Origin of the sequence: Leucothrix arctica, from assembly GCF_003172895.1 — a bacterium.
In the GTDB taxonomy this organism is placed as follows: domain Bacteria; phylum Pseudomonadota; class Gammaproteobacteria; order Thiotrichales; family Thiotrichaceae; genus Leucothrix; species Leucothrix arctica.
In genome coordinates, this window is record NZ_QGKL01000039.1 from 228,403 (window position 1) to 286,073 (window position 57,671).

Consider the following 57,671-nt stretch of genomic DNA (forward strand, 5'->3'; position numbering starts at 1 on the left):
CAACTTCTAAAGGGTGTATGAAGTTGTCCCAAGTAGGGTTTTCTACGTTCTTTAGAAGGTCGTCTAAGAGGTTTCTGTTTTCTTCCAAACATTGGTCAAGTGCAGGGATAACATCACTTGGTTTGATTTTGCTAAATGCTGGAAGGGTATTGGTATCTAAGAGGTAGTTTTTCATCTGTGATCGTCTCTACAGTTATTATGCTTTTATCATAATGTTTTTTTACGAGTATGTGCAGAAAACAGATCATAGAAAATGAAAAAGGCCCTTAGGATGAGCTAAGGGCCTTGGGTGTAAACGTGTTACTAGGGTTTAGTTAGTGACTCCGTTGAGTTGGATGTCGTTGTATTCACAGTCTCGCGTTCCGTATGGACTTATCTGATTAGGTGGACTGCCTTCACCAGTAATATCAGCATTTAGTACGTGAAGTTTTTGTTCTATCTTAGACTTATATTCAGTACCGTTCACTGTGACTGTTGCTGTTATTGAAACACTTTCCCATAGAGCGTAATTTTGAAGGTAGCTGATTGCAACCGTTGCTTGCCCTGAGTCATCTGTGGCGCTATTACCCGAAATAGTTGTTGAGTTTGTTGGCTCTAGCGTCCCGCTGTTATTGTAATCCTCGCCGTCATCTAGCCAACCATCTTTATCTATGTCTTCAACGTGTGCTGAGCAATCATAGAAAGGATCGTTATATAACCATTGACCAGCTTCCTCATTGTAGCCAAGAGAGCCTTTGTAGTATCCAATAGACGTTACTGTAAAGTCTATTTGTTTGTTGGCTACAGGGTTACCCGCATTATCAGTCACAATGACGCCAAATGTCTTTTCGTAGAATGGAGAATTATCTACAAGCAGTTCATCAAAACCAAATGCTATTCTGACCGCTTCACCACCTACAGTAAGTTTTGTTACATCTTCTTCTACAAAAGTCTCACCTGACATAGCTTCTTCAGCTGTCTTTGCAACACCTTCAATGTGTGAGGTAATTACTACGCCATCTAGCGCACTAGTAGCGTTACCCGCGGTATAAACAACACTCGCTTTACCCGCTGAGTTAGTTGTCGCTTTCGAGCTGCTTAGTTTGCCGTCAACGGTGTCTTCCAAGTTAAATACAACCACTTGGTTTTTAACAGGGTTATCATTTATGTCGTTAACCTGAGCTAAAATAGAGCTTGTGCCCAATGCTGCAATGATTGATGGGTCGGCTTGGATGTTGAGATATTTCGGTGTTGTAGAGACGAACTCTAACGGCAAGCTTGTAGACAGGGAAGTAGTATTGTCTGAGGCCGTAATGACGGTACCACCAGCTGTTGACGAAAGAATATCAAAAGTAGCATTACCATTTGCATCTGTTGTGACTTGCTCAACCGATGAGCCATTAGAAAAAATTTGGCCACGTGTTGCGCTTAGGTAAATTTCTTTATTGGCTTGCGCTACACCATTTGCCGTCCAAGCAAGTGTGATCGCTTGTGTTGTATCAACCGCAATTTCATCTACCGTAGTATCTAGGTTGAAAGCATTTGGAGATACAGTAATTGTTTTACTGTTGGTTGCGCCAAGAGCTGATATTTCAATATCGTATTCGCCACCAGAGGTAGGTTGAATGTCAAACTGTGCTTCACCCTGCGCGTCTGTTAGTAAGGTTGTTGTAATTAACGATGATGTAATCTCAACCGATTGCTGAGATAAACCTTCACCGGCTGCATCTTTTAATTTGACTGTATAGGTTGTCGGAGTATTCATTGAAATACTACTAGCGCCATCGATTTCGACGGTTGTGCCTACGATCTCAATGCTGAGCGTTTCAGTGATGCCGCCAGAGCTTACTGTTACAAGTACTGTCTGGTTTCTCGGTTCTTCAGGCACTAGCTCCCAAGTGGTTAAAGTGCCGTCTGAACTGACCTCACCCTCAAATAGTGTAGCGCCTGCGCTTACTGATGGAGAGAAGGTCACATCACTCAATGCAATATTGTCACTGTCCTTTGCCATCATATAAATGATAGCAGGGTCTGAAGAGCCATCTGAAATAGCGGAATCGCTGTTTAGTGAGGTAGTGCTTGCATAAACCAGTAATTTCGCAACTGCAGTCGTTTCAGTCTCGGCTTCAGTTTCATCAGTCGTTGTGTCTACTTCGGCAGAAGTATCGGTCGTGTCTGTTGTATCAGTACTAGTGTCACTGGTATCTGTTGTTGTATTCGAGCCAAAGCCAACATTAGTTGAGCTGCTACTGCTATCGTCAGAGGAACTGCCACCACAGGCGGCAAGTGCTAGCGAAATTGCCAATGGCAACGCTAGTTTTATAGTTTTTTGGGTGAGTGACATTTCTTTAGCCCTTATCTTTATTATTGTTTCTGGGGGAGATTTATTTTGAATAAAGGTATCACTATCAGCAGCTGAGAGGGTAGTTGCTCAAGATAAATGGTTGGCTTGCCGATTAGAGGGTGCTTTTTGTAGACAAAAAAAGAGCCGCTATAAAGCGGCTTAAATCACATCGAAACTTTCAGGTTTAAATTTTTAAGAATGTGGCTGATGATTCATACCAGAATCTGCATAGCGAGGGTCACGCTCATCAAGCGCTACCTTGTAGCTACGAATACCACGATAAACTGCTTCTGCGATTTGATTTTGGTACTTCGCAGTTTTTAGTTTTCGTTCTTCTTCAGGGTTAGAAATAAAGGCCGTTTCAACCAACATGGATGGGATGTCAGGAGAGCGTAGTACGCCGAAATTGGCACTTTCTACACCTTTTCTAGCTAAACGGTTAACCGTACCGAGCTCAGATAAAACCTGCTCTGCCAGTTCAACACTGTCATCGATTGCCGCTGATTGCGTTAAGTCCAATAACACTTTAGATAACACTTTGTTATTAGAGTGTACTTCTGCACCTGCTAAGCGAATATCAATTTCATTTTCGTTTCTTGCCAACCAACGCGCCATCTCACTTGATGCGCCTTTCTCTGACAACACATACACCGATGAGCCATTCACGTTTTTATTCGTGTTTGCATCAGCATGAACCGAGATAAACAAGTCAGCATTCTTCGCCTGAGCAAGATCAATACGCTGACGAAGTGTCAGGTACTTATCCTTAGGGCGGGTCAAAAATGCTTCCATACCTTTGGTTCTGTCGATACGTGTTTTAAGGCGCCGGCTAATTTTAAGCACGACATCCTTTTCATAAGTACCGTGCTTACCAACAGCACCTGAGTCGTGTCCACCATGACCAGGGTCAATGGCTACAACAAAATTACGACGCTTGCGTGCTTTTGTCTTTTTGGCAACAACAGGTTTTTTTGCAGCGGCTTTTTTGATCGGAGCAGCAGCGACAACAGCATTCTTATCGTCGAGCACTACTTCAAGTCTATACTTGCCATTTACCTTTGTTAGCTTAGTCTGCGCCTTAGTTTTGTTAGCCATGTCGAGTACAATTCGCAAGTCGTTATTATTACGAGTTGCATAACGTAGACGGCTGACAAGTGTCTTCGGACGTTCAGGGTTTAGCTTTAAATTTCCGTTAGTTTGTGCGCTGTGAATATCTAGCACAATACGGTCAGGAGAGCTTAGCGTAAATAATTTATGTTCAACTGAACGATCCAGTTCAATTACAACATGTTGCTTATTGCGACCACTGTGAATTGCCAGTGATGTAATAAGTGCATTGTTATCTTTAGCGATTATTTTAGGGGCATAGGAAACTGCGCCAAGCGCACCTATTGATTGCGCCAGCTTTAGGACAAACTTCCTTCTTTGCTGATTTTTTAAATCCATTTTGGAACGCTCTATTTTTTATTACCAGTCAAACTCCGTATAAGATAAACGGATTAGGTGGTTAATATCAAGTAGATTTTATGAAAAGTTGTTAACTTATTGTTTTTGATTGTTAAGTTGGTTTTTAATTGTGATGCTTCGACCCTGATCAGCATAATTAATATGCACCTCTAAGTCGGCAGTGGGGATAAAGTTAGCAGCCTTGTCTGGCCACTCTAACAAGCAGAGTGCGTCGGGACGGAAATAGTCTCGTACGCCAAGGTACTCAAGCTCTTCCGGGTCGGCCAAACGATAAAGGTCGAAGTGGTAAATATGTCGCTCTGCAACCTCATAAGGTTCAACAAGTGTATAAGTAGGACTTTTAACCGTTCCTTCAAAACCTAATGAGCGTAACAGCCCACGTACTAAGGTTGTTTTACCAGCACCTAAATCACCATAGAGTTTCACCACGCCACCAACGGGTAGGTATCTGGCTATTTGTCCGCCAAGCGCCATCATCTCTTTTTCGTTTTGAACAGATAGTGTGCAGGGTGGTTGAATGTCTTGTTGTGTGCTGTTGTTCATAGCTTGGTATCTGAGTAATGATGCTTCATACTAACGCGAATTCGTATTTTGTTCGAGATGGGTATGGCCAATTTGATGTCGCAATCTGAGCGAGACACGCTGCTTCATCAGCTAGAAGAGTGGGGGCAATCGCTCGGTTTTCAACAAGTTGGTATCAGTAATACTAACCTTGGAGAAGCAGAAGCTCAGTTGCATGACTGGTTAGATAAAGGTCATCACGGAGATATGGGGTGGATGGCTTCTCATGGTTTAAAACGAAGTCGACCCGAATTACTAGAAACTGGCACTCGAAGCATCATCAGCGTGCGCATGGATTACCTACCGCCTGAGAACACAGATCCAGAAATGGTACTAAACCACCCCGAACTAGGTTACATCTCTAGATATGCTTTGGGGCGTGACTACCACAAGGTGATGCGAGCACGACTAAAAAAACTGGCTCATAAAATGCAGGAGGCAGTCGGTGACTTCGGTTTTCGTGTATTTGTTGATAGTGCACCCGTATTGGAAAAACCTATCGCCGTAAAAGCAGGGTTAGGCTGGGTTGGTAAGCACAGTAATATTTTAAATCGTGAAGCAGGTTCGTGGTTTTTTCTGGGTGAAATTTATACTGACTTGGTGTTGCCAGAGAGCGAGCCTCAAACCGATCATTGTGGCAGTTGCACTGCATGTATTGATGTTTGTCCAACGCAAGCCATCATTGCACCTTATGTGGTTGATGCACGCAGATGTATTTCTTATTTAACCATTGAGTTAGACGGGGCAATACCTGTCGAGTTTAGAGAAGCGATGGGGAACAGAATTTATGGGTGTGATGATTGTCAGTTGATTTGCCCTTGGAATCGCTTTGCTCAAGAGACGCATGAAACTGACTATCAGGTTAGACATGATTTGGACCACGAACATTTATTGACGCTATTCGCTTGGACTGAACAGGATTTTCTGGATAAGATGCAAGGCTCTGCCGTTCGTCGGATTGGTTTTAAACGATGGCAGAGAAATATCGCTGTAGCATTGGGGAATGCGCCACCGAACGACAACATTATTAATGTGCTCATTGCAGCACGTCCCTCATCTGACGATATCGTAAAAGAACATATCGACTGGGCAATAGAGCAACAACAAAAGAAATACGCGAACTAATTAGTACAGAGATACTACTGAATTACCTCAACTTACTAGTAGTAACTCTTGTTATTAGCTAGTCTGCTGTGCGTGTTAAAGGGTTATAAAAATCCGTATTAAGGAGATAAACACAAGATGTTACGATGTTTGTTGCTGCTAATAATTAGCAGTCTAATGATCACTCCATGTTTGGCTGAGTCAGATACTTCAAGTATCTATGAGGAAGTTGAGTCATCGGTTTATCAAATTCGAGTTATCAACAACGAAACGGGCAAGAAGGTTGCCATCGGTTCGGGGTTTGTTGTTGAAAAAGACAGTATTCTAGCGACGAATTATCATGTTGTGAGTGAGTACGTAAATGCACCAGACGTGTTTAGTTTGGAGTACCTTTCTACCAGCGGCGATAGTGGTCCGTTGGCGTTACTGGACTTAGACGTTATTCATGACCTCGCGGTGTTGAGAAGTCTAAAGCCAATGGGCGCACCGTTAAAAATTGCACCCGTTCCAGAAAAAGGCGCGGTTTTGTACTCATTAGGTAACCCGCTTGACCTTGGCTTTTCGATTGTCACGGGGACCAATAATGGCATTATGACTCAAGATCAAGACGGTAATATCTTGTTCTCTGGTAGTCTAAATCCTGGTATGAGTGGTGGGCCTACCTTAGATGAGTCAGGTAATATCATTGGTATTAATGTGGCTACTCAGGGTAATTCACTCGGTTTTTTAGTGCCTGCTAATTACCTGTCTGTGATCTTGGAGCGTTTAGCTAAGAGCAACTTTGTACCGGTTAAGGATCGCTTTGCACGGATAGCCGAGCAACTTATCGAAAAATCACAACGAACGCTTGATCGCTTTTCTGGAAATGATTGGGGAAGTACTCGCATTGGTAAGCTGATCGTACCGGCAGAGCTTGATAAATCCATGCGTTGCTGGGATGTCAGCCGCACACCTAAGAAAGATGACTTGTTTAGACACTTTTTGACGGAGTGCAGCAACCAAGAAAATACCTACCTTTCTAAAAACCTAGCGTTAGGTGCAATCAACTACGAATATATTTGGATGGATAGCGAGAAGCTCCACCCATTACGTTTTTTCACTCAGTATGAAAAAATGAATAGTAGCTTCATTGATATTGATGTCAGCAAGTCGGATGTGACTAACTTTGCTTGTCACACGAGCTTTTTAGAGGTGGCTGGACAAAACTTTAAAACGACCGTTTGCCGTCGTGATTACCTTCGCTATAAAGGCCTAAGCGATATGCTGTTTAGCCTTGCGCTAGTGGGTCATGAGAGACAGGGTGGCTTGTTTAATTTGGATGTCACGGGTACTAATGCCAGTGCCGCATTTGGTTTGTTTAAGAAGATGGTGGAGACGTTCAAATGGCAAAGCTAATCCTTGAAACCATCCATAAAGGCAAGCGCGACTTTCATAAGCTAGATAGTTTTCCGGCGACAATTGGTCGTGCACTGGATAACACAGTCATTGTTTCAGATATCACCGTGTCACCTCATCACCTTCGCATTGATGAAACTGACTCTGGATATGAGGTTTCTAACCTTGCATCAGAGAATGGCACAACGATCGATATGGTTAAAATGACCAGCGACACTGCTGGTTTAAATATCCCATCACGTTTAATGCTCGGTGATTTGAAAGTCAACATCATGTCACCGGATACTGAGTTAGCACCGACTCGGATAAAGGACGTTAAAGTTGGCTTTTTCTCTTTCTTAAAAAACCCATTCTGGGCATTTGTGTTCGTAGCGTTGAGCTTCAGTCTTATTTTACTGGGCAAGTTTATTAGGACGCCCGTTGCCGAAGATCCTTTAGTGCACGTAAGCAAAGTTTTATCTGCGTTGTTATTGATATTCTTAATCGCGTTAGTGATTACGTGTGTGAGTCGATTATCGACCCATCGTTGGGCTTTAGTGCCAGCGATCAGTATCGCTGCACTGTTTATGCTAATGCCTCAGGTGTTTGAACATGCGGGTAACTTTTTAGACTACTACCTAACGTCATCACTACCGTCATCAATCTTTGAGAACGTTAGAAATTTCTTGTTAGTACCGGCTCTATTGCTTCTTTATTTGGTACGAGTGCACCATGTGAAATTTGTGTCAGCGTTAGGTATTGCAGTGCTAGCAACGATGCCAATTAGTGCATTTTTCTTGGCTGACTTGGTTGATGGTATGTCTAATAAACAAGGCTTCTCAGCGATGCCTTCTTACAATAAGTCACTTAGTGCTGTTGATATACGCGCCAAAAAGACCATGACTATTGATAGTTTTATTGATCAAGCGAGTAAAGATTTAGATCAAAAAATGACTCAAAGCATTAACGACTCATTGAAATAGTTTAGTGCTAGTTCGACAGCGTTATAGTGGTGTCGAGTAAGTACTGGGCCGCTTCAAGAAGACGTTGCAAAGTTAATGGCTACTTCAGTTATAAAAAAGGGACTCTTAGGTCCCTTTTTTATTGTCTGTCATTTAGATATTGTGGGTTTGTAACCAGTGCTCTAGGAGCGTTAGGTGCCAGATTTTACTTCCCTGAATACGCGTTAGGTATTTGTCAGGCTTAGCCAGTAATTTGTCTACATAGCTGCGCTGGTACAAACCACGTTCGCGGCACTTCTGAGAGTTTAATGTATCTTGCATAAACTCCAAAAATTCACCACGCACAAACTTCAGAGCAGGGACGGGGAAGTAGCCTTTAGGGCGATCAATCACGCTGTCTGGAACCATGCCGCGAGAAATCTTCTTCAGCGCATACTTGCCACCATCACGAAGTTTAAGCTCTGGAGGCATCTTAGCTGCTAGTTCAACCAGTTCGTGGTCTAGGAACGGAACACGTGCTTCTAAGCCCCAAGCCATCGTCATATTATCGACACGCTTTACTGGGTCATCAACGATCAGTGTTGTTGTATCTGCACGTAGTACTTGGTCAATGTAAGTATCGGCATGAGGCGCTTCCAATAACCCTTTCATTAACTCAGAGGTGAAGTCTTTGCTGATGTACTCAGGCGTTAGCAACTCAATCATTTCATCGTGGTCACGATCGAAATAATAAGGTCTAAAACGCTCAAGTGCCGAGCCTTTTGCCTCATTCATTTGCGGATACCAGAAGTAACCACCAAACACTTCGTCAGCACCTTGACCTGACTGCACCACTTTTACGTGATCAGATACTTGTTCTGACAATAAGTAGAAGCCAATCGCATCTTGACCAAACATTGGCTCAGCCATATTGGCAATCGCTTCAGGAAGTCGCGTTAGCGTCTGCTCATTGGGAATGTGGAATTTGTGATGGTTCGTTTTAAAACGCTCAACGACCGCATCAGAAAACTCATATTCACTCCCTTTTTCTTCGGGTTGGTCGTCAAAACCGATAGTGAAAGTACGTATGTCTTCGATACCAATTTCATCTAGCAGTCCGACAAGCAAGCTAGAGTCAAGGCCGCCGGAAAGCAGCACACCGACAGGTACATCTGAGATATTATTACGACGCTTTACTGCGACGCGCAGTGCTTCGTGAATACGTTCAATCCACTCTTCTTCCGTAGCAGGCTCAGCAGGGCGGGTAGCATCTAGTTCCCAATAACGCTCAAGCGTTTGCTCACCTTTTTCGTTGATGGTGAGTGTGTGAGCGGGTTCTAGTTTACGGACACCGTTTAAAATTGTACGCGGTGCTGGTACTACGGCATGCAATGAAAACAGATTGTGTAAGGCAGCAGGGTCAAAACTAGTATCAATATCAGGCGTCGCTAAAAGCGCTGGCATGCTTGATGCGAAACGAAGACCTTGTTTATCTAGGGCATAGTAGAAAGGTTTGATACCCATACGGTCGCGCGCCATGAATAATGTCTTTTTCTTTAAGTCCCAGATGGCAAAAGCGAACATGCCCATAAAGCGTTTAACGCAGTCTTTACCCCATTGAGCGTAAGCTTTAAGGATGACTTCAGTGTCGCCAGTAGAAAAGAAAGTATGTCCTAGCGCTTTAAGTTGCTCACGAAGCTCTGGGTGATTATAAATTGTTCCATTAAAGACCAAGGAAAAACCTAGCTGTGGGTCAATCATTGGTTGATTGCCTCTTTCGCTAAGGTCCAAAATCGCAAGGCGACGATGACCAAATGCAATGGGGCCATCTGAGTAGCTTCCTGAGTTATCAGGGCCGCGCTTCTCGAGATTATCCATCATCGCATGAATGCTACTTAGCTGAGGCTGGCCGCCGTCAAGTCGATATTCGCCACAAATTCCACACATACTGAATACACTTAATTTAATTAATTAGACCCATCATTATGTCAGATAAAAAGATATTGAGTGGTGGAATAGCATGATCCCTAGGGTTAGCCATAAGTTGCTTAAATAGATGTCATAAATAACATATTAATCAATGACTTGTATTTTATTTAACTTGCGCTAAGCATTTTAGCTGTCTTATAATCATTGTAATGGTGTGATTTTGTATAAAATCTCATCTAACCCAAGTGCCCAAATGGATTGAGCGCTTACTGCGTATAGATACGCACCACTTATGATTTGAATAAGTGAACAAAAAAGGACTACGTTATGAAAGTACTTAGAGTATTGAAAGTCACTGGAACGGTCATGATTGCTGTTATCGCTTTGTATGTGACGAGTTTTACTTATGCCGTCTCATCCACTTCATCGAGTAAAATTAAAGATTTTCAGTTGGTACACTTTGACGGTGGTGAAGTGAGGCGTTCTCATGTTTCCATCGCTGTACGTCGCGGTTACCCTGGTGTAGTGCCGAAGATCACTAAACGTGCATCTGCAATGTACCCTAATTGCTACGATGTTAAATTCATCTTTAAGAATGAGCTACGACGTTTAACATTCAACTGCGGAAGCAGTAGTCAGCAGCTGACTATGTTGACACGTTAGAAAGAGCGCATGATTCGAAAGCCCGGTAAGTACTTAGGTATTTATCGGGCTTTTTTATGCGTGAAATAACGTCCCCTGAATAAAAAAGCATCATATACTCACTCTACGTTAAGCTTATTATGAATAGCGATTTCGATCCTAAGTGGTTGAATTATAAAGTTCGTATTCATTGAAAATAAAAAAATAATACAAGATTGATAAACACTAAAAAATAGTGATGTCATTTATAAGCTAACTATAAAGGGGATACTTCAAGCGTCGATCAGGGGTGATTTTTGACGCCAAGAAGTTCAATATAAAAGAGTCGTTTCTAGTATGTAATTATCACGGATTGGTAATCGTTAATGCTATTGCGGTGACAAGAAAAAATTATAATTATGGAACACGTAAATACAGTCGCTTCCGCTTCATTTTTTTCATATAGAAATTTAGGTATTAACTCTCTACGCGTACGACAAATGTTGAGTATGTTGGTGCTGGTAGCATTAGGAGTCTCACTATTAGGTGGTGGGTACTTGAGCATGCATAGCTCTCGTTTGATGAGCGACATGATGTTAAAGCAGCAAGGCGTAGCGTCTCAGTTGCTGGTCAACATACCTGCGTTTAGTGATGAGGCGATTATTACCGATCAGGATCGTAGCGAGTTGTTGCAGATTCTAAGTCAGCATAAATTTAGCGAAGGCTTTACTGATGACGGTATTAAAAATGAATATTACGCCTATCTTGAAAATCCTGAAACAGGTGTAGTCCGTTGGCAAAGTAAGTTTCCTTTTGAAGCAAAGGCTGACAGTAATAATGTGGCTTCGAAGCAGTTAATTAAGCCGTTTCATATCGCTGACGACCTTTCAGATAGACCCGTTTTAAAAGAACGCACACTCACTGCCTATAACGACCAGACTAAGCCGATACTCAACTTTATGGTTTATTCTCAGCACATGCGTGTGCAGGGGCAGGACCCTGTTCGACTAGTTATTGCCAAATCTGCGATTGATTTTACAAATGATTGGGATCACGTCCAGAAAAATATCATTGCTCTGTTTTTCTCAACCTTGGCGTTGGTGCTTATCTCTCAGCTGATTAGTAACTACTTCATCATTACACCGATTCGTGACTTTGAAGCGGAAGTGAAGAAAATTGAATCGGGCGCTCAAAAAGCGATTGAAAAAGCGTACCCCATTGAGTTGATGGAAGTTAAGAGTGCGATTAATACACTGATTAATGTCGAAAAGGGTCAGAAAAAACGTTATCGCGAATCCCTAGATAACTTGGCTCATAGCTTGAAAACACCATTAGCGGGCTTGCTTGCGAATGCGCAAACCAACTATGAAATGAAGTCAGATGACCATAATGACCTAGTGAATGAAATTAATCACATGTGCGACATCGTGGCTTACCAGTTAAAGCGTGCTGCGGTTAGAGCGCCAAACGCAATGGTAGAGCAACAGCAGTTACGACCAATTTTGTACCGTTTAAAAGGCTCTCTTGAGAAGGTTTATCACCAGAAGACGTTTGATATTAATATCAATGTCGATGAGCTAGATAAGGTCCGCCTAGAGAGTGATGACCTGATCGAGCTGTTTGGTAACTTGATGAATAACTCTTGCCGATTTTGTGATCGTGTGGTCGAGGTCAGCGCAAAAAGTGAAACGAACTTCCTTGTGGTTGATATTGATGACGATGGTATGGGCTTTGGTGTAGACAGTCCCTCAGAATTGTTAAAGCGTGGAATGCGTGACGACAGTAAAACAGAAGGGCAGGGAATCGGTTTGGCGATCAGTAATGAGATCGTAGAAGCGGCAGGTGGACGTATTGAGCTGAAAGTGTCGCCCCAGATAGGTGCACGTGTACGCTTGTATTTACCACACTAAGATTAAATAGCGGTACATTCGATTAATACTATTATAAAATGTTGGTTCTATTGCGTTGTTGTTGGGTCTTGATTACTCTACTCCAACACGAAATTTAATAACATTAGGAGCAACTAGCCATGGCACATACTTTGCCTGAATTACCGTACGCGAAGGACGCGCTTGAGCCACATATCTCTGCTGAGACATTTGAGTACCACCACGATAAGCACCACGCTGCTTACGTAACAAACTTGAACAATCTAGTTGTTGGTACTGAGTTTGAAGATAAGTCATTGGAAGAGATCGTTGCATCTGCTCCAGCTGGCGGCATCTTCAACAATGCAGCTCAAGTTTGGAACCACACGTTCTACTTCAACTGCATGGGTCCTGATGCTGGTGGCGAGCCTACTGGTGCTCTAGCTGACGCTATCGCTGCTAAGTTTGGTTCATTCGCTGAATTCAAAGAGAAGTTCTCAACGTCTGCTGTCACTAACTTCGGTTCTGGTTGGACTTGGTTAGTTAAGAACGCTGACGGCGAACTTGAAATCGTAAACACTGCAAACGCAGGTTGCCCACTAACTGTAGAAGGCCTAACGCCAATCCTAACGATTGATGTTTGGGAGCATGCTTATTACGTAGACAAGCGTAATGCTCGTCCTGCATACGTTGCATCTTTCTGGGAAGTGATCAACTGGAATTTCGTAGCAGGTAACTTCGCTGCGTAATTTATTGATTTGACCAGATAAAATTTATCTGGCAGTATCAATAGCTTGCTAAAAAAGGGTGACTTTCAGTCACCCTTTTTTATTTTGTTGCGTTAAATCCATTTAATCGTTTAGAAATTTGTAAATGAACGCTTTGGAGTGGAACACCAGTTAGGAGCCTTTGATGGACTCAATCATGACAACGTATGGTCGTTTGCCCGTTACTTTTAGACGAGGCGAGGGGTCATATTTGTATGATACTGAGGGAAAAAAGTATCTTGATGCGCTTTGCGGAATTGCCGTAACAAGCCTCGGACACGCTCACCCAAAAGTTGCAGAAGCAATTTCAAAACAGGCCAGTACGCTGGTTCATACTTCAAACCTTTATCATATTGAAAACCAAACTAAACTCGCTGATAAGCTTTGTCAGTTGTCTGGTATGAGTAATGTGTTTTTTGCAAATTCAGGGGCTGAAGCCAATGAAGCAGCAATTAAACTAGCGCGTTTATATGGTACGAATAAAGGGGTAGAAAACCCGCACATTGTTGTGATGAAAGGCAGCTTTCATGGCCGTACAATGGCGACACTATCTGCTACAGGTAATAAAAAAGTTCAAGAAGGCTTTGGTGCGTTATTGCCAGGCTTTACACGTGTACCTTATAACGACTTAGATGCGGTTAGACGCGTTGCTAAAAAGAATGAAGATATTGTCGCCATTCTTGTCGAACCTGTTCAAGGTGAAGGTGGCGTAATTATTCCAGAAGATGGCTACCTAAAAACACTGCGCGAAATCTGCGATAAGTGGGGTTGGTTGTTGATGGTTGATGAAGTACAAACGGGTATGTGCCGTACCGGTGAATGGTTTGGCTTCCAGCACAGTGGCATACAGCCAGATGTGATGACCTTGGCTAAGGCTTTAGGCAATGGTGTACCCATTGGGGCATGTCTTGCAGCAGAGTCTGTAAATGACGTATTAAGGCCGGGTACGCACGGTTCAACTTTTGGTGGTAACCCGCTTTCAACTAGCGCAGCGTTGGCTGTCGTTGAGACAATGGCAGCCGCTGATTCGAAAACTAATGCATCCGAAATGGGTGAGTATTTACATACCGAGCTAGCTACTGCGCTTGCAGAGGTTGACGGTGTGAAACTAATTCGTTCTAAAGGTTTAATGCTAGGCATTGTACTTGAGAAAGATTGTGGCGAGTTGGTTGCTCAAGCTCTGGAAGCAGGGCTTTTGATTAATGTGACGGCTGGAAACGTGGTGCGCTTATTGCCGCCATTGACCTTGAGTCAGCAAGAGGCTGACGAAATTATCCTCACATTGAAAACGCTGATCACAGCATTTCTTCAACAGTAATTACTAGAAATATATCATTATGTCCCAAGTAAGACATTTTTTGACTCTTATGGATTTTTCTCCAGCTGAGTTAACAGTATTGATCGATCGTGCCATTCAAATGAAACAAGAATGGAAGAGCGGTAATCTCACTCAACCGCTAAAGCAGCGCACCTTAGCGATGATTTTTGAAAAGTCATCGACACGTACTCGTGTTTCTTTTGAAACCGGTATCACGCAGTTAGGTGGACATGGTTTGTTCTTGTCGTCTCGTGACACTCAGTTGGGTCGTGGCGAGCCAGTTGAAGATAGCGCACGCGTTATTTCTCGCATGGTTGATATGGTGATGATCCGTACGTTTGATCATGCCATGGTGAAGGAATTTGCTGAAAATTCAAAAGTACCTGTTATCAATGCATTGACTGATGACTACCATCCTTGTCAGTTGTTGGCCGATGTGATGACGTATGTTGAGTACCGTGGCAGCATCGCAGGTAAGACGGTTACATGGGTCGGCGATGGTAATAATATGTGTCACTCGTGGATGAATGCGGCGCGTCAGTTTGGTTTTAAATTGAATATTGCATGTCCTGAAGGTTATGACCCAAGCCCTGAGTTAATGGCTGAAGTAGGTGATCATGCTGAAATCATTCGTGATGTGAAAGAGGCGTGCACTGACTCTGACCTTGTTTCTACTGATGTTTGGGCGAGTATGGGTCAAGAAGAAGAGCAAGCGCTACGTATGGCTGCGTTTAAAGACTATCAAGTCAATGCTGAAGTCATGTCTTGCGCTAAAAGTGATGCATTATTTATGCATTGTTTGCCAGCTCACCGTGAAGAAGAAGTGACAACAGAAGTGCTGGAAGGTCCTCAGAGCGTGGTATGGGATGAAGCTGAAAATCGTTTACATGCACAAAAAGCACTAATGGAAACATTGGCGGTCAATGCGGGTCTGATTAATTAGCTGGTCGAATGACTACCTGCTTATGAACCCCTTGCTACGACTAATAAATGGAAGCTGTATCTGATGTCAGATGTACTAATTGAAAAAGAAGCGAAGAAAAGACGTACCTTCGCAATAATCTCACACCCCGATGCGGGTAAGACTACAATGACAGAGAAGTTGCTGTTATTTGGTGGCGCTATTCAGTTAGCTGGCTCGGTAAAGGGACGTAAAGCAGCGCGTCATGCGACATCTGACTGGATGACGATGGAGAAGGAACGTGGTATCTCGGTGACGTCATCAGTGATGCAGTTCCCGTATAACGACCATATTGTTAACCTACTTGATACACCGGGTCATGAAGACTTCTCGGAAGATACTTATCGTACGCTGACCGCTGTTGACTCTGCGTTAATGGTTATCGATGTCGCGAAGGGTGTTGAGGAGAGAACGATTAAACTGATGGAAGTTTGTCGTTTACGTGATACGCCAATCATGACTTTTATCAACAAGTTAGACCGTGAGGGTCGTGACCCTATCGAGCTAATGGATGAAGTCGAGACTGTCTTGAAAATCCGTTGTGCGCCAATTACATGGCCTATCGGAATGGGTAAACGACTGAAGGGTGTTTACCATTTGTACAATGACAGCATCCATCTTTTTGATGCTCAGCATGCCGGAAAAGTACTTGAGGGTGAGATTATTAATGGCTTAGATAATCCTCGTTTAGATGAGTTATTAGGTGACCAGATTGAGGAGCTTCGTGAAGAGATTGAGCTGGTTCAAGGAGCGAGTAACGAGTTTGATAAAGAAGCGTATTTACGGGGTGAGTTAACGCCGGTGTTCTTTGGTTCTGCGGTGAATAACTTCGGTATCGCTGAGCTGTTGAATGACTTTGTAAAGTTTGCGCCTGGCCCTCTGCCACGTGCGACAACGACGCGTGAAGTCGGCGCGGATGAGAAAAAATTCACTGGTTTCGTATTCAAGATTCAAGCAAATATGGATCCTCAGCATCGTGACCGTATCGCATTTATGCGTATTTGTTCGGGTGTGTTTAAGAAAGGTATGAAGCTGCGTCAGGTTCGTACCGGAAAAGATATTAAAATCCCGGATGCTTTGACCTTTATGGCTTCTGAGCGTGGTCATGTTGATGATGCGTTCCCAGGGGATATTATTGGTGTGCATAACCACGGTAGCATTCGAATTGGTGACACGTTCACACAAGGTGAAGAGCTTTATTTTACAGGTATTCCAAACTTTGCACCTGAGCTATTCCGTCGTGCGCAGTTGCGTGACCCACTAAAAATGAAGCAGCTGCAAAAAGGTCTGAGTCAGCTTTGTGAAGAGGGCGCAACTCAGTTATTTAAGCCTATGGTTAATAATGATTTGGTATTGGGTGCGGTTGGTATTCTACAGTTTGAAGTAGTCGCGCAGCGTCTGAAGGATGAGTACAACGTTGACTGTAGTTTTGAAACGGTCAATGTACAGACGGCTCGTTGGATTGCTTGTGATGATGAGAAGATGATGACTCAATTCAAGACTAAGGCTATTGCTAACCTTTCGTATGACCATGCGGGAGAGTTGGTTTATATTGCGCCTTCACGTGTCAATTTGCAGATGGCGATTGAGCGTTGGCCTGATATTAAATTCCAAAGTACGCGCGAGCACGGTATTTACGAGTAAGTTATATTGCTTGGAATTGAGATACCAAAAAGGCGCTTAGTGTTAAACTAAGCGCCTTTTTTTATGAGCTAAGTAGTTATCTTTATAGACAAACCGCTAGCATATTACTGTTATAGGTTTTAGCAAAAGCACGAATCGCTATACGATATTTCATATGGTTTTCACCGTAGATCACATCGCCTAAACCATCAATGGTGTTTAGTTTGCAGCGTTGACTGGCTTGTTGCTCCGAGGTCAGTCCCGGTACTTTTAATCCACCACGACCACTATAATACCCAAGTACATTGGGGGTGCCATTTCTTATGGCTTGCTGTGCTTCAGTGTTCGGATTTCTATTTTCAAGTGCCTGCAACAGCTCAGCAAACTGTTGATCTTTGCTCTCTGTGTTGCTGAGCGCTTTGGGCTGTAAACTGCCCGCTGGATCCGGAGCGCTTCTCTTGATTGGCTTTGATGTATCAGGCCCAGCGTTGCAGCCCTGAATCAATAAAGCACTGAGTAACAAGCCAATAGTTAAAGACAGTTTCATGACTTAATTCCTTTGTAAGTTCTTCTTGTGAAGGCTAAGAAAACTAAGCCTAACATAGAGAATATTCCAAAAGAACCTCCGCCAGAGCTACTAGCTACCGCGTTTTCAGAAGATACAACGGATGTGTTAGCTACAGGGTTAGCCGCAATTTGGTCATCATCGACTATTGTGCCTTCGCCGACTAGTACATCTTCACCTGAAATAAACTGAGCATTACTTGGTTTGTTAATGGTTAAAAGAAGTATCTGGTCACTTTCACTTAAAGTGTCTCCTGCAACAGCGGCATGTATGATTGCTGATCGGTCTCCTTTAATAATAATGGCTTGACCTCTTTGAATGACAGCGTTGGTTGCTTCATCAGTAATCGTATAATCGATTGCCATTGTTTCAGTAGCATCTGATGAAAGAGATAGTATGAAGCTAATGTTTTGAGCACCATTATCACCTTCATTTATAGTAGGTGAATTGACACTTAGTACAGGGCTACCACCTAATACACTTACTTTTCCTTGAGACAAGGCAAAGAAGATATTGTTTCTACAGGCAACCTGTAACTTGGCGTTATCAAGTGTAAATATATCATTCGGGATAGTGACAGATTGATTGCCATCGTTGACTGTGTTCTCAAGAAGCGCAATCTGATTGCCTGAGTCTTCAAGTAAATTAATGTCTACTACACTGCAATTGATAGGCGCAGCGTCCGTAGCAGCAATATCCCAGCTTACTTGTATCGTCTGGTTAGCTGATAATGAAGTTTCATCTGTTTGGCTAGTAACGGCAAAGTTTTCACCCGTATTGACCACACTGATACTCATCGTATCTTGATTGGTCGCACCGTTATTATCTCTCGCTAATAGTACAAAGTTTAAGCTTCGTGTAGTAGTAGGTAAAAGCTCTCCGATCGTCGTTTGGTTATCTATTTGGTCACTTAAACGTGGAAAGAAGCGTGTTGCTTCAGTTGTTGGTGGCCACATTCGGAATAAAGGATTGTTTCCTAGGTCGTTATAAAGTCCGCCAACGTCACCGGTATCTATTTGTTCCCATGAGTGGCTAACAATATCGCCGTCACTATCGCTACTGCTGCCAGCTAGTGCAAAAGGTGTTCCTGCTGGAATGGTATGATTATTACCCGCATCGACAGTTGGTGAGTTATTAGTCGTAACAGTGGTTGTTCCACAGCTTGAGCCACTACCTTCGCGAGTAAAGGTCTTGATTTCATTGATACTGACTGAGTGAAAGAATGCATCACTATTAGACTGTAAATTATCAGAGCCACAAATACCTGCATAACCCATGATGCTGTTACCGCTACCTGGTTCTACAGCGGTATCGCTTTCTCGGTTGCCTCCGCTACAGTTAAGTTGGAAACCATTAAATGTATGTGATGCCCCGATTTGATGACCAATTTCATGGGCAACATAGTCCACGTTAAATGCATCATTACGTGGTGAGTTTGAGCCTGTTACACCGCCTGCTTTAAATGTACCGCATGCTGAATTAAGAAAGGCTAAGCCACCGGTGTTCCCCGAACCAAATACATGGCCAATATCATAATTGTTAACGCCAATAATCGCGTTGGTATTAACAACATTTTCATCAACCATCGCGGTTGCATCTTCATTACTGTACGGGTCGCTATTGGGAGATGTATAGATGATGTCGTTATTGTTACCCACGACTTCTAGTAAAATACCTAGGTCTCGCTCAAAAATTTGATTTACCCTGCTAATGGTCGTGTTGATCCCTGCCATTGCATTTTCTTTTGTTCCCCCATATATCTGCGTGTACTCACCCGTTGCTGCAATCGCGATGCGATAAGTAATCAAAGGATCAGCCACTGTTCCAATAGATCTTTCTATTGCTTCAGCCGAAGAAAAAGAAGGTTTGAAGGCTGCCGAAAAAGGGGATTCAAACTCTGATGAATGATCATGCAGTTCGCAGCTAAAAGTAGTGTCGCTGTTTCCTGAGCTGTTTCGATGGCTCAAGGCAGTATAGGTACTATTATCATTGTTGCTATCAGGGTCGATAAAAATTCTATCGCCATCCGCTGTTTGGATGAATCCATGAAAGCCATTAGGACCTATATCAATACTTCCAGTTACATTTGGATTGTTAGGGTCATACACTCGCCACGTTTTGATTTGTGGAAATTTAGCCGCAAGCTCAGGTGCCATGATGCTGCTAGGTTCAGCACGAAGCATCAAAGAACTGCCGTCGGGCATAGGGAACTCTAAAAGTGTGTTACTTGATTCTGAAAGTTGTAGCGCAAGACTTTCATAGTTCAGTGTTAACTTTCGAGAAGTATGTATAGAGTCGACTGTTATTTGGTTGCTTCTAGATTGATAGTCAGGGGAAATATCAGTCCAAAGTGACTCTCCGGCGATCAGAGTCTGCGAAACAAACAAGCAGGGTAGCAAGAGTATTTTACGCATAAGTAATGTGCTTATTTTAATTTTTATCGGGGGTTTCTTATTCTTAAATAACACCCTATCACACGTAAACTGAACCAAAACTAAATAAAGAATGAACGGTTTATTTTGTAAAGTATTGTTTCCTAAGTAAAAACAATAACAATGTCGTAAAAGCAAACAAAGGAGGTGTGCTCCCGCCGCCACTAGCAGACGAAGGGTTGTTGGTAGTAGCTGTATTTGTGCTTCGTGTATTTATCTCGACCAATGAGGCATCTGAGTTTAGTGAAAATGCACTGGCGGATAGGCTGAAAAAAACATTATCGCTACAGCTGAGTTTGAAGCGACCAGATGAGCTATTTGGGATTTCACTGGGGATGTAAACGCTAGCTACGCCATTATTGGGGATTGAATCTGCTATTAAATAATCAAAATTCCCACCGTTATCTGTCGATAAATTTAGGTCTACGGTCGCACAATTAATGGGTGAATCTTGGGTGTTGGCTGACTCCCAGTAAATAGTCGATTGTGCACCTGTCGCATAAGCTTCTGCGTGATTTTCTAAGGTAAACGTTTTACCCGTATTGACGATATTTAGCTGGACTTGATCCATACTTGGTGAATTATAGCTGTCATATACAGATACTTGGAAATTCAGCTTTCGGTCGGTTGAAGGTAATGTTTCACCTGCTAAAGCAGTTCCTCCCAATAGCGTTGTTAGTGCTGGAAAGCTGCGGCTTGCTTTGGCGGTTGCAGGTAGTACCCGAAATAGTGGATTGTCACCTGTATCAAGGTCAATGGATGAGCTGCTTCCCGCATCTAATTGATCCCAACTATAGAGTAGTGAGTCATCGTCAATATCACTAGCGGTTGCCGTCAATTCAAAGGGTGTATTGGCAGGAATTGAATGACTAGTGCCAGCGAAAACAACGGGTGCTAGGTTGTCGTGACTGACATGGACACCACAGGCATTAGCAGCACCGGTAGTAATGTTTTGTCTAATCTGTTGAATGTTACCACTGTGAAACATGGAATCAGCAAAGGCTTGTACATCGTCAGTGCCACAACCACCCGCATAAGACATGATGGTTGAGCCGCTGCCTGGTTCAAAAGCAGTACTCGCAGTACGTGCGCCCGATGTGCAAATACCTTGGTCTGCGTTGAATGTGTGAGTTGCACCTAATTGGTGGCCAAGCTCATGAGCGACAAAGTCGATATTAAAAAACTCACCATAAGGTCGGCTAATACCCGATGCGCCTTTTGCTTTACTTGACTCGTTACATAGGCTGCTTATGTAAGCTAAACCGCCGCCTGAAGTGCCGAATACATGGCCAATATCATAGTTGTCACTTCCGATGACTTGGTCGATATTGATTTGGTTTTCGTTGAGAAGGTCTTCAATTTGGTAGTTTGTGTAAGGGTCAGTTGAGGTATTAGTGTAAATAAGTAAGTCATTATTTTCGACTAACTTAAATCTAACGCCGAGACTGTGCTCATACACATTATTCACGCGACTCAGTGACGTTACAATTGCGCTTAATGCATCTTCAACAGTACCGCCTTGAGCTTGCGTGTATTCAGCGGTTGCTGCCACCGCTATCTTGTACTCGACTATACCACCTGAACTACTCCGAGCAGCGATGAATGAACGTGCTTGAATGGGTGAAAAGCTGGCGTGGTCGTGAGCTTCAGGGGTGCTGCATTGATAAGGCTGGTCATTAAATAAGTCTGCTTTTGCATAACTAACATACTGACCTAGATTACCTTGTTCTTCTGGGTCGACAAGTAGTGTCTGGCCATCTCGAGTGTGTAGTAATGCATGAAAGCCATGACTAGTAAAATCAACACGGCCAGAAACAATAAGGCCGACAGGCTGAGTTACTTTATAGGTTTGGATAGACGGATAGGCAGATGATAATTGTGTAGGTAGTAAGTCTGTTTTCTCTAGCGCTACAGTGACATTACTTCCGTCTGGTAAAGGTACTTCGACAGATAAAGTATTGATACTGCGTGCTTGGATATTATCGCCAGACGTTGTTTGTAATAACAAAGCAGCCATGGCTTCATGGTCTAATGTTAATGAGCGAGTTTTACCAATTTGTTCAACCACCTCTAGCGATCTCGCTGCTAGAGAGCTTGATTGATCCTGCCACATGGAGTCTGCGAAGCTGCTATTAGTGCAGATGCAAAATCCTAATGCAGTCACTAGCCTGAAATACGTCCTTGTTATACCCATCTCCACTACCAGAATCCTTGGTTAAGTTGAGGTTAACCTTAGGTAGATTGGTATGTCAGGGATAGGATGTAACTGCTAGGTGGTGTTTTTTATCAGTTTAAAATTAGTGGTTTAGGCTCTATCTGCCGTATTTTACCGTTGGTCGTACTTATAAAAATAACGTAAGGGTATTGTCTAAAAAGCGCCAGCCTTGCTCAGTACAGCTAATGTTTTGACCATCTAAATGTATCAAGTTAGAGCGCTGTGCATCATCAAGAGTTGCTTGAATACTGCTTAATGGTTGACCTGTTCTTTGTTCATAAAAGTCTGAATTAACACCTGTTTTTAGACGTAATGCATTAAGCATAAATTCAAAAGGTAAGTCATTAACGTTTAGATCTGTTGTTGATGAATAAAACAGATTTTTCTCAGCCTGATCTAAATACTGCTTCGGTTGACGGAATTTTGTCGTCCGAGTGATAGTGCCTTGAGCGTTGGTTATTTTGCCGTGAGCGCCTGCGCCAATCCCAATATAATCACCAAACTCCCAGTAGTTTCTGTTGTGCTGACACTGCTTGCCTGTCCGTGAATATGCTGACACTTCATACTGCTGATATTGCTCAGCACTTAGGAGTTGTTGTCCTGCTTGTTGCATATCCCACAAGGCTTCATGGTCTGGCAGTTTCTTGGGTGGCTGATTGTGAAATAGGGTGTTTGGCTCAAGCGTGAGCTGATACCACGACAAGTGTGTCGGGTTGCAGTCGATCGCTTGTTGTAAGTCACTCAGCGCATCCTCGGTACTTTGCTCTGGCAGTCCAAACATTAAGTCGAGGTTGAAATTGTCAAAGCCTGCTTGTCTGGCAATATCCGCTGCAACCAGTGCCTCATCGCCATCATGTATACGACCTAGCGCCTTCAAGTGTGATGAGTTAAAGCTTTGAATGCCGATTGATAAACGATTGATGCCGGCTTTACGAAAGTCAGTAAACCGTTGTTGTTCAAAGGTGCCCGGGTTTGCTTCCAAGGTGATTTCAGTATCGTCCGCTAGCGGGGAGATCTTGTTTATACCTTGTAATAGCTGGTCGATTGACTCTGCGGTAAACAAACTTGGTGTACCACCACCGATAAAAATAGTCGAAATAGGTCGTCCATTCGCTAGTTTAATATCGGCTTCGAAGTCTTTTAGCAGTGCTTCTATATAGGCTTTCTCTGGTAGAGCCTCAGGCGCTTGGTGCGAATTAAAGTCACAGTACGGGCACTTACGCACACACCAAGGGATATGAATATAGAGGCTTAGAGGTATCATTCTGCTAACTGGTTGACCTTGTTACTGATGTTGACGAACTGCTCAACACTGAGTGTTTCAGCGCGGGCCGTTGGGTCGATACCAAGTTCAATTAAATACTCAGCATCAATCACTTTTTTAAGGGTGTTGCGGAGTGTTTTACGACGTTGAGAGAATGCTTGTCGTACTACGTCTGCAAAGACTTTTTCGTCATCTGCAACAAAAGGCTTTTTGTCCCAAGGAATGATACGAACCACTGCAGAGTCTACTCTTGGCGGCGGGCTGAATGACTCTGGGCCAACAAAGAATAAGTATTCCGTCTGGCATTGATATTGAACCATGACCGATAAGCGACCAAAACTCTTACCACCTGGCTCTGAGGTTATGCGGTCAACGACTTCTTTTTGCAGCATGAAGTGCATGTCTTTAATGCACGGTGCAGCGTCAAGAAGGTGGAAAATTAGGGGAGTAGAGATGTTGTAAGGCAGGTTACCCACGACGCGTAGTGGACGTGTGACATCAATAATTTCACTGAAGTTGACACGTAGTGCATCGACATTGTGAATCGTGATTTTATCGCCACCTAGGTGTGTCAGGTGAGTAATTACATCACGGTCTATTTCGATAACTTGTAGGTGATCTACAAGCGGTAAAATTGGTTTGGTCATCGCGCCTAAGCCGGGACCAATTTCAAGCATTTGGTCGTCTTTTTTAGGGGCGATATTATTAACGAGTAAGTTGATGATGTAAGCGTCTGTCAGGAAGTGTTGTCCGAAGCGCTTCTTAGCTAGATGTTTTGCCATATTTTCATGTTGCACAAATAAAGAAGCCTCCCCCGTTAGGGAGAGGCCGCTTAGGGTTAGCGATTATTTATCGCAAAATTTTCAACTCAACGCGACGGTTTTCTGCGCGACCTGCTGCTGTCGTATTGACTGCAATAGGTGTTACTTCTCCGTAGCCTTTCGCCGTTAGGTTGCTTGCGTTTACGTTTTTGCTGATTAGGTATGTACGTACAGATTCAGCGCGACGTTGTGACAAACGTTGGTTAGATGCTGCTCCACCAGCACTATCAGTATGACCTGCTACTTCGATTTTTAGCTCTGGGAAGCGGTTAAGCTTCGTTGCAGCTTCATCAAGGATAGGCAGTGACTGATTCGTTAACTGAGCAGAACCACTTCTAAAGTTCACACCTTCAAGTGTGATGTTCTGAATCTCAGCACAACCAACTTCGTTTACGACATTACCCAAGGCAGTTGCTGGACATAAGTCACTCTTGTCACTTACACCATCATTATCTGCATCTGGATCGCCACAACCTTTCACGTCAACCTTCTGACCTGCAGGAGAGCTTGGGCAGCTGTCTAGTCTGTCAGCAACACCATCAGCGTCACTGTCAGGCTCACAACCTTTGTCGTTCACGCTACGGCCTTCGTCAGTCGATAGGCAGCTGTCTAGTCTGTCGACTACACCATCGTTGTCAGTATCAAACTCACAACCAGTGTCATAGACTGCTGCGCCAGCAAATGTACCAGGACATTTATCGGCACTATCTTTTACGCCGTCATCATCACTATCAACTTCACAGCCTTTAGCATTGACGCTTGAGCCTGCAGGAGAAGTGGGGCATTCGTCAGCGCTATCTTTCACGCCATCGTTGTCCGTATCAACTTCACAACCTTTGCTATCTACCGTTGCGCCTTCAGCTGTGTCAAGACATGAGTCCTTACTATTAACAACAAGGTCTTTGTCATCATCTAGCTCACAACCGCTAGCATTAACAGAAGCACCTGCCGGCGTTGTTAGACAAGCATCAGATCCGTTAACAACACCATCAGCATCGTCATCTAACTGACAACCTTTGTCATTAACTGTCACGCCTTCAGGAGAAGTAGGACATTCGTCAGCGCTATCTTTCACGCCATCTTTGTCTGTATCCACTTCACAACCTTTGAAGTCAACATCTACGCCTGCTGGAGTAGTTAGGCAAGAGTCAGAGCCGTTAACAACACCATCAGCGTCGTCATCTAACTGACAACCTTTGTCATTGACTGTAACGCCTTCAGGAGAAGTAGGACATTCGTCAGCGCTATCTTTCACGCCATCTTTGTCTGTATCAACTTCACAGCCTTTACTGTCAACTGTTGCGCCTTCAGCAGTTGCAGGGCATTGGTCAGCACTGTCTTTAACACCGTCTTTATCTGTGTCTAATTCACAACCAGTTGCATCAACAGAAGCACCCGCTGTCGTTGTTAGACAAGAGTCAGAACCATTAACAACACCATCAACGTCATCATCTAACTGACAACCTTTGTCATTAACAGTAACGCCTTCAGGAGAAGTAGGACATTCGTCAGCGCTATCTTTCACGCCATCTTTGTCTGTATCAACTTCACAGCCTTTACTGTCAACCGTAGCACCTTCAACCGTAGTAGGGCATTCATCGCTACTATCTAGGATAAGGTCTTTATCACCGTCGCCTTCACAACCTTTAGCGTCAACTTTCGCGCCTGAAACAGTTGTAGGGCATTGGTCAGCACTGTCTTTAACACCGTCTTTATCTGTGTCTAATTCACAACCAGTTGTATCAACAGAAGCACCCGCTGTCGTTGTTAGACAAGAGTCAGAGCCATTAACAACACCATCAGCGTCATCATCTAACTGACAACCTTTGTCATTAACCGTCACGCCTTCAGGAGAAGTAGGACATTCGTCAGCGCTATCTTTCACGCCATCTTTGTCTGTATCAACTTCACAGCCTTTACTGTCAACGGTAGCGCCTTCAACAGTAGTAGGACACTCATCACGACTATCTAAGATGAAGTCTTTATCACCGTCGCCTTCACAACCTTTAGCGTCAACTTTCGCGCCCTCAGCAGTTTCAGGACATTGGTCAGCACTGTCTTTCACGCTGTCTTTATCAGTATCTAACTCACAACCAGTTGCATCAACAGAAGCACCTGCTGGAGTCGTTAGGCAAGAGTCAGAGCCGTTAACAATACCATCAGCGTCATCATCTAACTGACAACCTTTGTCGTTAACCGTCACGCCTTCAGGAGAAGTAGGACATTCGTCAGCGCTATCTTTCACGCCATCTTTGTCTGTATCCACTTCACAACCTTTGAAGTCAACATCTACGCCTGCTGGAGTCGTTAGGCAAGAGTCAGAGCCGTTAACAACACCATCAGCGTCATCATCTAACTGGCAACCTTTGTCGTTAACTGTAACGCCTTCAGGAGAAGTAGGGCATTCGTCAGCGCTATCTTTCACGCCATCTTTGTCGGTATCAACTTCACAGCCTTTACTATCAATCGTTGCGCCTTCAACAGTAGCAGGACATTCATCACGACTATCTAGGATGAAGTCTTTATCACTGTCGCCTTCACAACCTTTAGCGTCAACTTTCGCGCCTTCAGCAGTTTCAGGGCATTGGTCAGCGCTGTCGATAACAGTGTCTTTATCTGTATCTAGTTCACAACCTGTTGCATCAACGACTGCCTCAGCAACTGATGTTGGGCAAGAGTCAGATTCATTAACAACACCGTCAGCATCATCATCTAACTGACAGCCTTTGTCGTTAACCGTCACGCCTTCAGGAGAAGCAGGACATTCGTCAGCGCTATCTTTCACGCCATCTTTGTCTGAATCAACTTCACAACCTTTGAAGTCAACATCAATGCCTTCTGGAGTCGTTGGACAATTGTCAGCGCTATCTTTCACGCCATCTTTGTCTGAATCAACTTCACAGCCTTTGAAGTCAACATCAATGCCTTCTGGAGTCGTTGGACAATTGTCAGCGCTATCTTTCACGCCATCTTTGTCTGAATCAACTTCACAGCCTTTGAAGTCAACATCAACGCCTTCTGGAGTCGTTGGACAGTTATCAACGCTATCTTTCACGCCGTCTTTGTCAGAATCAACTTCACAGCCTTTGAAGTCAACATCAACGCCTTCTGGAGTTGTTGGACAGTTGTCAGCGCTATCTTTCACGCCATCCTTATCTGTATCAACTTCACAACCTTTAGCATCAATTGTTGCACCAGCTACTGTATCTGGGCAGCTGTCGATACTGTTACGGATGTAGTCTTTGTCATCATCAAGCTCACAACCTAGTGAGTTAACTTTGGCACCTTCTACAGTCGTAGGGCATGTATCTGCACTATCTACTACGTCATCAGCGTCAGTATCTAGTTCACAACCCATTGCATTAACGCTAATGCCGAATGCTGTTTCAGAGCACTGATCTTTACTGTCAACAACCGTGTCACCGTCAGAGTCAATCTCGCAACCTGTAATACTAATGGTTACGCCAGCCGGTGTAGCAGGGCATTGGTCTTTACTGTCTAGTACGCCATCAGCGTCAGTATCAACTTCACAACCTACTGTATTTACTGAAATACCTTCTTCTGTACCTGGGCACTGATCAGAGCCGTCTAAAATGCCATCTTTATCAGAATCGATTTGGCAACCTTTCGCATCAACCGGTAAGCCTGCTGGTGTTACAGGGCAACGATCTAATCGATCTGCTACGCCATCAGCATCAGTATCAATTTCACAGCCAGTTTCGTTAACCGCTGCGCCTGCTAGTGTAGTAGGGCATTGGTCTTTACTGTCTAGTACACCGTCAGCATCGGTATCAACTTCACAACCGTCTGCATTAACTGTTAGGCCAGTTGGTGTTGATGGGCAACGATCTAGTAGCTCAATAACACCATCTTTATCTGTATCTAAGTCACAACCTTGGCTATCAACGATTGTGCCGAGCTTAGTTGCTGGACAACGATCTGAAGGGTTAAGTACGCCATCTACATCGCCATCAGCTGTTGCTTCGGCTAGTGCTAGCTGAAGCTTTTCATTGTCACTCAGTAAACCATTCTTTTCTTGAGTAGCCGCTTGTTCAAAGGTAGCAAACTGTTGAGTCATGTTGCCGCTTAGGCCACTCAATGTTTTTTCTAGGTCTTTGTTTTGCGACGCAAGTTGCGCTGCCATGCCACCGGTTAAGCCAGATAGCTTTTCTTGCAGGCCTTGGTTTTGGCTAGTCAGCTGTGAGGTCAGTGCGTTAGTCATTGCATCTAAACTAGCGAATTGCTTCTCTAGTTGACCAATGCGTGACAGTAAACGTGCACGTTCCTTCATTAGTTCCGCTACTTTCTGCTTATCATCAGCAGAAGTTTGTGCGGCTATATTCTCGATATCTGCCAGTTCAGCACGTAGCGCATTGATCTGCTCTAGGTCTTCTTCTGGTAGCGGAATATCAACAATGTAGAAAGGTGCTGGTGGCATGCTCATCAATGTTGATGGCGCATACTTTGGCAAACTTTCAGGTGGGATATTAAGAAGAGCATCCGGAACAATGGGCATGAATTGTTGCATTGGTAAGAAACCAAAATTCATTCCCATTGATGGATCTAGTGTCACAGCGTCGGGCATGACTGACGGCATCATTGTTGTCGTCGGTGCAGTTGTGCTGTGTATTTCGCTAGCGTTTACTTGAGTCGTACCTGTTGCATTTACCTGATCAGCAAATGCGGGCAACGACCCATATATGAGTAAACTAGCGAAAATCAGAGGTCTTATGGTGCTATGCATCGTTCTAATATCTCCGAGAGTTCAATATTTTCATTGATTACCGCCTAGCGAGAAGTCGCGTCTAGCGGAGGCGATAGTAATTGTGAATCCAGCAATTACGTCGAGAAAGGACATGGTTGTAAGAATGAGGAAGGTTGAGTTCCCGGCCCATTCAAAGATCAGCCATGTCACCATGAAGGCAACTAATACAAAGGTCGACAGTATGTGGTCAATGATCGATACGCTGGAAGTGCGGGTTGACTTAAACAGTTCAATAAAAAGCGCGACCAATCCAAATAAAATAACCATCACAGCTAAGCTTGGTTTCCATAGTATGCCTGAGGGTAAGTTGACTTCAAATACTACATGGTTCAATTCATTAGGAAAGATCCCTACCAAGGCTAGTACGAAATAGCCTATGTAAAAGAAGCCAAAGAGGGGAAAGAAACTTAAAATTGCCATTTAATATACGTCTTATCCATAAAGTATAAATAATGAGTGCCTGCAAGATCACAGCCCACTAGCTGCCCTTGCGTAATTTTCTCCATCGAGTATAGCCGAATCTTCACATTAGCGGCAGGGTTTACCCCAATAAAAATCTTATCGAAATAACATGTCTAAAATCAACGGCATTTAAATTAGGAAGAGTGGCATTAGTTGTATCTATCCGCTGATAGGTGGGAATTCTATTCAGCGATACTTTCTTCATACTTAACTCATGATTTATTGGCTTTATCAATAGGCCATTTATTCGAGCTGCAGAGCGAGGGTTCAGCAGATAGATAAATATTAAAACAATGATACGTATAGAGAAAATATTATGATATCTAAAAATAGAAATAGCTTCAAATGGGTTTATTTGCCTGTTGTTATTAGTTCAGCAGCAATCCTTACTTCTCAGTTAAGTGCGGGTGAATATCAGGCGCAAGATGCGCAGCAAGTACAAAGTATTGGTCATCAATATGTGGGTGGTCGTACACGTATTGGAGTAAGTGTTACAGATGATGGTGATGCAAGTGCAGACATCAATCATGTCTTCTCTGAGACTCAAAATAGTTCTACAAGCGGTGGCTTATGGGCAGGTGTTGAGTTAGACGGTGACGACAAAGGTATCGATGAAGGCGGCGTGCAGATTAATCATAACTGGGTTGCTCGTGACGGTCAGGGTAACGCTACTCATGTAAATAAGGCATTTGCTGCGTACGATCGTAATAGTGAAGATGATGCTAAGGTAACTGTCGGTTACGGACAAGAAAGACAGAGCGGTTTCTGGGAAGGCCATGTAAGTAAGGGGGTATCTGACAAGCGTCTAGTGCAAGCGGCAACCGCGACAACTAAAGCTGTTTACGAGAAGGCTTTTGATTACGGTGTTGGTGCAAGTGTCGGAACACACCTAGCAAGTACAAATACTAAAATCACTGCAGGACTTGATCACCAATGGGGTGATGAGATGGCTTCTGATGAAGACACTGCAATGATGACGACACTTTCAGCAGGTGTTCAGCAGTACTTCCAAGGCACACCTCACAGTGTCGGTCTTAATGTAGCTGCATCCCGCACCAAAGGTGGTTATGACGGTGATGGTGATACAGAAACATCTGCAAACTTAAACTATAACTATGAGTTTGGTGGCGGAAGTATCTACCAGCCAGATCAGCGCTACCGTCGTGTAAGAGTTGAGATTCCGGGTAAAGGTCGTGCAGCGACTTATGCTAAGAAGCCTGTTTACACTAAGCAGCCAATCTACAAAGATCAGCCTGTTTACAAGAACCAGCCTATCTATAAGAAAGAGCCTGTTTATACAAGTAAAACAGTGCGTGTTCCAACGGGTGGAACAATGGCTAAGAGTACAGTTGAGCTAGAAGGCCAAACGTTCTTCAAGCACGGCAGTGCGGTACTTATTCCATCAGCTCAGCAGCGTTTACGTCAAATTTCTGCTGAGATTAGAAAGCATGGTTACAAAGGTAATATTCGTATTACTGGAAACAGCTGTGGTCTACCAGATATGCACCAGGATAAAGTGCTATCTGAGCAGCGCGCATCAGCAGTACGTAACTTTATGATTGCTCAAGGCTTTAATCCTGCTCACCTTCAAGCTCGTGGTTTAGGTGCAACGCATCCTAAGTACTCTGCAGCTGCAGGTCAGGACTTTAAGAACCGTCGTGTAGATATCGAATACGTAACTGAGCGTCAGCAACGTATTAATGGTGGTGGTTTCCGTAACGAAACTAAGCAAGTGCAAAATGGTTTCCGTAACGTAATCACTGGTTACAAGCGTATTCAAACGGGTACTAAGAACGTTCAAGTGGGTGTGCGTAATGTACAGACTGGAACAACAGATATCCTAGTATCTCAAGGTGTCCCTGGTACTCCACGTGTTATCTGGAGAACTGAAGCGATCGCAACAACGCCAGCATGGATTACACGAGCGCTACGTAGTAACTTTGATCACAACCGTTCTGTAGATACTTACCGTACAACAGCAGGTCAGGATGATCTATTTAATACGGATAGTAACTCAGCTCCGACAGCTAATAGTGACTCAGTTACTGTAGGTCAGGGTAAGGGCGCTTACATCAGTGTGCTAGATAACGATAGTGACTCAGAGAGTACAGTAAGTATTCACGAGTTCGGCCAAGGTATGTATGGTTCTGTAACTCAAGACGGTGATCAGCTAATTTACACGGCAAATAGTGATTATGTTGGTAACGACAGTTTCACATACACAATTGTTGATGCAGGTGGTTTGAAGTCTGAAGCAACGGTCTTTGTAACGGTTACAGCTAACTCTACTTCGACGGGTAATACAGCTCCATCAGCAACTAACGACATGGCGTCTACGACAGAAGATCAGAACGTATTGATTGATGTTGTTGCTAATGACACGGATGCTGAAAGTGACGTTAGTATTCAAAGTGTTTCAGCTGCAGGTAATGGTTCAGCTGTTATTGAGAATGGACAGGTACGTTATGCGCCAAACTCTGGATATGTTGGTGTTGACTCATTCACTTACACCATCGTTGATGCAGATGGCTTAACTGATACCGCGACGGTTACAGTAACAGTCAGCGGTAACGGTACTGTTAACACAGCACCTGTTGCACAAGATGATACTGCAACTACAAATGCTGGTGAGGCTGTGACGATTCATGTAACGGGCAATGACTCGGATAATGAAAGCGCATTTAATATCGATAGCTTCGGCCAAGGCAGTAACGGTTCAGTAGTGAACGATAATGGTAAGCTTGTTTATACGCCTAACGCTGATTTCTCGGGTACTGATTCATTCACTTACACGATTATTGATGACAGTGGTTTGACGGCTACAGCAACAGTGACGGTAACGGTTGTTAAAGCTGCTTCAGCAAATAATGCGCCGATCGCACTAGATGACAATGCAAGTACGACCGCTAATAACTCTGTAACAATCAACGTGCTTGGAAATGACTTTGACTATGATGAGGGTGACTTAGCATCACTTAAGAGTCACGCTACAAGTAGTAACAAAGGTGGAACGATTGCTACTGTAAATGGCCAGCTAGTGTATACACCAGCGGCAGGTTTTACTGGAACTGATACCTTCACTTACGTTATCGAAGATAACTACGGCCTTACAAGTACAGCGACAGTAACTGTTGTTGTTTCAGCAGGTGGCGTAGTGTGTAACACAGACTGTACAGTTGCTCACATTGATGACGAACTAACGAGCAAGAACATTGCTGTTACTATCGATGTGTTGGCTAACGATTCAGGTACTGGTCTTAACATCGTTGAAGTAAGCCAAGGCGCTAGCGGCCAAGTTACAATAAGCGGTAACAAGGTTGTTTACACTCCAGCGACTGACTTTGTTGGTAACGATGTGTTTTGGTACAAGATTGTTGATGCAAGTGGTTATGCAACAAGTAACCAAGTAATGGTTTACGTAGTAGATGACTCTAAGAAATAAGTCTTCTGTAAACCTAGCTTAGGCTAAGGATGGCCTCAAAAAAACCGCGACTTGTTCGCGGTTTTTTTGTATCTGTTACTTTTTCATCAAGGGTTCAAGGTGTGCCACTTATCAATAGGAGTCTCCCGCCTACGATGTATTGCATGGCTGTTACAGCGGCTTTTATTTTATACCTAAGTGTTACATATTCTTTATTACTAAGGTGTCTAGATGAAAGCTGAACTGTTAAGCAGGATGTTAGTTTTGCTTCCTCTGCTACTTCCGATGTCTGCGATGGCAGAAAATTCGGAAACGGGTAGTTGGACGGATGTTATTCCAATGGAGATTGTTCCAGTGGCGGTGGCGAACTTGCCGAATGGAAATTTGCTAACTTGGTCAGCAAGAGACCGTTACGCTTTCGGCGGAAACCTCGGACGTACTTACACGTCTATCTTTGACCCCTATAATCTTTCCTCATCCACCGTTGTTGTGAGTAATACGCAGCACGACATGTTTTGTCCTGGTATCAGTAACTTGCCCGATGGGCGTGTGTTGGTGAATGGTGGTTCAGGTAATGATCAAACCAGTCTTTACAACCCTGTTACCGACCTATGGGAGTCGGGCGATAAGATGAATACGGTGCGTGGCTATCAAGGAAACGTAACCTTATCTGATGGTTCAGTGTTTACCGTAGGTGGCTCATGGAGTGGCGCACGGGGTAATAAAAACGCAGAGGTTTGGACCGAAGCGACAGGTTGGGTGGCTTATCCAGAAATAACGGCAGATGAAACAGTACGTGATGGTTCTGAAATAGAGCCACAAGGTAACTATCGTGATGATAACCATGCATGGCTTTGGGCTGCTCCGAATGGGAAGATTTTCCATGCAGGGCCAAGTCAAAACATGCACTGGATTGATCCTGACGGTGAAGTCAAAGTAACAGCCGCTGGCACACGTGGGTCAGACCCTTACTCCATGAATGGCACCACCGTCATGTATGACATTGGTAAAATCCTAAAAGTAGGTGGCGCGCAAGCTTACGGTGGTGGTTTCCTCGGAAGTAAACGCGCGCACATTATCGATATCAACCAAGATACCCCGGCTGTTGAAGAAGTGCAGAACACTGCCTATAACCGAACCTTGCACAGCTCCGTTGTGTTGCCTAACGGTGAAGTGTTTCTTGTTGGCGGTATGAAAAATACCATCATATTCTCCGACCTTGATGCGGTATTGACGCCAGAGCTTTGGAATCCAGAGACAAAAACTTGGAAGCAACTCAGCGCAATGGCGATACCGCGTACTTATCATAGTACGGCGATATTACTTAATGATGGTCGTGTGTTTGTTGGTGGAGGAGGGTTGTGCGGTACATGTACGGTCAATCATCCCGATGCGGAAATTTACTCACCCCCGTATTTGTTTGTTGATGGTACCGATACGCTTGCGACACGCCCTGTGATAAATAGCGCACCAAGCACTGCTAATTACGATAGTTATATCAATGTACTCACTAACTCAGCAGTCACTAACATGTCATTATTACGCGCTAGCTCTGCGACCCACAGCGTAAACAATGAACAGCGTAGAATACCGCTAACGTTTGATACTAATGCGGCAAACAACTACTCCGTAAAAATGCCGTCTCGCAACTTAGCACCTCCGGGTAATTACATGTTATTCGTGATGAATGCAGCGGGAGTGCCAAGTGTGTCTAAAGTTGTTTTAGTCGGTAGCGCAGAAGTTAAGTCTTTAGTGACGGATGGTGATTATTGGTTAGAGTCACCATCATTTGGTGAGCGCCTAACATCTCAAGCAAACAACCAAACGTTAATGGCAGTCGCTGGCACGCAAGATACTCAGAAGTGGAGCATAAGACATTTAGGTGATCGAATTTATACGTTACAAAATGTTGCATCAGGCCGTTACCTTGAAGTTGAAAACTCAGCCTGTGCAAACTTAAGTGTTGTTTCTAGTGCCACGACCGACGTAGGTGACAACCGTCGTTGGGTCATGACACGTAATGGCGACAGTTTTAACTTCCGTCCATTGCACTGCAAAACTCAATCACTTGACCGAGAAGCTGGTCGCGCGGGTGCCGCAGCAATTAGCTATACATTCCAAGCTAACCACACACCTCAACTTTGGAATGTAACGAGTGCTGGAGCGGTAGCCCCTTATCCTGTGGCGATTACTGAAACGGTGAGTACGCCAGTCAATACAGCACTAACGATAGATGTTTTAAGTAATGATATCGGTAGCGGTCTGACAATATCCAGTGTCAATGATTGGACTGAAAATGCAGGTAGAGCATCGGTCGTTAATAATCAAATTAGCTACACACCGGATACAGGCTTTGCAGGTACAGATGCCTTTTGGTATGTGATTGCTGATAGCCAAGGTCGTAGTAATAGTGTCCGAGTTATTGTCGAAGTCACGGGTGAAGGAAGTCCAAACCCAGTTGGTGTTGCAGATAACGCAACGACGCTAATCAATACGACGATTACGATTGATGTATTGGCAAACGATATAGGGTCAGGTTTAACGATTCCAGAGCTAGGCGCTTGGTCGCTTAAAGGTGGCTCGTTGGTGTTGGTGAATAACCAAGTCCAATATTCACCTGCACAAGACTTCACCGGTGAAGACAAGCTTTGGTACAACTTTGCAGACTCACAAGGCCGCACAAACTATGGTGAGGTAACGATTAATGTTGAAGCGTCAACAGATGCCGCTTACCCAGTTGCAGTGAGTGAAACCGTGAATACGCCAACAAATACACCAATCACAATAGACGTATTAGCCAATGATACAGGTCTTGGGTTAAGTATTTTAGAAGTGAATGCTTATGCGGTGAATGGCGGAACAGTAATTCAAAGTGGGAGTCGTTTAATTTACACACCTGCTAGCAATTACTCAGGGCAAGACAGTTTTTGGTACGCCGTTACTGACTCACTTGGTAGAGCAAATGCTATACAGGTGTTTGTAAATGTAGGTAGTTAAACCTTGCTGTTAGCGGTCATGGTGCTTTCATATAAGTCCATGACTGCTTCTGCATTGACGCTCATGCAAACGCTTGAGTCAGAAATATTTTCCCAATGATCAAAAGCATAGTCATAACCCGTACGCTTAAGGATCGTTTGTCCCAATGCAACGCCTTCAGTCGCGACGCGTACTGGGCCAACTTCAACACCAAACAGGCTTGGGTCAATCACGTAGGCAATCGCCGAAGAGTCATGCACATAGCAGCCATCAGCACCACGTGATGCTTTATAAAAGTCAGAATAAAAACGCCCAGCCTTATACAGAAACTCACCGCACATAGGGTTTTTATCGCGAATGTTTGCTTGAACCTGATCTGACATCACCACTTTGTGAGTCACGTCTAAGCCGACCATGTGAACGTGCCAGTCAGCAGTAAATACCTTATCTGCTGCATGAGGGTCGCCTACAATATTAGCTTCTGCCACAGGGGACATATTGCCACCTTCGAGCACTGTGCCACCCATGATCACGACATTCTTAACTAAAGATGCAATTTTTGGTTCTAGTTGCAACGCTAACGCAAGATTACCCAAAGGCCCGATAGCGACCAACGTCACTTCATGTGGGTTTTCCAATACCATCTGAACAATAAATTCAGCAGCTGACGGTTCAATAGCCTCGCCTTTTGGTGCGGGTAAATTAACATTGCCGAAGCCATCTTTACCGTGTACAAAATCAGGGAATGGCAGACCCTTTTGTACCATTGGTTTTGCTACGCCACGCGCAACAGGAATATCATGACCGCTCATTTCAACGAGTCTAAGTGCGTTGTCTGTGGCCATATCGACCGACACATTACCAAAGGTTGTGGTCAGTCCTAAGATCTCTAATTTCGGAGATGCCATCGCAAAAAATATTGCCATTGCATCATCAATGCCGGGATCCGTATCTATAATTATCTTTTCAGGCATCTATAATTCCTTGGTCGATCAATTGCTGAGAGGTCGGGATACTATCAGAAGCACCCAAAGCCTGAACGGTTACTGCTGCCGCCTTGCAGGCAACACTTAGCGCTGTTTCTATATCTTTACCAGTAATGCACTGTTGAACAAAGTAACCAATAAAAGTATCACCCGCAGCAGTTGTGTCAACTGCGACAACACGTTCAGCAGGTTGTTTGATTAAGTTCTCAGCATCCTTATACACTACACCTTGCTTGCCTAGTGTTAGTATGATTTTTAAGTGGGGGTTCTTTTGGTGTAAATACTCGACCAACTCATCCGGTCGATCTTTGCTTAGCGCATCGTTTGCTGCGAACTGTAAGGCTTCTACTTCGTTCATGACCAAGTAATCAACACAGTCTAGCGGGACACTCGCAATATCTGCTGGCATTGGGGCCGGGTTATAAACGACGGTCATGTCATGATCTTTTGCGAGCTTCATGACTTCAGTTGTTAGGTTACATTCGTGTTGTAATAGTAACCAATCATCTCGTTCGGCATTGCTCAAGCATTCTGCGACATTGGAGATCGAGAAGCTTTGGTTGGCACCACCAAATAGCAAAATCGAGTTTTCACCAGCATCACTCACTTGAATAATTGCGTGGCCTGTTGGTTCTTCGACGTGCTCAACGCAGTAAACACCGATACCATCTGCTTGCAGTTTACGAAAAATCCAATCGTCAAAAGAACTAACCCTACCAATGTGCTGAACACTAGCGCCAGCACGTGCGAGTGCGATAGACTGGTTAGCCCCTTTTCCGCCGAGCATCATTTGGTAGTGATCGCTAGCTAGAGTTTCACCTGGTTGTATAAAGCGTGGAACGCGGTAGATATGATCAATGTTAATTGAGCCATAGTTGAATACTTTCATGAAACCTCCTTGTAGCTTAATTAACTCAAAATATCTTATGATAGATAGTAATAATAAATAATGCCAAAAGGATAATGGAATTATGCAAGTTTCAAAAATTGATTGTCGGTCAGATCACGCAGCTAAAAACTTCGTGGAATCTTTACGAAATACGGGCTTTGCTATTTTGCAATTTCATCCTATTGACTCAGATTTAGTATCGCAGGTGTATTCCGATTGGGCACGTTTTTTTTCGAGCGAAGGTAAGCACGAATATCACTTCAACGCGAAGACTCAGGATGGCTTCTTTCCATTCTTGAGTGAAAATGCAAAAGGCGCAAAGGCGAAGGATTTAAAAGAGTTCTATCATTACTACCCTTGGGGTCAGTGCCCTGACTTTTTAGAAGAAGCGACATCGCGTCTTTATAAGCAACTAAATGGCTTAGCCATGTTGTTGCTCGACTGGGTTGAGCAGGAAAGTCCTGAGGCCATTCGTAAAAACTACTCTATGCGCTTGAGTGATATGGTTAACCCAAGCGATGGCACGCTAATGCGTATTTTGAATTACCCAGCAATGAAGGGTGATGAAGTACCCAGTGCCATTCGTGCAGCAGCGCATGAAGACATTAACTTACTGACTTGCTTAGTGGCGAGTACTGAGCCAGGTCTTCAGGTTAAAGACTTGGACGGTAACTGGCATGATGTAGATTGTGATCCGGGCAGTATTGCAGTCAATGTGGGTGATATGTTACAGATGTGTTCGGATAACTACTTCCCATCGACGACCCATCGAGTGATCAACCCTGATACGGGTACTGAAAATAAGGCGCGTTTGTCGATTCCTTTATTCTTGCACCCACGACCAGAAGTGGTACTTTCTGATGATCACACGGCAGGAACATTCTTATTGCAGCGTCTAAAAGAAATAGGTTTGAAGTAAGTCTTTTTTGTTAGAATATTGTGCAACCAATACGTCTTTATAAACGTCTAGATATAAGTCCAATAATTTATTAGGTCATAATAATGAGCATAAAAAAACAACAGCGAGAGATTCGTGCACAAAAACAAGCAGAAGCTGAGAAAAAGGCTAATCAAAAAGCTAAGTTAATGCGCTTTACATTACTAGGTGTTGCTGGTTTTGCAGTTGCTTTAATACTGTTTACAGCCTTCCGTAGCGTCACGATGGCACCGCCAAGTGTGACAGAGATTGTTGCTAGTGATCATGTTAAAGGTAACCCGGATGCGCCTTTAACGATTGTCGAATACTCTGACCTTCAGTGTCCGGCTTGTCGTGCGCAACACGAGTCGATCCAGAAAGTGTGGGCACCAATTAAAGGTAGCGTCCGTTTTGTTTATCGCCACTTCCCATTAACTAACATTCACCCGCATGCCTTAACGGCAGCGTATTACTCTGAAGCGGCGGCAAAGCAGGATAAGTTTTGGGAAATGCATGACTTAATGTTTGCCACTCAAACAATTTGGAGCGGTACTAAATGATCGAACCCGTGTTTGATGGTTTTGTAACGCAGCTTGGACTTGATGTTGCTCAGTTTGAGAAAGACTTAGCGTCAGACGAAGTGCGTGCCAAGGTTGCGACCGATGCACAGAGTGCAAAGAAAGCTCAAGCAGCATCAACACCCAGTTTATTCTTAAACGGTAAGTTGATGACAAACGTGCGTGGCCCTGAGCAATTCAAAGAAGCCATTCGCGAAGCGCTGAAGACTGTTAAGTAAAGTATGTAACCCACTGCGTAATGACAATGATTAGGAGCAGCGCGCTAGTCACTTGCCAGAAGCGTAGTGGGTTTCGTTCGATGAGTGGCACAGATTTAGCCGACGCTATTAATGTTGAGCTAGGTTTGCGTAAGTCAGCTTGAAACTCCGACATCACTTGATAACGATATAAAGGATTGGGCGCGAGCGCTTTCTTTAATACGGTATCTACCCAGCTTGGAATATTCTCTGGCGGCTTGGCCAGTTTAAGTATCGACTGATACTCCCACTTGCCAAACTGTTTAGGGTAGTCACGGGTAGACTTAATCGCATTATAAGGTAGCTTGCCGGTAATCATTTCATAGATGATCGTAGCCACTGAAAACAAGTCCGATCCAGAGTCAACTACGTTGTGAATGATGTACTCAGGTGCAATATAATTCGTATCCCCAAGCGGTAGCTCGTCTATTTTAACCGGTGTAATTTCTTCGATACCGGTGATTTTCATCGTTCCAAAATCGATCAGTTTCACTACACCATCGCGGTTGATGATGAAGTTTTCTGGCTTCAGGTCACGATGTACCATTTTAGCCCGATGCAACGCTCGCACGGGAATGATCATCGCATCTAACAAGCTTCGTACTTTATCTAACGCGGGTTGTGGGTGGTCTATCATCCACTGGCGGAGCGTTTGACCTTCCACATATTCACAGACGTTATATAAAAACTGGCTGCCTTCTGGTGGTGGGAATATCTGCATAACTTGCGGATGCGATAGCTTGCGGCCAATCCATTGCTCACGGGCAAAGGCTTCTAAGTAATCGGTATCATCTGAGAAGTTTAGCGATGGCATTTTTAAAACACGTAGTTCATCAGTGTGCTTATCACGTGCTAAGTAAACGTGACTACGAGTACCACTGTGTAACACTTGCGTGATTTCAAATTGATCAATTTTTTGTCCAACGCTTAATGCAGGTGGGATCTTAAGTGTATCAAGGTGCTTGTATAACTCATCAACACGCTCGATAGGTAGGGAAGTGACGTCGACAATTAGACAGCTGATGTTGTCATTACTGCCTGCTTCTAGGGCGACATTCCCGATATGGGTAGCGACTTCTTCTAAGCTACTACCTTTTTGGCTAGCCAGTTCAGTCAGGTCTTTGTGATTGAGTGTGTCATGCACACCATCGGTCGTCAGAAGGAAGCGGTCTCCTACTTGTACTTTGAGCGACTTATAGTCGAGGTCTAAGTGCCGCTCAATACCAAGGGCTCGGGTCAAATAACTTTCACCACCGCCTTGGTAAGAATGATCTTGTGTTAATAGCTCCAGCTCATTATTTCGAAGTAAGTAAATACGACTATCACCGGCATGAAGCAAGTGTGCGGTATGTGACTTTATAATGAGTGAACTAAAGGTTGTTATCCAACCGTCTGATTTGGTGCTACTGCTATGGCCTTGCTGGTACAGCCATGAATTGATTGAGCCAATGACTTTTGCCGCAGACTGTTGGACGTTCCAAAAGTCGGGCGTACTGTAATAGTCAGACATGAAGTTGGTTACAGCCGTTTGGCTAGCAAGCTGCGCATGTGAGCTACAGCTGACACCATCGGCAATACATGCGACGGCCCCTTTGTACTTACGAACGGATGTTTCGGTCGGTAACATCGCAGTAAAGGCGTCCTCATTGGACGCTTTTACACCTGCGACAGAATAGCCGCCAAAATTAAGGTGCAGCTTAGCTGCACCTTTTTCGTCTTGATTAGGTAACATTAATTAATTGTACATTACCTTGCTCATCAACTTCAGTCATATGACCCTCTGGCTCTTCTAAAAATAGCAGCGCCACAAAGCCAAGTACTGCAGTAGCAGCGATAACTAAGAAGAACGTTGAAGGCTCAACCATTGCGAAGATAGTTAAGTAAACAACCGCACCTACGTTACCGTAAGCACCTGTCATACCTGCAATCTGTCCCGTCAAACGTCGTTTGATAAGCGGCACAACAGCAAATACTGCACCTTCACCGGCTTGCACAAAGAATGAACACGCCATCGCTGCAACAACCGCTAACCATAGTGGCCACTCGCTGCCTACCAATGACATTACATAGTAACCAACCGCAAGACCCGCCGTTAGAATAAGCAACGTAGGACGACGACCAAAACGGTCAGAAATCCATCCGCCACCTGGGCGCGACATAAGGTTCATGAAGGCATAAGCCGACGCAACCATACCCGCTTTAACGGGGTCTAGTGTGAATGTATCCGCAAAGAATAATGGAAGCATTGATACAACCGCAAGCTCAGAACCAAACGTTGCGAAGTACAAAATGTTAAGTACTGCAACTTGTTTGAATTTGTAACGATGCGCTTCAGGTACTTCTTCTGTTAGGACTTTCTTATTCGCAGAATAAGCGCGGTAAGAGTCATAGAAAAACAGGATAGTAAGGAATATGTAGATACCCACAGCCGCTGTTGGAGAAATAAGGCCTGTGCTTGCAGAGGCTAATTTCCATGCTAGTAACGCCAGTGCCGCATACAATGGGATTTTCATGAATATAAGGAAGTATAGGTCGCCCTTACTGGTCACTTCCATCGCACCTGGGTGCTTAGGTTTGAAGTAAGTCGCGCCTTTCGGTGTGTCTTCTACATTGAAGTAGAAGATAAAACTGAAGACAAAACACAGTGCACCAGTTGCCATGATTGCGTAACGCCAGCCGTCTTCGCCACCAAACCATAGTGCGATTGTTGGCAGTAGGAATGCCGCAGCAGCAGAACCAAAGTTACCCCAACCGCCGTAAATACCTTCTGCAGTACCCAGCTCATTAGCTGGGAACCACTCACTCACTAAGCGGATACCGACAACGAAACCTGCACCGACAAAGCCTAATAAGAAACGTGCGATCGCTGCTTGCTCAAAGTTATCTGCCAAAGCAAACATCAAACAAGGAATTGCACTTAAAAAGAGCAGACCCGAATAAATCTTTCGAGGCCCGAAGGAGTCAGTGAGCATTCCGACTATAATTCGTGCAGGAATTGCCAGTGAAACGTTTAGCAGTAGCAGTGTCTTAATCTCAGCGTTGCTAAGGTTAAGTGATTGAGCAATTGCTTGGAGCATTGGCGCTAAGTTAAACCAAACCACGAAAGTGATAAAGAAAGCCATCCAGCTTAGGTGAAGAGTTTTCATTTTTCCGCTGAAGGCGAAAATATTGAAACGTTCAGTAGACATTATGTCTCCAGTTTTTAAATAGTGAGGAATGTTTATTTATAAAGCAAAAATCAAGCCACTTTATTAATATGGAGTTAAGCTGTTGTTTTAACTGTGTTTAAAAAAATAACCAAATGAAATATCATGGTGCTGCCTGTCCATAATGATGCGTAGCGCACCGATTTGGTTCTTTGTTTGAGTTTTTGATAAGTCCACGAGAGTGTGGTTTACTTTGGTGCTTCGTACATTGATCCATATCGACACTACAGGCAGACAATGAAACAGTTTTTTCGCAGCGTTTTTGCAAGCATCTTAGTTATTTTCGAAAAAGGCACAGAGCCATATCACTATAAACCGTTAAATCGCACTATTTTAAATGTGATGGGTGTGTTGTTTTCAGGCTTAGCTATCGTAGTTGCTTTTATGGTGCCTGCTGGTGGTGGCTTTAGTTACATGTTGCCCGTGGTTGTTTTCTTGGGGCTTGGAGTGACGTGCTTAGTTGTCGGTATATTGGGTAACGAGCGAGCAGTTTGCAAAATTTGGGGCAATCGATAACTGGGACTGTGACGTATTGTGTTCTATGATAGCGGGACCCCAAATACTGATTGGAAACCGCTATTTTGCACACTATTGCTGATCTCAAAGCCGGAAAATATGACGGCCAAACACACCTAAAAATATCAGAAAACCTATCTGAGTTTCCTACTGAAATTTTTCAGCTTGCTGAAACCTTAGAGGTTTTAGATCTGTTTGGTAATAAGCTAAGCGAGTTACCTGCTGACTTTGGCTGCTTGAAAAAGCTTAAGATTGTTTTTCTTTCAAATAACGACTTTGAAGAAGTGCCTTCAGTATTAGCTGACTGTCCAGAACTAACGATGATCGGCATCAAGTCTAATAAAGTAAAAACAGTGCCTGAAAATTCACTCCCTGTGAATACGCGTTGGCTAATCCTAACGGATAATCAAATTACTAAGCTGCCCGACTCAATGGGCCAGCTGACCAAACTACAAAAATTAGCACTCGCAGGAAACCAGTTAACCGAACTGCCTGAGTCGATGGCTAACTGTCGTGCGTTACAATTGGCGCGTTTATCTGCTAATAACCTGACTGCTTTACCTGACTTTTTATTACAGTTACCAAAACTGGCATGGGTCGCTTTTTCTGGCAATCCATTTTGCAAAGAGTTTGAATTAGAAGACAGCTTGCCTGTTGTTAGCATGGATGACCTTGAAACCCACGAAGTGCTAGGGCAGGGCGCGTCAGGTGTCATTTCTCGTGCGACATGGACTAAACCACAGCAAGGTTTAGCTAATTCAGACCGTACCGTGGCATTGAAAGCTTACAAAGGTGAAGTCACCAGTGACGGTTACGCGCTTGATGAGTTGAGTGCTTGCGTTGCTGCTGGAAGTCACCAAAACTTAGTTGAAGTCATTGCTAAAGTTGAAAGCGACAAGCAGTTAGGCTTAGTCATGGCGTTGATTAACCCTGAGTATACCAACTTAGGCGAGCCACCTACCTTGCAAAGCTGTACCCGTGACCATTTTGATGATGAGTTCATGGTGACGGTATCAGCAGTCGTTAAAATCGCTAAAAGTATCGCTGATGTCATGTTGCACCTGCTAGATAAGGGCATCAGCCACGGTGACTTATACGCACACAATACCTTGGTTAATCCAGATGCAGATGTGCTGTTTAGTGACTTTGGAGCAGCATCGAACTATGCCTCATTACCAGAAGCTCAAGCAGCTTCATTACAAGGTGTTGAAGTACGTGCATTTGGTTGCTTGTTGGAAGATTTATTAGGCAGTAGTTGTGACAGTGACGAGTGTCCTGAGTTATTTGAGCCACTAGTGTTACTGAAAAATCGCTGCATGCACCCTAAAGGACTTTCACGTCCTAGCTTTGCCGAAATCAAAGCTGACCTCGATGCAATTGAATTAACCTAAGAACGACAGATTACGTCGCTAAAATAAGAGAAGATTATGGAAGAGTTTAAGTTAGAAAAAGATGACTATATCGAGTTAAACAACCTATTAAAAGTGACTGGCTTAGTTGATAGTGGTGGTTTAGCTAAAAGCTTGATCGCTGACGGTTATGTCAAAGTAAACGGTGAAACTGAGTTGCGTAAGCGCTGCAAAATTTATCGTGGTATGGAAATCGAGTTTGAAGGGCAAAAGGTCTCTGTTGTTTAGTGAGTGATGGACTCGAACGTTCTTTAGCGCTCGCTCAACTGGAGAAAAGCCTTAATGGTTATTACCCCTTGAGTGAGGGAACGTGGTTAGAAGTGCAGGACATTTGTCGTGTCAGGCACTTAGAAAAGCACGACGTCTTATATCAAATGGGCGTTGTTCCAACGACGTTTGCAGTGGTTTATAAAGGTCTATTTCGTGCGTTTGCTAGCGACGTGAAAGGTCACCAATATAATAAAACGTTCTTTGAAGAAGGGCAGTGGCCTGCTGCAATATCGGCGCTACTCAAAACAGAAGCCTCATTGGTCACCGTTGAAGCTTTAGAAAACTCGGTTATTTTAGAGATTAACTTTGCTGACTATCGTCGCTTATTAGAAAGTCATCATGACTTAGCGCTCATGCAAGTTCACTACCTTGAGCGCAACTGGCTACTCGCCAAAGATGCGCGTGAGATTGCACTTGTTCAAGAAGATGCGGGTCAGCGTTATCAACAGTTTTTACAAGACTTCCCTCGATTGGCAAAACGTCTCACGCAGTATCATATTGCGTCGCACCTCGGTATTACGCCGACACAGCTCAGCCGCATTCGAAAAAACCAATAATTATCAACCTATGTAAATGATCGGCAGTGTCAGTCTAGTTATGCTTCTTTCATCGAAACCATGAAAGAGAATACAGACGATGGATATTTTAAACGCATTACAGTGGCGTTATGCCGTACAGCAGTTTTCAAATGAAATATTGGATGATGCTGAGGTTACGTCGTTATTGGAAGCGACTCGCTTATCGGCGTCATCATTCGGCTTGCAACCGTATCGTATTTTGCTTGTCACCTCGCAAGCACTTAAGCAGCAACTCCTTGAGCACTCCTATGGTCAAGACAAGGTTGTGAATAACTCACATCTGTTGGTCTTTGCTGCTCAAACATCGACAGCTGACTCATTGGTAAATGACTATGTGGCGCGTGTTAGCGAAACCCGTCAAATACCAACATCCGATTTAGCAGGTATGGAAAAAGCATTCAAATCAACACTTGGGTATAAGACACCCGAGCAGTTGTTAGAGTGGGCGCATCACCAAGTTAATATCGCCTTAGGTAACCTACTAACCTGTGCTGCGATAATGAAGATAGATACTTGTCCAATGGGCGGGTTTATTCCTGAAGCTTACGACGACGTGTTGGGGCTTAAAGCGCAAGGGCTGACAGCATCGGTCGTGTGCGCGTTAGGTAAGCGTCATGAAGCAGATAAGGTCGCGGCTATACCCAAGGTGCGTGTTCCTTATGCTGATATGGTGATCGAGGTATGAATATGTCGGTATTACCTGTGTTTGCCTTTACAGCTGGGGCTGCGATTGCGGTTCAAGCAGCTATTAATGCACAACTTGGCGTGGCCTTAAAAAACACCTTATTGGGCACGTCGGTTGCCTTTCTTTGTAGCTTTTTCTTATGTGCGTTGGCAGTCATGTTTTTTACTAAGCAGTTTCCATCAATGGCGCTTCTTACTAGTGTGCCTAGATATTTGTGGTTTGGTGGCGTCTTGAGTGCGACTGGTGTTGGGTTGTTTTACTTTTTAATACCGAAAATGGGTGTTGGTTCGCTGATGTCTTACGCACTAACAGGGCAGATTATGATGGCAATGTTAGTTGGTCATTTTGGGTGGTTTGAGTTACCTGTAAAAGAAATAACAACGACGAAGTTTATCGGAACGGCAGTGTTAATTGCAGGTGTATTACTTGTGAACTGGGAGTCTTAAAATGATAGATCAAGATGCGCTTAAAAAATTGAATATTGATAACTTAACTAGTCTTTGGAAAAAGATGAGCGGTGAGGTTTCATCTCAAGAACCTTTAAGGAAATGTACTGAATGGCCATATCGAGTTTGGGTAGATTGGGGTGACTCTACTACTCATTTAGAAACGTCCTTTGTTGATTTACCTAAGAATGCGGTTGTCACTGTTTGGGGTAACGTAGATAAGCCAAGTACCTTGGAAGAACTGCTGCTGAAAGCATCTTGGCCCATTTTATTTACACAAGTGGCAATGGTATTAGCGTTGGATGAATACGCTGTGCCTGAGTCTAAAGTGATGCCATTACGAGAGGTTAAAACTACCTATGACCTTAGGCGTTGGGTAGCAGTGGCTAGTGCATCATTTGGTTATCAAGTTTCAGAGTCAGTTATTGAGAAACTGACGAATGATGACAGTATTAAGTTATTGTTTTTAGAGCGTGAAGGGGAAGTGGTAGCGACGGCTTTATTATATAAAACAGGCGGTGTCATCGGTATTCATCAAGTGGGCGTGTTACCAAGTGAGCGTGGTCAGGGTTTGGCTTATGAGGTGATGTTGCAGGTGATCAAGGTCTGTAAAGAGTGGAGGGGGCAGTATATTTCGTTACAAGCTTCAGCGATGGGCTTGTCTACTTATCAACGACTGGGCTTTGAAAGTCAGTTTGAAATACGAAATTACTCGCGAGCACAAATTTAATGGCAGTCTAGGCTCCGTTGACGTTTTATCTAAGCCATAAAAACACAGAGGCTAAACACAGCATCCCCTTGTAGTTTATAGCTTTTTTCTCGTACCTGGTCGAAATTCGACGATAGTATTTCAGCTTTCCAAACAGGCACTCAACCGTATGTCGCTCTTTGTAATGCCAAAAATCGCAGGAAATATCATCTTTCCTGTTCGATTTGGGTGGAATGACTGCTTTTATTCTATGCACTTTTAGCCACTCCCTAAGTTCATTAGTATCATAGGCTTTATCGGCTAAAACAGCCGCTGCACCAACACCTGTAAGCAATGGGATAGCTTGAGTGCATTCTGCCGTTTGACCGCCAGTCAAAATGAAATTAAGTGGTAAGCCATGAGCGTCACAAATAGCATGAACTTTACAGCTAAAGCCACCTTTTGAGCGGCCTAATGCTTCCTCATCAGCCGAGTTTTTCTTATATCCTGCGGCACAAGCATGAGCACGATTGACGGTTCCATCAATAGAGACATCCTGTAAATCAGCCTGTTGAGAGAAAGTTTTTAATAGTAAATCCCAAGCCCCATGGGCACACCAACGGGAATAACGTTTGAAAACGCTATTCCATTTACCTTGCTCGGGTGGCAGCATCCGCCACTCCATTCCGCCTCGTAAAATCCATAACACAGCACTAATAAACGTCCGACACTTATCTAAATTGCCGACTTGTATTTTAGGTAATGTCAATAATACTGGATTGATCAACGCCCACTCTTCGTCGCTGATTGTGGCTCTTTCTATGCTCATTTTTCTGCCTAAATAAATGGCATTTTAGTACCTAAATAGTTTATTTGGTAAAACGTCAACGGAGCCTAGGCTTGGTAAGGATAAAAATTTCTAGAATTGAAAGTGTTGGGGGATAACCGTATACAAGCTAATGAGCGAAATAGTGCCTAAGTCTCTACCTCACTGTAAGCGATGAGAGGTATTATAAATAGGGTTAGAAGTAACATGCCGAAGTGTTAACCACCAGTTACGCACTTGTTTTGCTCTATATGAGGAAGAGTGTTTATAAATCCAATTATGTTTAGTCATTTGAATAATTAACAGGTGAAAAAATGAGTTACACAGCTAAATTAATCGTTAATGAGATAGAATTTTCTGTCGACCTACCAGAAGATTTGGTTGATTCGTTGTCGGAAAATTTTAAAAAAGGTGATGTAGTAGAGTTAGACTATTGGAAGTCAAAAGGAGTTGCTAAAAGCTTAGCCTTAGCAATACCAACACCGGATCGCCCAGCATCATATAGCCAGATTAATTATGCTGAAAGCATAGCTAAAGCACTAGATATAGATCTCCCTGAAGATATATCAAAAGCAAAGTCCTGCAGAAACTTTTTAGATAAATATGTTGAAGCTTTTCAGGAGCAGTTAAATCAAAAAAAGACATTGCAAAAGTTAGTAAGTAAGGCAGTTCGGACTAGTAGACTACTAGAAGCCAGTAAACTGGTCGATTCTGGGTTAAGCCTTGAAAGCGTAGCTGAACAAATGGAAGTGAAATTGACCAAAACCATTGAAGACTATCTTAGTGAGTTGATGGCTTGGGAGAAAACAGCATCTGAAACTGAGGAGTATAGGATTGTTATGAAACTAATTGCTGAAAAAGAGACTGGCGTAGACTTACACAAAAAATATGTGCCTTACCCCTAACAAAATACGTCAACTATGCCTATGCATTACAGAATTATATCCGTAAGAAACGCGAAAACCCTGCGACAGTCACGCGAATAGTTGTTTTTTAGCCTATAACTGAAGACAAACCGTCTTTTAATGGCGGACGGGCGTGTAGGATACGCATTTTTTATTACAAAATTTTCTCACCACCATCGACCTTGTTTGTCGATGTAAATATAGCAATCAGGGACGTTCACAGTACCTCCTGACCAGGAGCCTTTATGTCTTCTTTCAAAGTCAGTATCAAGTTGCACAGGTGCCCCGAGCCTAGGCGTTTTTACGCTCTTTAAGGTTTTATAATAACCTCCCGCAGAGCACTCTTCTCCTCCTGATCCGAACCACGATGAAGGTTCTACATAAGTCTTATATTCTGTGAAATGAGCAGGGACTATAGTTAATCCCTGCTGCCAGTAATAAACTCTTCCGTAATAAGTGGCGTGACACCATTTTTCCCATGCTTTCGGTTTGTACTTATCGCTTCTTAGGTTGTCATTAAATAACGCCAGCCATAAAACATGAATGCCTAGTTTTTTATACCTCACAGTGCGTTCAATGATTTTATTAACAGTGAGATTGCTTCGTTGAATTTCAACTGCGACAGGTACATTGTTTATTTTGAAAAAAACGTCTGAAATAACGGTTCCGAAATGTTTTTCAACATCAACATCAGTTACATTTTCTGACTTTGAAAGCAGGTCGTAAATTTCTTCTTTACACCTCCTATGAGCATCTGATTCACCTTTACCATGCTCGCACGTGGAGGGAGGCTTATGTGCAAAATGATGAGCTTTAATGCTTCCTTTCCTTAAACTCACTTCCCTTCCGCAATCTGGACAAGTAAAGGGGGTATCAAGTTTGTTGCTACTTCTAGCAAACACCTTCTCACCATCTATCTTTCTAATTCCACATAACATGTTATGTTCTCCATAAATTAATAAATGGTTTTAACTAAATTTCTAATGCCGATTATATCTAGCTCTGAACGTTATTTGCACTATGTTTGTTGGTATCTCGTAGGGCGCTCTCAATGGCTTTAGTCATCAGCGATGCCTTAAAATTACCGCTTTGTAGGTATATCAGAGCCGATCTCAGTTCAACATAATTCAGGTTATACGAAGTTGTTATGTCGAGTTTAGTTCCGTACTTTAGTGGTCTGGACAAAAGCAACACAGCCCCAAAAGCGCATCTCGCTTTCATCGCTTATCACTTTGAAAGTCGGCTTGAAATACGAAGTTACTCTCGAGCACAAGAGCACAGACTTAATGACAGTCTTCACTCGACTAAGTTAATCAACGTGCGATATAACCAAGCGTAGAAACCAGCGTTTGTTTCAACCGAGAAATACCCTCCCGAATAACCTCCGGTTCGTTATGACTAAAGTTAAGTCGTAACGCTGTTTGAGGTTTGGAGCTAGACGGATAAAACTCAGCACTAGGAACAACCGTCACACCATTTTCAATAGCCGCTTTCGCCACTTGATAAGTATCGCAATCAGGCAGTTTTAACCATATGAACATGCCTCCTTCAACAGGATCAAACTGGTAGCCACTACCTAGTTCGCGGCAAAGCACATCAAGCTCATTAGCTAAGGCTTCATAATGTGTTGAGTAGCGTGCGACGGTATCAGCAAGGTGTTGCTCAAATGCCGAATGCTCAAGCACAGCCAAAGCCACGCTTTGTGTTAATGACGCTGAGTGTAAGTCGGTTGCTTGCTTAACTTTGTCAAACAAGGGTAGCCAGCGTTTGGGCATGATCAGTGCCGCAACTCTTAAGCCAGGCGCAAGTATTTTTGAGAACGAGCGTAAACAAATGGCTACCTCAGGGCAGAAGCTAGAAACCAATGGCAAACTCGTTCCAGAAAAGCGTATGTCACGATAAGGCGCATCTTCAATTAACAATACTTGATAGCGTATGCACAGCGCGGCAACGGCTTGGCGTTTCTCTAGCGACCAGCAGCAACCCGTAGGATTATGAAAGTCGGGCACAGTATAAAAGCACTTCACATCGCCTGCTTTAAAGAGGTCTTCGAGTTGTTGTAAGTTTGGCCCGTCTGACTCTTGAGTGACGCTCAGTACAGTTGCCTGAGCGATAGCAAATACTTGCAAAGCACCTAAGTAGCTTGGGCTTTCGGTCACGACCTTATCGCCATGCCCTAAAAACACCCGAGCACACAAATCAATCCCTTGTTGTGAGCCAGTAGTAATCATGATTCCATGTGTTTCAGGAACTTGAAAACGTGCGTGTAAGCACGAAATTAGCGGTGCATAACCGACGGTGGGTGCGTATTGGAGTAGTTGCTTATCCGCAGCGATTGCAGGCATTACTTCTTCAAGTATCTGTGTTGGAAACGTCTCGGGGCAGGGTAAGCCGCCCGCTAAGGATATGATGTCGACATGGTTCGCAAGGTTAAGTATTTCACGAATATAAGACGGTTTTAAATCGGCGATAGCAGTTACGGGTGTCATAGGTTTTTGTCGGTCATTGTTGTTCGGTGACGACTAATACTACGCCTGACTAGCGTTATCAGTATGTCTGTCTATGCTGTTTGATTTGTCCATTTATGCTTTAATAAGATATGACAAATACCGATCATGTTTTTCGAATCAATGAAGTTTTAAGTTTTATCCATCGAGATATTACGGCTGACTTACAGGCAAAAAAGCTTGCTGAAATTGCTGCGTATTCTGAACAACACTTTCATCGTTTGTTTAAGCAAGTGGTTGGTGAGCCTGTACATCAATATGTACGGCGTACTCGTTTAGAAACTGCTGCAAACCAATTGATATTTTCGCCTCAACTCACTGTGTTAGAGGTTGCAGAGAACTGCGGTTTTCAGTCTTTATCTTCATTTAGCCGTGCTTTTCGCGAGGTTTATAATGTGCCGCCGGGGCGTTGGCGTTTGGGGAATCGAGATGATAAACAGCGTCATTACTTATCCGACCCTGAGCTTCATGAGGCTTATCAGCGTTTAGCGCAGGTCGAGTTACCGACAGCGGAAATCGTGAATATTCCAGCGTGTCATGTGGCTTATGTTCGTCACCTTGGCTATGGGCGCTCGATACGTCAGTCATGGCAAATGCTTAAGGCATGGGCGGATAGTGAAGGGCGCTCGGTCGATGTTCAGATTGGCTTACACCACTCTAATCCTGCGTTAGTGCCGCTAGAACAATGTCATTATGTGGCGTGCATTGGAATTGATGAGCCAGTGATTCGTCGCGGGAGAGTGAATAGTGTGACTATTCCAGGGGGCTTGCATGCGACATTCGCAGTTCAGGGAAAGTTTGGTGAGCTGCTGCCGCGCATTAGTAAAATTTGGGAAGAGTGGCTGCCTCAGTCAGGCTATGTGGCAAGAACAACACCTGCGTTTGCTCGGTATACAAAGAACCAGTTTTTAAGGACAGATGATCAATTTGACCTCGTGTTTTATTTGCCGATTGGTTTTTAGCAGGCAGTTCTTATTTCATGCTGCTTGAAGTTGGTAACGCTTACTTCGTGTATATGTTGCTGTAGATGGAAAAGTGAAGCCACTTATCTCTTTTATTTCATTCTTGGTCAGTCCCACGGTGGTTGAAATTAGCCACTCGGCTATCGTCACGGATTAGTGCTTAATGAGTGCTAATCACGAGTGCCGCAAAGTCGATAACAAATACAAGGCTGTCGGTACTTACCTAAAACTATGAGCGACAAGGTTGTCGTTTAGATGGCTCTGCGAGTGTCATCACCAAGGATGGAAGTAAAAAAAGAATGAAAAGATTCAATCTATCGATCAAGTTGAATTGGATGTGCTCGCTGGGTTTATCTCTACTACTCACAGCGCCAGCCTCTCATGCTGCTCTGACCGATTATACTGAGGTACAGCAGCAAGCTTATCAAACCATTGCACAGTCACTGTCTGAGCAAAATGAGACGGCTTTAACCGCTGAACTTATCGAACCTGTTACTTATTGGGTTGATGCCGTTAACGGTATTGATGATTTTGCGCGAACTGGGCAAATTGATCAGCCATGGAAGTCTATTACATGGGCGTTTAACAATATTCCATTTGCTAATGATACTGCGAATATTGTTGTGAGAGCCGGTACTTACTCTCCAGCCGTGCTGTACGTCGGTCAAGAGCGTGGAGGTAATGCTGAAGAGACGTTACCCTTTAACCTCATCGCTTACCCAGCTGATACCGTCGTGCTTGATGGTACGAATGTCGCAGACAATGGCGCAATGATCTCAATTGCTAGCGCGAGTAATGTCAGTATTTCAGGTCTACAAATCAGTAACATTACGGGTACTGGTAAGTCGGCTATTTACATTGCTAACAGCGATAAGATAACGATTTCAAACAACAGTATCCATGATTCACAGTGGACGACAGATACTGTCGCTGCGATTTCACCAACACTCGCTGATCGCTTAAATGGTGTGGCTGTTGTTGGTACGAGTACTGACATCACTGTTGAAAATAACAACCTATACAACCTTGTAACAGGTTACGGCGAGCCGATTTTGGTGCTTTCGCCAGCGGTCGCAACGGTTAGTAACAACATCACTTATGGTAATGATCCTGAGTTCTTTGAAAATCAACAGTACTACGTAAGTACGGCAGGTGATGATGACTTAGGTATCGGTACCTTAGAACAGCCTTGGCAGACAGTTCATAAAGCATTGTTTAGCATTCCTTTTGGTGAAGATAACGCAACGATCAATATTCGCGAAGGTACTTACCAAATACCAACGGCGATGTATTTCGATGTTTCACGTGGTGGTGCTGATGGTAAATACTTCACCGTAAAATCTTATGAAGGTGAAACTGCGGTTATTGATGGTGGTTTGCTAACGACTGATTTCGGCGCAATGGTGTCGGTGAGTAGTGGCGCGTATGTTCGCATTGAAGGTTTAAGCTTTACTAACTTAACGGGACCAAAGTCGGGTATTTACATTACTGGCTCTAGTCACCATGTTGCATTAATCGATAACAAAATTTTCGGTATGACATGGGCAGATGATGAGGGTGAAGATGAGTCTGCACCAACGCCATCAGACAACTTAAACCCAATTGCGGTGATTGGTAATAACGCGACGACACCACTCAGTGACATCATCATTCGTGGAAACGAAATGTACGATATCGTGCCGGGTTATAGCGAAGGTATTAAGATTGTTGGTAACGTGACTAACTTCCTTGTTGAAGATAACGAAGTCCGTGACATCGCTAATATAGGTATTGTTGCCGCAGGTAATTACACGTGGGTATTGGATGACGCGGGTGTGTTGATTCCAGCAGACGTAAACCATGCTCGTAACGGTATTATCCGTAATAACGTCGTGTCTAATGCGGTGTCACCGATTGCTAACTCAGCGGGTATTTACCTTGATGGCGCACATAACGTGTTGGTTGAAGGGAATACCTCTCACAGCAACTCTGTGGGTTACTCGATAGGTAGTGAGCAGCCAGGAACAGCGCAAGATAATACGCTTAAAAACAACGTTGCGTATGACAATAGCGATGCTGGTTTAGTAGTTGGAACAGTACATGCTGATGCAACTGTTGTGGCGACGTTGGTCGAAGGTAACGAGTTTAAAAATAACTATCGTAAAGGTGGTTATGGTGGTGAAGTAACTATTCAGCAAGTTGATGGTCTAGTTATCCAGCAAAACAGTTTTGAGTCATTAACGGATGTAGTTATCGTGGCGTCACAGCCTGCGACTAACATCACTATGAATAACAATACTTATAGCAGTTTGTCTGCTGACCCTGATGCCTTGGTCTTTGATTGGGGTGGTATTACGGGTACTTCGTATATTGGTTTAGATCAGTTCCAAGCTCAGACATGTTTGGACTTAAATAGTGCTTATGAAGGTTCGTTGACGGAAGCGACTAATACGACACTGACTCAGTGCTCGACCGGTGAAACTGATGATGAGGTGGTTGAAGAGGTCATTGAAGAAGAGGTTACCGAAGAGGAAACTACTGATGAAGTAGTGGACGACTCAGATGATCATAAAAACAAGCACAATAAAAAACATAAAAATAAGAACAAAGATAAGAAGAATAGAAAGAACGGAAAAAATAAAGCTAATCGTGCGAAGAATGATGCAGAGTGGGATGAGCGCTGGGAAAAACGCCAGAGCCAGAACAGTAAATAAGTAGCCGCTTTAGTTGCCTACAACAGCTTTGTTGTAGGCAACTTTTCATTATCGTTGGTAACTAGTTACTATTTTTTTCGTATCGTCTGATCATCTCAAAAAGAGTAGGTGGGTCGAATGGCTTACTTAAAAAATCATTCATTCCTGCTTCAAGGCACGCATCTCGATCTGAGTTTTGAGCGTTGGCCGTCAGTGCAATAATCGGAATATCATTCCCTGATTGACGAATGTTACGGGTTGCTTCAAAGCCGTCCATAATGGGCATTTGGCAGTCCATCAGAACCAAGTCGAACTCACTATTTTGGATCTCATCCAATGCCTCAATGCCATTATTAGCAATAGTCACTTTACAGCCTTGTTTTTCCAGAAGTTTACGAGCAACCATCTGATTAATCTTATTATCTTCGACTAATAGTATGTCTGTAGACAAACCATCTAAATTTTCTGCGTGCATCGATTGCTTGGTTTGGTTCTGCTCGTTATAAGCTTCACGAGTTGATGTCTTAAGTTTGAGAGTTGCCCAGAAACAAGAGCCTTCACCAAACTGGCTTTTGACACCAACTGCGCCATCCATTAATGCTGCCATACGTTTTGAAATGGCTAAACCCAAACCCGTACCACCAAAGCTACGATTGGATCCGGTATTAACTTGAGAGAAGTCAGTAAACAACTTACCCAAGTCTTCAGGATTAATACCAATACCTGTATCAGAAACACTAAGTTTGATGGAGGAGCCATTCTTTTGCTCAAGCTTTAGAGACACCATCCCACGAGACGTAAATTTGAGTGCGTTGTTAAGGTAGTTATTCAGTATTTGTTTAATTCGAATATCGTCGCCTATGAGGTAGCGTTGCTCCAAATTGACTATTTTTACGTCCAGTAGCAGGCCTTTGTCTTCCATTATAGGCCGATAAAATAACGCTACATCTTTGATAAGAGCTTCTATGTCAATGACATGGCTATTCAAAGAGAACTGCCCTGCTTCGATTTTAGAGAAGTCCAAAATATCATTAATGATGGTCGTTAGAAGCCCAGATGACTTACGAACAGTGTCTAAATGCTCTGCATCTTCTTTACTAAGTTGGTCCTGATCCATGAGGTTTAACGAGCCGATCATACCGTTTAATGGTGTACGAATTTCGTGACTCATCAATGCCAAAAACTCCGACTTTGCGCTACTCGCGACTTGAGCTCGTTTACGTGCTGCTGTCATTTCCTTGGTGCGATCAATAATTTTATTCTGCATCGTTTTCATAGCGTAATGCAGGTGTTTTAGTTCATCACCACGAAAGCTGCTTTTATTTGTATTTATAGGATTTTCGTGGGCAATTTCATTGGCCGTTTTAGTTAGATCATTTAACTGTCGGGTAATTCTATACCCCAAAATAATCGCAAATAGAGTACTGATCACCAGCGCTAAGAAAGCCAAAATATAGGTAATGAAGCTGCTTTCCCTAACTGTTTGTACACTTTTACTTATGTCATAAATGAATCTAACTTCACCTATAATTTCGTCATCGATTGTTATCTTACGGCTAAATCGAATGAAGTTTCGACCAGCAGCGACCAAACTACTGTAGAGGTTAAAGTTAGTATCGCTTAAAAAATCAGGTATGTTTTCGTCAACTTTGTCAAAGTGAACAACGTCTGCATCGTTTATTTGCTCTGACAGTATCTCGCCTGACACCCCAAGTACCTGTACCGCGGCAATGCTTTCAATTTTAGTGAAATTAGTTGAGACATCATCAAGAGTAGCTGTGTCGTTAACCAGAAGAGGGGTCTTGATAATCTCTATAAAAATATCGGTCGCAGCATGAATTTTTTGTGTGACGAGTGCTTCTGAAGTACTTTTTAGCGAAGAGGTGTTGTACATCACAATCAATAAAATAAAAAATGCTTCAATCAGAATGAACGACAGAACAAATTTATAGCGAAAAGACATAGTTTAATCTCTGTCGACAATATCAAGCTTTGCAGATAGCTCGCGAATGACTGAGAACTCATCATTGCTAGTACTGATTAGCTCTTTAATGTTTAATAAGGATTTCAACTCAAGAGGCATCACCAATAGCGCTTCAACGATTTTCTCGCGGTCTGCATCAGGCATTGCCGGATTAACTGCGATTGGATGGCTAGGGTAAGCAGCAGTGTGATAAACCGCCGTTACTTTGTTCTTATCAGGCCCAGCTTTGAAGCTATTAAATGTTCGTTGAATACCCCCGCCCAGCTGACCAATGTCCCTTGCCACACCTTTGTAGACTGAGTCGTGAGAGTTAACGTATTTGATCTTTCCTGACGTTGCTAAGTTAATACCAAACTTAGTCAGTAGTTCATATTTGATCAACAACGTTGCTGCAAAAGCGTTTGGTGACGGAAACAAAAACTGCGTCTTTTCATCCATGATCAACGCTTTCATATCGGGCTGATCCTTTTTCATAACGATGATGCCTTTAATGTTTTTAGCAGCACGAACAACGGCACGATAGTCTTGACGCTCATTGGCAATAGTGAAGTGATAAGGATTCATATAAGCAAGGTCATAACCACCCGAGTAGAGTACCTTTTCAAACTCACTAATCGACTTTTCAGTTTTTAGA

General features: G+C 43.5%; 45 protein-coding genes (2 of these 45 only partly in view). 24 read left to right on the top strand and 21 right to left on the bottom strand.

Annotated features, from left to right (window positions below):
- From DKT75_RS15255 to tsaE, 4 genes are all read right to left on the bottom strand, one after another.
- Window positions 1-175 carry the beginning of a M3 family metallopeptidase gene (locus DKT75_RS15255; protein ID WP_109824298.1) on the bottom strand. The gene continues 1,868 nt to the left of window position 1, outside the view, so only the first 175 of its 2,043 coding nucleotides appear in the window; it begins with the start codon at window positions 173-175; its stop codon lies beyond the left edge, outside the window.
- Between the two features lie 135 nt (window positions 176-310).
- On the bottom strand, window positions 311-2,323 hold the full coding sequence (locus DKT75_RS15260; RefSeq protein ID WP_109824299.1) for an Ig-like domain-containing protein: 2,013 nt from the start codon (window positions 2,321-2,323) through the stop codon (window positions 311-313).
- 192 nt (window positions 2,324-2,515) lie between these two features.
- Window positions 2,516-3,769, bottom strand: a complete 1,254-nt coding sequence (locus DKT75_RS15265; protein WP_109824300.1) for an N-acetylmuramoyl-L-alanine amidase — start codon at window positions 3,767-3,769, stop codon at window positions 2,516-2,518.
- 96 nt (window positions 3,770-3,865) lie between these two features.
- Window positions 3,866-4,333: a tRNA (adenosine(37)-N6)-threonylcarbamoyltransferase complex ATPase subunit type 1 TsaE gene (gene tsaE, locus DKT75_RS15270; RefSeq protein ID WP_109824301.1), complete on the bottom strand. Its 468-nt coding sequence runs from the start codon at window positions 4,331-4,333 to the stop codon at window positions 3,866-3,868.
- A 63-nt stretch (window positions 4,334-4,396) separates the two neighbouring features.
- On the opposite strand from tsaE, the gene queG reads away from it, so the two are divergent.
- The 3 genes from queG to DKT75_RS15285 all read left to right on the top strand — a co-directional run bounded on the left by queG (window position 4,397) and on the right by DKT75_RS15285 (window position 7,812).
- Entirely contained in the window at window positions 4,397-5,476 is a 1,080-nt protein-coding gene (queG, locus tag DKT75_RS15275; protein WP_109824302.1) for a tRNA epoxyqueuosine(34) reductase QueG, read from the top strand.
- Between the two features lie 156 nt (window positions 5,477-5,632).
- Window positions 5,633-6,850: a S1 family peptidase gene (locus tag DKT75_RS15280; protein ID WP_245923233.1), complete on the top strand. Its 1,218-nt coding sequence runs from the start codon at window positions 5,633-5,635 to the stop codon at window positions 6,848-6,850.
- Window positions 6,838-7,812 carry an FHA domain-containing protein gene (locus tag DKT75_RS15285; protein WP_109824304.1) on the top strand — a complete coding sequence of 325 codons (975 nt, stop codon included), beginning with the start codon at window positions 6,838-6,840 and terminating at the stop codon, window positions 7,810-7,812. The genes DKT75_RS15280 and DKT75_RS15285 overlap by 13 nt, the downstream gene beginning before the upstream one ends.
- A 132-nt stretch (window positions 7,813-7,944) precedes the next feature.
- On the opposite strand, the gene DKT75_RS15290 is transcribed toward DKT75_RS15285, so the two are convergent.
- Complete coding sequence (locus tag DKT75_RS15290) at window positions 7,945-9,717, bottom strand: N-acetylglutaminylglutamine amidotransferase (RefSeq protein WP_109824305.1); 1,773 nt, start codon at window positions 9,715-9,717, stop codon at window positions 7,945-7,947.
- Window positions 9,718-10,026: 309 nt separating this feature from the next.
- Here DKT75_RS15290 and DKT75_RS15295 point away from each other — a divergent pair, with 309 nt between their 5' ends.
- From DKT75_RS15295 to DKT75_RS15320, 6 genes are all read left to right on the top strand, one after another.
- Window positions 10,027-10,362 (top strand): hypothetical protein, encoded by a 336-nt coding sequence (locus DKT75_RS15295; RefSeq protein ID WP_109824306.1) that lies wholly within the window; start codon window positions 10,027-10,029, stop codon window positions 10,360-10,362.
- Window positions 10,363-10,739: 377 nt separating this feature from the next.
- Window positions 10,740-12,230 carry an ATP-binding protein gene (locus DKT75_RS15300; RefSeq protein WP_109824307.1) on the top strand — a complete coding sequence of 497 codons (1,491 nt, stop codon included), beginning with the start codon at window positions 10,740-10,742 and terminating at the stop codon, window positions 12,228-12,230.
- Window positions 12,231-12,349: 119 nt separating this feature from the next.
- Window positions 12,350-12,937, top strand: coding sequence for a superoxide dismutase (locus tag DKT75_RS15305; protein ID WP_109824308.1), 588 nt, complete (start codon window positions 12,350-12,352; stop codon window positions 12,935-12,937).
- A gap of 163 nt (window positions 12,938-13,100) precedes the next feature.
- Window positions 13,101-14,273 carry an aspartate aminotransferase family protein gene (locus tag DKT75_RS15310; RefSeq protein ID WP_211665453.1) on the top strand — a complete coding sequence of 391 codons (1,173 nt, stop codon included), beginning with the start codon at window positions 13,101-13,103 and terminating at the stop codon, window positions 14,271-14,273.
- 19 nt (window positions 14,274-14,292) lie between these two features.
- Window positions 14,293-15,216: an ornithine carbamoyltransferase gene (gene argF / locus DKT75_RS15315; protein ID WP_170310676.1), complete on the top strand. Its 924-nt coding sequence runs from the start codon at window positions 14,293-14,295 to the stop codon at window positions 15,214-15,216.
- 63 nt (window positions 15,217-15,279) lie between these two features.
- A complete protein-coding gene (locus DKT75_RS15320) occupies window positions 15,280-16,878 on the top strand; it encodes a peptide chain release factor 3 (RefSeq protein WP_109824311.1) in 1,599 nt (532 codons plus the stop codon).
- Window positions 16,879-16,960: 82 nt separating this feature from the next.
- Here DKT75_RS15320 and DKT75_RS15325 read toward each other — a convergent pair whose 3' ends face one another.
- The 7 genes from DKT75_RS15325 to DKT75_RS15355 form a co-directional block, all read right to left on the bottom strand.
- On the bottom strand, window positions 16,961-17,404 hold the full coding sequence (locus tag DKT75_RS15325; RefSeq protein WP_109824312.1) for a hypothetical protein: 444 nt from the start codon (window positions 17,402-17,404) through the stop codon (window positions 16,961-16,963).
- Window positions 17,401-19,836 carry a reprolysin-like metallopeptidase gene (locus DKT75_RS15330; RefSeq protein ID WP_109824313.1) on the bottom strand — a complete coding sequence of 812 codons (2,436 nt, stop codon included), beginning with the start codon at window positions 19,834-19,836 and terminating at the stop codon, window positions 17,401-17,403. The genes DKT75_RS15325 and DKT75_RS15330 overlap by 4 nt, the downstream gene beginning before the upstream one ends.
- Before the next feature lie 100 nt (window positions 19,837-19,936).
- Window positions 19,937-21,967, bottom strand: a complete 2,031-nt coding sequence (locus tag DKT75_RS15335; RefSeq protein ID WP_158278888.1) for a reprolysin-like metallopeptidase — start codon at window positions 21,965-21,967, stop codon at window positions 19,937-19,939.
- 229 nt (window positions 21,968-22,196) lie between these two features.
- Window positions 22,197-23,333: a radical SAM family heme chaperone HemW gene (hemW, locus tag DKT75_RS15340; protein ID WP_109824315.1), complete on the bottom strand. Its 1,137-nt coding sequence runs from the start codon at window positions 23,331-23,333 to the stop codon at window positions 22,197-22,199.
- Entirely contained in the window at window positions 23,330-24,115 is a 786-nt protein-coding gene (gene rsmA, locus DKT75_RS15345) for a 16S rRNA (adenine(1518)-N(6)/adenine(1519)-N(6))-dimethyltransferase RsmA (protein ID WP_109824316.1), read from the bottom strand. The genes hemW and rsmA overlap by 4 nt, the downstream gene beginning before the upstream one ends.
- A 67-nt stretch (window positions 24,116-24,182) precedes the next feature.
- The gene (locus DKT75_RS22300; RefSeq protein ID WP_109824317.1) at window positions 24,183-28,898 is read right to left on the bottom strand and encodes a thrombospondin type 3 repeat-containing protein; all 4,716 of its coding nucleotides are present in this window, start codon (window positions 28,896-28,898) and stop codon (window positions 24,183-24,185) included.
- A 30-nt stretch (window positions 28,899-28,928) separates the two neighbouring features.
- On the bottom strand, window positions 28,929-29,339 hold the full coding sequence (locus tag DKT75_RS15355; protein ID WP_109824318.1) for a hypothetical protein: 411 nt from the start codon (window positions 29,337-29,339) through the stop codon (window positions 28,929-28,931).
- Window positions 29,340-29,697: 358 nt separating this feature from the next.
- Here DKT75_RS15355 and DKT75_RS15360 point away from each other — a divergent pair, with 358 nt between their 5' ends.
- On the top strand, window positions 29,698-32,823 hold the full coding sequence (locus tag DKT75_RS15360) for an Ig-like domain-containing protein (RefSeq protein WP_109824319.1): 3,126 nt from the start codon (window positions 29,698-29,700) through the stop codon (window positions 32,821-32,823).
- A 210-nt stretch (window positions 32,824-33,033) separates the two neighbouring features.
- A complete protein-coding gene (locus DKT75_RS15365; protein ID WP_109824320.1) occupies window positions 33,034-35,799 on the top strand; it encodes an Ig-like domain-containing protein in 2,766 nt (921 codons plus the stop codon).
- Here the strand turns inward: DKT75_RS15365 and DKT75_RS15370 are convergent.
- Complete coding sequence (locus DKT75_RS15370) at window positions 35,796-36,752, bottom strand: nucleoside hydrolase (protein WP_109824321.1); 957 nt, start codon at window positions 36,750-36,752, stop codon at window positions 35,796-35,798. The genes DKT75_RS15365 and DKT75_RS15370 overlap by 4 nt on opposite strands.
- Window positions 36,745-37,653, bottom strand: coding sequence for a ribokinase (locus DKT75_RS15375; protein WP_109824322.1), 909 nt, complete (start codon window positions 37,651-37,653; stop codon window positions 36,745-36,747). The genes DKT75_RS15370 and DKT75_RS15375 overlap by 8 nt, the downstream gene beginning before the upstream one ends.
- Before the next feature lie 82 nt (window positions 37,654-37,735).
- Between DKT75_RS15375 and DKT75_RS15380 the strand changes: the two genes are divergently transcribed.
- The 3 genes from DKT75_RS15380 to DKT75_RS22395 all read left to right on the top strand — a co-directional run bounded on the left by DKT75_RS15380 (window position 37,736) and on the right by DKT75_RS22395 (window position 39,365).
- Window positions 37,736-38,572: an isopenicillin N synthase family dioxygenase gene (locus DKT75_RS15380; RefSeq protein ID WP_109824323.1), complete on the top strand. Its 837-nt coding sequence runs from the start codon at window positions 37,736-37,738 to the stop codon at window positions 38,570-38,572.
- 83 nt (window positions 38,573-38,655) lie between these two features.
- Complete coding sequence (locus DKT75_RS22390) at window positions 38,656-39,129, top strand: DsbA family protein (RefSeq protein WP_109824324.1); 474 nt, start codon at window positions 38,656-38,658, stop codon at window positions 39,127-39,129.
- Window positions 39,126-39,365, top strand: coding sequence for a DsbA family protein (locus DKT75_RS22395; RefSeq protein ID WP_109824325.1), 240 nt, complete (start codon window positions 39,126-39,128; stop codon window positions 39,363-39,365). Before DKT75_RS22390 ends, DKT75_RS22395 begins: the two co-directional genes overlap by 4 nt.
- Here the strand turns inward: DKT75_RS22395 and DKT75_RS15395 are convergent.
- Window positions 39,358-41,115 (bottom strand): bifunctional protein-serine/threonine kinase/phosphatase, encoded by a 1,758-nt coding sequence (locus DKT75_RS15395; RefSeq protein WP_109824326.1) that lies wholly within the window; start codon window positions 41,113-41,115, stop codon window positions 39,358-39,360. The genes DKT75_RS22395 and DKT75_RS15395 overlap by 8 nt on opposite strands.
- The gene (locus DKT75_RS15400) at window positions 41,105-42,571 is read right to left on the bottom strand and encodes a NarK family nitrate/nitrite MFS transporter (RefSeq protein WP_109824327.1); all 1,467 of its coding nucleotides are present in this window, start codon (window positions 42,569-42,571) and stop codon (window positions 41,105-41,107) included. Before DKT75_RS15400 ends, DKT75_RS15395 begins: the two co-directional genes overlap by 11 nt.
- Window positions 42,572-42,826: 255 nt before the next feature.
- Here DKT75_RS15400 and DKT75_RS15405 point away from each other — a divergent pair, with 255 nt between their 5' ends.
- From DKT75_RS15405 to DKT75_RS15435, 7 genes are all read left to right on the top strand, one after another.
- A complete protein-coding gene (locus DKT75_RS15405) occupies window positions 42,827-43,105 on the top strand; it encodes a hypothetical protein (RefSeq protein WP_109824328.1) in 279 nt (92 codons plus the stop codon).
- A gap of 65 nt (window positions 43,106-43,170) precedes the next feature.
- The gene (locus DKT75_RS15410) at window positions 43,171-44,496 is read left to right on the top strand and encodes a leucine-rich repeat-containing protein kinase family protein (protein WP_109824329.1); all 1,326 of its coding nucleotides are present in this window, start codon (window positions 43,171-43,173) and stop codon (window positions 44,494-44,496) included.
- Between the two features lie 36 nt (window positions 44,497-44,532).
- Window positions 44,533-44,742, top strand: coding sequence for an RNA-binding S4 domain-containing protein (locus DKT75_RS15415; protein WP_109824330.1), 210 nt, complete (start codon window positions 44,533-44,535; stop codon window positions 44,740-44,742).
- Window positions 44,742-45,341 carry a Crp/Fnr family transcriptional regulator gene (locus tag DKT75_RS15420; RefSeq protein WP_109824331.1) on the top strand — a complete coding sequence of 200 codons (600 nt, stop codon included), beginning with the start codon at window positions 44,742-44,744 and terminating at the stop codon, window positions 45,339-45,341. The genes DKT75_RS15415 and DKT75_RS15420 overlap by 1 nt, the downstream gene beginning before the upstream one ends.
- Before the next feature lie 79 nt (window positions 45,342-45,420).
- On the top strand, window positions 45,421-46,047 hold the full coding sequence (locus DKT75_RS15425; RefSeq protein ID WP_109824332.1) for an NAD(P)H-dependent oxidoreductase: 627 nt from the start codon (window positions 45,421-45,423) through the stop codon (window positions 46,045-46,047).
- Complete coding sequence (locus DKT75_RS15430; RefSeq protein WP_211665454.1) at window positions 46,044-46,493, top strand: DMT family transporter; 450 nt, start codon at window positions 46,044-46,046, stop codon at window positions 46,491-46,493. Before DKT75_RS15425 ends, DKT75_RS15430 begins: the two co-directional genes overlap by 4 nt.
- A 1-nt stretch (window position 46,494) precedes the next feature.
- The gene (locus tag DKT75_RS15435) at window positions 46,495-47,223 is read left to right on the top strand and encodes a GNAT family N-acetyltransferase (protein WP_109824333.1); all 729 of its coding nucleotides are present in this window, start codon (window positions 46,495-46,497) and stop codon (window positions 47,221-47,223) included.
- A gap of 25 nt (window positions 47,224-47,248) precedes the next feature.
- On the opposite strand, the gene DKT75_RS15440 is transcribed toward DKT75_RS15435, so the two are convergent.
- On the bottom strand, window positions 47,249-48,010 hold the full coding sequence (locus DKT75_RS15440; protein WP_211665455.1) for an IS5 family transposase: 762 nt from the start codon (window positions 48,008-48,010) through the stop codon (window positions 47,249-47,251).
- A 311-nt stretch (window positions 48,011-48,321) separates the two neighbouring features.
- On the opposite strand from DKT75_RS15440, the gene DKT75_RS15445 reads away from it, so the two are divergent.
- Window positions 48,322-48,912 (top strand): hypothetical protein, encoded by a 591-nt coding sequence (locus DKT75_RS15445; RefSeq protein WP_109824334.1) that lies wholly within the window; start codon window positions 48,322-48,324, stop codon window positions 48,910-48,912.
- A 167-nt stretch (window positions 48,913-49,079) separates the two neighbouring features.
- Here DKT75_RS15445 and DKT75_RS15450 read toward each other — a convergent pair whose 3' ends face one another.
- On the bottom strand, window positions 49,080-49,850 hold the full coding sequence (locus tag DKT75_RS15450; RefSeq protein ID WP_109824335.1) for a competence protein CoiA: 771 nt from the start codon (window positions 49,848-49,850) through the stop codon (window positions 49,080-49,082).
- 375 nt (window positions 49,851-50,225) lie between these two features.
- Window positions 50,226-51,401 (bottom strand): aminotransferase-like domain-containing protein, encoded by a 1,176-nt coding sequence (locus tag DKT75_RS15460; RefSeq protein ID WP_109824337.1) that lies wholly within the window; start codon window positions 51,399-51,401, stop codon window positions 50,226-50,228.
- 110 nt (window positions 51,402-51,511) lie between these two features.
- Between DKT75_RS15460 and DKT75_RS15465 the strand changes: the two genes are divergently transcribed.
- Both DKT75_RS15465 and DKT75_RS15470 read left to right on the top strand, forming a co-directional pair.
- Window positions 51,512-52,381: an AraC family transcriptional regulator gene (locus DKT75_RS15465; RefSeq protein ID WP_109824338.1), complete on the top strand. Its 870-nt coding sequence runs from the start codon at window positions 51,512-51,514 to the stop codon at window positions 52,379-52,381.
- Between the two features lie 299 nt (window positions 52,382-52,680).
- Entirely contained in the window at window positions 52,681-55,074 is a 2,394-nt protein-coding gene (locus DKT75_RS15470) for a right-handed parallel beta-helix repeat-containing protein (RefSeq protein WP_109824339.1), read from the top strand.
- Window positions 55,075-55,135: 61 nt separating this feature from the next.
- Here the strand turns inward: DKT75_RS15470 and DKT75_RS15475 are convergent, their stop codons facing one another.
- Together DKT75_RS15475 and DKT75_RS15480 are read right to left on the bottom strand one after the other, a co-directional pair.
- Window positions 55,136-57,016: a response regulator gene (locus DKT75_RS15475; RefSeq protein ID WP_109824340.1), complete on the bottom strand. Its 1,881-nt coding sequence runs from the start codon at window positions 57,014-57,016 to the stop codon at window positions 55,136-55,138.
- A 3-nt stretch (window positions 57,017-57,019) separates the two neighbouring features.
- On the bottom strand, window positions 57,020-57,671 hold the 3' portion of the coding sequence (locus tag DKT75_RS15480; protein WP_109824341.1) for a phosphate/phosphite/phosphonate ABC transporter substrate-binding protein. The gene runs 170 nt beyond the window's last position; only the last 652 of its 822 coding nucleotides appear in the window; its start codon lies beyond the right edge, outside the window; the stop codon is at window positions 57,020-57,022.

Excerpts from the sequence above, each read along its gene's own strand:
- DKT75_RS15260 (WP_109824299.1), bottom strand. The coding sequence starts at position 2,323 with ATGTCACTCACCCAAAAAACTATAAAACTAGCGTTGCCATTGGCAATT.
- DKT75_RS15265 (WP_109824300.1), bottom strand. The coding sequence starts at position 3,769 with ATGGATTTAAAAAATCAGCAAAGAAGGAAGTTTGTCCTAAAGCTGGCG.
- tsaE (WP_109824301.1), bottom strand. The coding sequence starts at position 4,333 with ATGAACAACAGCACACAACAAGACATTCAACCACCCTGCACACTATCT.
- queG (WP_109824302.1), top strand. The coding sequence starts at position 4,397 with ATGGCCAATTTGATGTCGCAATCTGAGCGAGACACGCTGCTTCATCAG.
- DKT75_RS15280 (WP_245923233.1), top strand. The coding sequence starts at position 5,633 with ATGATCACTCCATGTTTGGCTGAGTCAGATACTTCAAGTATCTATGAG.
- DKT75_RS15285 (WP_109824304.1), top strand. The coding sequence starts at position 6,838 with ATGGCAAAGCTAATCCTTGAAACCATCCATAAAGGCAAGCGCGACTTT.
- DKT75_RS15290 (WP_109824305.1), bottom strand. The coding sequence starts at position 9,717 with ATGTGTGGAATTTGTGGCGAATATCGACTTGACGGCGGCCAGCCTCAG.
- DKT75_RS15295 (WP_109824306.1), top strand. The coding sequence starts at position 10,027 with ATGAAAGTACTTAGAGTATTGAAAGTCACTGGAACGGTCATGATTGCT.
- DKT75_RS15300 (WP_109824307.1), top strand. The coding sequence starts at position 10,740 with ATGGAACACGTAAATACAGTCGCTTCCGCTTCATTTTTTTCATATAGA.
- DKT75_RS15305 (WP_109824308.1), top strand. The coding sequence starts at position 12,350 with ATGGCACATACTTTGCCTGAATTACCGTACGCGAAGGACGCGCTTGAG.
- DKT75_RS15310 (WP_211665453.1), top strand. The coding sequence starts at position 13,101 with ATGGACTCAATCATGACAACGTATGGTCGTTTGCCCGTTACTTTTAGA.
- argF (WP_170310676.1), top strand. The coding sequence starts at position 14,293 with ATGTCCCAAGTAAGACATTTTTTGACTCTTATGGATTTTTCTCCAGCT.
- DKT75_RS15320 (WP_109824311.1), top strand. The coding sequence starts at position 15,280 with ATGTCAGATGTACTAATTGAAAAAGAAGCGAAGAAAAGACGTACCTTC.
- DKT75_RS15325 (WP_109824312.1), bottom strand. The coding sequence starts at position 17,404 with ATGAAACTGTCTTTAACTATTGGCTTGTTACTCAGTGCTTTATTGATT.
- DKT75_RS15330 (WP_109824313.1), bottom strand. The coding sequence starts at position 19,836 with ATGCGTAAAATACTCTTGCTACCCTGCTTGTTTGTTTCGCAGACTCTG.
- DKT75_RS15335 (WP_158278888.1), bottom strand. The coding sequence starts at position 21,967 with ATGTGGCAGGATCAATCAAGCTCTCTAGCAGCGAGATCGCTAGAGGTG.
- hemW (WP_109824315.1), bottom strand. The coding sequence starts at position 23,333 with ATGATACCTCTAAGCCTCTATATTCATATCCCTTGGTGTGTGCGTAAG.
- rsmA (WP_109824316.1), bottom strand. The coding sequence starts at position 24,115 with ATGGCAAAACATCTAGCTAAGAAGCGCTTCGGACAACACTTCCTGACA.
- DKT75_RS22300 (WP_109824317.1), bottom strand. The coding sequence starts at position 28,898 with ATGCATAGCACCATAAGACCTCTGATTTTCGCTAGTTTACTCATATAT.
- DKT75_RS15355 (WP_109824318.1), bottom strand. The coding sequence starts at position 29,339 with ATGGCAATTTTAAGTTTCTTTCCCCTCTTTGGCTTCTTTTACATAGGC.
- DKT75_RS15360 (WP_109824319.1), top strand. The coding sequence starts at position 29,698 with ATGATATCTAAAAATAGAAATAGCTTCAAATGGGTTTATTTGCCTGTT.
- DKT75_RS15365 (WP_109824320.1), top strand. The coding sequence starts at position 33,034 with ATGAAAGCTGAACTGTTAAGCAGGATGTTAGTTTTGCTTCCTCTGCTA.
- DKT75_RS15370 (WP_109824321.1), bottom strand. The coding sequence starts at position 36,752 with ATGCCTGAAAAGATAATTATAGATACGGATCCCGGCATTGATGATGCA.
- DKT75_RS15375 (WP_109824322.1), bottom strand. The coding sequence starts at position 37,653 with ATGAAAGTATTCAACTATGGCTCAATTAACATTGATCATATCTACCGC.
- DKT75_RS15380 (WP_109824323.1), top strand. The coding sequence starts at position 37,736 with ATGCAAGTTTCAAAAATTGATTGTCGGTCAGATCACGCAGCTAAAAAC.
- DKT75_RS22390 (WP_109824324.1), top strand. The coding sequence starts at position 38,656 with ATGAGCATAAAAAAACAACAGCGAGAGATTCGTGCACAAAAACAAGCA.
- DKT75_RS22395 (WP_109824325.1), top strand. The coding sequence starts at position 39,126 with ATGATCGAACCCGTGTTTGATGGTTTTGTAACGCAGCTTGGACTTGAT.
- DKT75_RS15395 (WP_109824326.1), bottom strand. The coding sequence starts at position 41,115 with ATGTTACCTAATCAAGACGAAAAAGGTGCAGCTAAGCTGCACCTTAAT.
- DKT75_RS15400 (WP_109824327.1), bottom strand. The coding sequence starts at position 42,571 with ATGTCTACTGAACGTTTCAATATTTTCGCCTTCAGCGGAAAAATGAAA.
- DKT75_RS15405 (WP_109824328.1), top strand. The coding sequence starts at position 42,827 with ATGAAACAGTTTTTTCGCAGCGTTTTTGCAAGCATCTTAGTTATTTTC.
- DKT75_RS15415 (WP_109824330.1), top strand. The coding sequence starts at position 44,533 with ATGGAAGAGTTTAAGTTAGAAAAAGATGACTATATCGAGTTAAACAAC.
- DKT75_RS15425 (WP_109824332.1), top strand. The coding sequence starts at position 45,421 with ATGGATATTTTAAACGCATTACAGTGGCGTTATGCCGTACAGCAGTTT.
- DKT75_RS15430 (WP_211665454.1), top strand. The coding sequence starts at position 46,044 with ATGAATATGTCGGTATTACCTGTGTTTGCCTTTACAGCTGGGGCTGCG.
- DKT75_RS15435 (WP_109824333.1), top strand. The coding sequence starts at position 46,495 with ATGATAGATCAAGATGCGCTTAAAAAATTGAATATTGATAACTTAACT.
- DKT75_RS15440 (WP_211665455.1), bottom strand. The coding sequence starts at position 48,010 with ATGAGCATAGAAAGAGCCACAATCAGCGACGAAGAGTGGGCGTTGATC.
- DKT75_RS15445 (WP_109824334.1), top strand. The coding sequence starts at position 48,322 with ATGAGTTACACAGCTAAATTAATCGTTAATGAGATAGAATTTTCTGTC.
- DKT75_RS15450 (WP_109824335.1), bottom strand. The coding sequence starts at position 49,850 with ATGTTATGTGGAATTAGAAAGATAGATGGTGAGAAGGTGTTTGCTAGA.
- DKT75_RS15460 (WP_109824337.1), bottom strand. The coding sequence starts at position 51,401 with ATGACACCCGTAACTGCTATCGCCGATTTAAAACCGTCTTATATTCGT.
- DKT75_RS15465 (WP_109824338.1), top strand. The coding sequence starts at position 51,512 with ATGACAAATACCGATCATGTTTTTCGAATCAATGAAGTTTTAAGTTTT.
- DKT75_RS15470 (WP_109824339.1), top strand. The coding sequence starts at position 52,681 with ATGAAAAGATTCAATCTATCGATCAAGTTGAATTGGATGTGCTCGCTG.
- DKT75_RS15475 (WP_109824340.1), bottom strand. The coding sequence starts at position 57,016 with ATGTCTTTTCGCTATAAATTTGTTCTGTCGTTCATTCTGATTGAAGCA.